This window comes from Planctomycetota bacterium (assembly GCA_016125255.1).
Lineage (GTDB): Bacteria > Planctomycetota > Phycisphaerae > Phycisphaerales > Zrk34 > RI-421.
Genome location: WGMD01000026.1, coordinates 1 through 57,671, shown reverse-complemented (window position 1 = coordinate 57,671; position 57,671 = coordinate 1). Strand labels below are relative to the sequence as shown.

42 protein-coding genes (1 of these 42 running past the window's edge) are annotated in these 57,671 nt (G+C 63.8%); 19 read left to right on the top strand and 23 right to left on the bottom strand.

What is annotated here, in order from left to right; all coding sequences use genetic code 11:
* Positions 1-987, bottom strand: partial view of a gfo/Idh/MocA family oxidoreductase gene (locus GC162_17235; protein ID MBI1370382.1) — the 5' portion only. Its footprint begins 567 nt before the window's first position; 987 of the gene's 1,554 nt are visible here — the first part of the coding sequence; the start codon lies at positions 985-987; the stop codon falls past the left edge of the window.
* Between GC162_17235 and GC162_17230 the strand changes: the two genes are divergently transcribed.
* From GC162_17230 to GC162_17215, 4 genes are read left to right on the top strand one after another with little or no spacing between them, the layout of a single operon-like run.
* On the top strand, positions 896-1,426 hold the full coding sequence (locus tag GC162_17230) for a sigma-70 family RNA polymerase sigma factor (GenBank protein ID MBI1370381.1): 531 nt from the start codon (positions 896-898) through the stop codon (positions 1,424-1,426). The genes GC162_17235 and GC162_17230 overlap by 92 nt on opposite strands.
* Positions 1,393-3,042, top strand: a complete 1,650-nt coding sequence (locus GC162_17225) for a hypothetical protein (GenBank protein MBI1370380.1) — start codon at positions 1,393-1,395, stop codon at positions 3,040-3,042. The genes GC162_17230 and GC162_17225 overlap by 34 nt, the downstream gene beginning before the upstream one ends.
* 48 nt (positions 3,043-3,090) lie before the next feature.
* Complete coding sequence (locus tag GC162_17220; protein MBI1370379.1) at positions 3,091-4,590, top strand: hypothetical protein; 1,500 nt, start codon at positions 3,091-3,093, stop codon at positions 4,588-4,590.
* Between the two features lie 53 nt (positions 4,591-4,643).
* Positions 4,644-5,321 (top strand): prepilin-type N-terminal cleavage/methylation domain-containing protein, encoded by a 678-nt coding sequence (locus GC162_17215; protein ID MBI1370378.1) that lies wholly within the window; start codon positions 4,644-4,646, stop codon positions 5,319-5,321.
* Between the two features lie 397 nt (positions 5,322-5,718).
* Here GC162_17215 and GC162_17210 read toward each other — a convergent pair whose 3' ends face one another.
* Positions 5,719-6,417 carry a translation initiation factor IF-3 gene (locus tag GC162_17210; GenBank protein ID MBI1370377.1) on the bottom strand — a complete coding sequence of 233 codons (699 nt, stop codon included), beginning with the start codon at positions 6,415-6,417 and terminating at the stop codon, positions 5,719-5,721.
* Between the two features lie 179 nt (positions 6,418-6,596).
* Positions 6,597-7,280 carry a zinc metallopeptidase gene (locus GC162_17205; protein ID MBI1370376.1) on the bottom strand — a complete coding sequence of 228 codons (684 nt, stop codon included), beginning with the start codon at positions 7,278-7,280 and terminating at the stop codon, positions 6,597-6,599.
* Between GC162_17205 and GC162_17200 the strand changes: the two genes are divergently transcribed.
* On the top strand, positions 7,279-8,100 hold the full coding sequence (locus GC162_17200) for a TIGR02757 family protein (GenBank protein MBI1370375.1): 822 nt from the start codon (positions 7,279-7,281) through the stop codon (positions 8,098-8,100). The genes GC162_17205 and GC162_17200 overlap by 2 nt on opposite strands.
* Before the next feature lie 3 nt (positions 8,101-8,103).
* Here GC162_17200 and GC162_17195 read toward each other — a convergent pair whose 3' ends face one another.
* On the bottom strand, positions 8,104-11,457 hold the full coding sequence (locus tag GC162_17195) for a cellulase family glycosylhydrolase (protein MBI1370374.1): 3,354 nt from the start codon (positions 11,455-11,457) through the stop codon (positions 8,104-8,106).
* Between the two features lie 177 nt (positions 11,458-11,634).
* On the opposite strand from GC162_17195, the gene GC162_17190 reads away from it, so the two are divergent.
* From GC162_17190 to GC162_17165, 6 genes are all read left to right on the top strand, one after another.
* The gene (locus GC162_17190) at positions 11,635-12,186 is read left to right on the top strand and encodes a sigma-70 family RNA polymerase sigma factor (GenBank protein MBI1370373.1); all 552 of its coding nucleotides are present in this window, start codon (positions 11,635-11,637) and stop codon (positions 12,184-12,186) included.
* Positions 12,183-13,703 carry a hypothetical protein gene (locus tag GC162_17185; protein MBI1370372.1) on the top strand — a complete coding sequence of 507 codons (1,521 nt, stop codon included), beginning with the start codon at positions 12,183-12,185 and terminating at the stop codon, positions 13,701-13,703. Before GC162_17190 ends, GC162_17185 begins: the two co-directional genes overlap by 4 nt.
* Positions 13,704-13,760: 57 nt before the next feature.
* Complete coding sequence (locus GC162_17180; protein MBI1370371.1) at positions 13,761-15,569, top strand: hypothetical protein; 1,809 nt, start codon at positions 13,761-13,763, stop codon at positions 15,567-15,569.
* Entirely contained in the window at positions 15,566-16,309 is a 744-nt protein-coding gene (locus tag GC162_17175; protein MBI1370370.1) for a prepilin-type N-terminal cleavage/methylation domain-containing protein, read from the top strand. Before GC162_17180 ends, GC162_17175 begins: the two co-directional genes overlap by 4 nt.
* Positions 16,309-17,088 (top strand): prepilin-type N-terminal cleavage/methylation domain-containing protein, encoded by a 780-nt coding sequence (locus GC162_17170; protein ID MBI1370369.1) that lies wholly within the window; start codon positions 16,309-16,311, stop codon positions 17,086-17,088. The genes GC162_17175 and GC162_17170 overlap by 1 nt, the downstream gene beginning before the upstream one ends.
* 252 nt (positions 17,089-17,340) lie before the next feature.
* Positions 17,341-18,231 (top strand): DUF1559 domain-containing protein, encoded by an 891-nt coding sequence (locus GC162_17165; protein ID MBI1370368.1) that lies wholly within the window; start codon positions 17,341-17,343, stop codon positions 18,229-18,231.
* A gap of 9 nt (positions 18,232-18,240) precedes the next feature.
* Here GC162_17165 and GC162_17160 read toward each other — a convergent pair whose 3' ends face one another.
* The 8 genes from GC162_17160 to GC162_17125 form a co-directional block, all read right to left on the bottom strand.
* Positions 18,241-19,377, bottom strand: a complete 1,137-nt coding sequence (locus tag GC162_17160) for a hypothetical protein (protein ID MBI1370367.1) — start codon at positions 19,375-19,377, stop codon at positions 18,241-18,243.
* On the bottom strand, positions 19,374-25,907 hold the full coding sequence (locus tag GC162_17155) for a hypothetical protein (protein ID MBI1370366.1): 6,534 nt from the start codon (positions 25,905-25,907) through the stop codon (positions 19,374-19,376). The genes GC162_17160 and GC162_17155 overlap by 4 nt, the downstream gene beginning before the upstream one ends.
* A 21-nt stretch (positions 25,908-25,928) precedes the next feature.
* Positions 25,929-29,255, bottom strand: coding sequence for a VWA domain-containing protein (locus GC162_17150; protein ID MBI1370365.1), 3,327 nt, complete (start codon positions 29,253-29,255; stop codon positions 25,929-25,931).
* On the bottom strand, positions 29,255-31,417 hold the full coding sequence (locus tag GC162_17145) for a VWA domain-containing protein (protein MBI1370364.1): 2,163 nt from the start codon (positions 31,415-31,417) through the stop codon (positions 29,255-29,257). The genes GC162_17150 and GC162_17145 overlap by 1 nt, the downstream gene beginning before the upstream one ends.
* On the bottom strand, positions 31,414-32,319 hold the full coding sequence (locus GC162_17140; GenBank protein MBI1370363.1) for a DUF58 domain-containing protein: 906 nt from the start codon (positions 32,317-32,319) through the stop codon (positions 31,414-31,416). Before GC162_17140 ends, GC162_17145 begins: the two co-directional genes overlap by 4 nt.
* Before the next feature lie 86 nt (positions 32,320-32,405).
* Positions 32,406-33,386 carry an AAA domain-containing protein gene (locus GC162_17135; GenBank protein ID MBI1370362.1) on the bottom strand — a complete coding sequence of 327 codons (981 nt, stop codon included), beginning with the start codon at positions 33,384-33,386 and terminating at the stop codon, positions 32,406-32,408.
* Between the two features lie 222 nt (positions 33,387-33,608).
* Positions 33,609-35,219, bottom strand: coding sequence for a solute:sodium symporter family transporter (locus tag GC162_17130; protein ID MBI1370361.1), 1,611 nt, complete (start codon positions 35,217-35,219; stop codon positions 33,609-33,611).
* A gap of 441 nt (positions 35,220-35,660) precedes the next feature.
* Positions 35,661-35,990, bottom strand: coding sequence for a hypothetical protein (locus tag GC162_17125; GenBank protein MBI1370360.1), 330 nt, complete (start codon positions 35,988-35,990; stop codon positions 35,661-35,663).
* Between the two features lie 100 nt (positions 35,991-36,090).
* Between GC162_17125 and pstS the strand changes: the two genes are divergently transcribed.
* Genes pstS through pstB form a run of 4 tightly spaced genes read left to right on the top strand, consistent with a single transcriptional unit; the run spans position 36,091 to position 39,981 of the window.
* On the top strand, positions 36,091-37,179 hold the full coding sequence (gene pstS / locus GC162_17120; GenBank protein ID MBI1370359.1) for a phosphate ABC transporter substrate-binding protein PstS: 1,089 nt from the start codon (positions 36,091-36,093) through the stop codon (positions 37,177-37,179).
* A gap of 45 nt (positions 37,180-37,224) precedes the next feature.
* A complete protein-coding gene (pstC, locus tag GC162_17115) occupies positions 37,225-38,217 on the top strand; it encodes a phosphate ABC transporter permease subunit PstC (protein MBI1370358.1) in 993 nt (330 codons plus the stop codon).
* The gene (gene pstA, locus GC162_17110; protein MBI1370357.1) at positions 38,214-39,140 is read left to right on the top strand and encodes a phosphate ABC transporter permease PstA; all 927 of its coding nucleotides are present in this window, start codon (positions 38,214-38,216) and stop codon (positions 39,138-39,140) included. Before pstC ends, pstA begins: the two co-directional genes overlap by 4 nt.
* Before the next feature lie 4 nt (positions 39,141-39,144).
* Complete coding sequence (pstB, locus tag GC162_17105) at positions 39,145-39,981, top strand: phosphate ABC transporter ATP-binding protein (protein MBI1370356.1); 837 nt, start codon at positions 39,145-39,147, stop codon at positions 39,979-39,981.
* Positions 39,982-40,011: 30 nt separating this feature from the next.
* On the opposite strand, the gene GC162_17100 is transcribed toward pstB, so the two are convergent.
* From GC162_17100 to GC162_17060, 9 genes are all read right to left on the bottom strand, one after another.
* A complete protein-coding gene (locus GC162_17100; GenBank protein MBI1370355.1) occupies positions 40,012-40,905 on the bottom strand; it encodes a hypothetical protein in 894 nt (297 codons plus the stop codon).
* A gap of 109 nt (positions 40,906-41,014) precedes the next feature.
* Positions 41,015-43,318: a hypothetical protein gene (locus tag GC162_17095; GenBank protein MBI1370354.1), complete on the bottom strand. Its 2,304-nt coding sequence runs from the start codon at positions 43,316-43,318 to the stop codon at positions 41,015-41,017.
* Between the two features lie 157 nt (positions 43,319-43,475).
* The gene (locus tag GC162_17090) at positions 43,476-44,264 is read right to left on the bottom strand and encodes a prepilin-type N-terminal cleavage/methylation domain-containing protein (protein ID MBI1370353.1); all 789 of its coding nucleotides are present in this window, start codon (positions 44,262-44,264) and stop codon (positions 43,476-43,478) included.
* On the bottom strand, positions 44,255-45,034 hold the full coding sequence (locus GC162_17085; GenBank protein MBI1370352.1) for a prepilin-type N-terminal cleavage/methylation domain-containing protein: 780 nt from the start codon (positions 45,032-45,034) through the stop codon (positions 44,255-44,257). Before GC162_17085 ends, GC162_17090 begins: the two co-directional genes overlap by 10 nt.
* A 7-nt stretch (positions 45,035-45,041) precedes the next feature.
* Entirely contained in the window at positions 45,042-45,710 is a 669-nt protein-coding gene (locus GC162_17080; protein MBI1370351.1) for a hypothetical protein, read from the bottom strand.
* 92 nt (positions 45,711-45,802) lie between these two features.
* Complete coding sequence (locus tag GC162_17075) at positions 45,803-46,525, bottom strand: hypothetical protein (GenBank protein ID MBI1370350.1); 723 nt, start codon at positions 46,523-46,525, stop codon at positions 45,803-45,805.
* Between the two features lie 57 nt (positions 46,526-46,582).
* On the bottom strand, positions 46,583-48,109 hold the full coding sequence (locus GC162_17070; protein MBI1370349.1) for a DNRLRE domain-containing protein: 1,527 nt from the start codon (positions 48,107-48,109) through the stop codon (positions 46,583-46,585).
* Between the two features lie 14 nt (positions 48,110-48,123).
* On the bottom strand, positions 48,124-49,671 hold the full coding sequence (locus tag GC162_17065) for a hypothetical protein (protein MBI1370348.1): 1,548 nt from the start codon (positions 49,669-49,671) through the stop codon (positions 48,124-48,126).
* Positions 49,668-50,171, bottom strand: a complete 504-nt coding sequence (locus GC162_17060; GenBank protein ID MBI1370347.1) for a sigma-70 family RNA polymerase sigma factor — start codon at positions 50,169-50,171, stop codon at positions 49,668-49,670. The genes GC162_17065 and GC162_17060 overlap by 4 nt, the downstream gene beginning before the upstream one ends.
* Here GC162_17060 and GC162_17055 point away from each other — a divergent pair.
* The 4 genes from GC162_17055 (at position 50,151) to GC162_17040 (ending at position 55,769) form a co-directional block, all read left to right on the top strand.
* On the top strand, positions 50,151-50,414 hold the full coding sequence (locus GC162_17055) for a hypothetical protein (GenBank protein MBI1370346.1): 264 nt from the start codon (positions 50,151-50,153) through the stop codon (positions 50,412-50,414). The two genes, GC162_17060 and GC162_17055, sit on opposite strands and share 21 nt — an antisense overlap.
* 98 nt (positions 50,415-50,512) lie before the next feature.
* Positions 50,513-52,597, top strand: coding sequence for a DUF1549 domain-containing protein (locus GC162_17050; GenBank protein MBI1370345.1), 2,085 nt, complete (start codon positions 50,513-50,515; stop codon positions 52,595-52,597).
* 44 nt (positions 52,598-52,641) lie between these two features.
* Positions 52,642-53,889: a DUF1501 domain-containing protein gene (locus GC162_17045; protein MBI1370344.1), complete on the top strand. Its 1,248-nt coding sequence runs from the start codon at positions 52,642-52,644 to the stop codon at positions 53,887-53,889.
* A gap of 251 nt (positions 53,890-54,140) precedes the next feature.
* Positions 54,141-55,769 carry an SAM-dependent methyltransferase gene (locus tag GC162_17040; GenBank protein MBI1370343.1) on the top strand — a complete coding sequence of 543 codons (1,629 nt, stop codon included), beginning with the start codon at positions 54,141-54,143 and terminating at the stop codon, positions 55,767-55,769.
* 1 nt (position 55,770) lies between these two features.
* Here GC162_17040 and GC162_17035 read toward each other — a convergent pair whose 3' ends face one another.
* Positions 55,771-56,985: a hypothetical protein gene (locus GC162_17035; GenBank protein ID MBI1370342.1), complete on the bottom strand. Its 1,215-nt coding sequence runs from the start codon at positions 56,983-56,985 to the stop codon at positions 55,771-55,773.
* Entirely contained in the window at positions 56,982-57,215 is a 234-nt protein-coding gene (locus tag GC162_17030) for a helix-turn-helix domain-containing protein (GenBank protein ID MBI1370341.1), read from the bottom strand. Before GC162_17030 ends, GC162_17035 begins: the two co-directional genes overlap by 4 nt.
* Positions 57,216-57,671 lie beyond the last annotated feature (456 nt).

The following is a 57,671-nucleotide window of genomic DNA, read 5'->3' as shown; positions in this document are numbered from 1 at the left end:
GAAGATGTGGCAGCCGAAGTCGCCCAGACCCCCGCCGCCGAAGTCTTTCCACGCGCGCCAGTTGAACGGGTGATAGATGCCGTTGACGTACGGCCGCATGGGCGCGACGCCGATCCAATGGTCCCAGTTGATCGTATCGGGCACGGGATCACTCTTTTGCGGCGGGGCTTCGAGCGCGACGAAGCCCTTGCCGGAGGCGCCGACCCACGAATGCACCTGCGACACCTTGCCGATGAGCCCGTCCTTGATCATCCGCACCGCCATGCGGTATTCGATCTGCGAATGAATCTGATTGCCCATGCGCGTGATGACCTTCTGCTCGGCGGCGACCTGCGCCATCTTGCGGGCTTCCCAGAGCGTGTGCGTGAGCGGCTTCTGACAGTAGACGTGCTTGCCGAGGCGCATCGCATGCAGCGCGACATAAGCGTGCATGTGATCGGGGATCGTCACGTTGACCGCGTCGATGTCCTTGCCCATCTTGTCGAACATGTCGCGGAAGTCCTGAAAGCGCGGGGCATCGGGCCAGCGCTTGGCGGCTTCGCCGAAGCGGGCGCTGTCGATGTCGCACAGGGCGGCCATGCTCACCTTCGGATGCGACCCGATGGAGCTGACATCGCTCCAGCCCATGCCGTTGACGCCGATGCCGGCGAAACGGAGCATGCCGTTGGGCGAAGCGGCGCGGGCGAGGCGCGGCATGGCCCAGGGCAGCGTCGCCCCGGCCAGAGCAATGGATTTGATGAAGGTACGACGAGTGACGCGGGAGGGGTGTTGTTGATGCATGCGTGTGATGATACGAAAAAAAAGGTGTTGTAATTTGCTTGGCGGCGCAAATATACAGTAGAGCAGTGTAGGCATCGGACCGGCATCGGACCAGTGAGAAGCGGCGCAAACGCTGATGACACAGGATGATGGAAAACTCGACCGGGCGGCGCTCACCGTGCAGTGGCTCAGCGTCCTGCCGGCGCTGAGCACGTATCTGGCGGCCATCGTGCCCGATGTGCATCAGGCCAATGAGCTTTTGCAGACGGTGGCGCTGGCGGTGGTGGAGCATTTGGACCGGTACGACCCGCAGCGGCCGTTCAAGGCGTGGGTGCTGGGCATCGCGCGGAACAAGGTGCTCGAATGGCGGCGGACGACGGCGACCCATCCGCGCCTTTTCAGTGCGGCGGCGATGGATCAACTCGATCAGGCGTGCGAGCGGCTCGGCGATGAGTTGGATCATCGTCTGATCGCGCTGCGGCAGTGCGTCGAGCAACTTCCGGCCAATCAGCGGCAGGTGATCGCCATGCGTTACCAAGACGACCTGAAGCCGCGCCATATTGCCCAGCAGCGCGATGCCGACCCGCGCACGATCGCCATGATGCTCAGCCGCATCCGGGCCGCCCTGCGCAAATGCATCGAGCAGCGACTGGAGCGTGCATCATGAACGATGCGACGATCGACATGATGATCGACGCCTGGTTCGACGCGGCGCTCACCGATGAGCAGGCGATCGCGCTGGACGCCTGGCTCGCCGCGGACATGACGCACGCGGAACGCTTCCTGCGCGCCGCGTCGGTGCATGCGGGACTGAGTCAGCTCAGTGCGGACCAGGCGCTTCGCGGCGAAACGCCGCTCCCTTCGACTTCGCTCAAGGCAGACAGCGTCGGCATGGATTTGCGACAGGCGTCTTCCGCTTCCCCCCACGCCGACGCTGAGCCGGCTCGGCGGCGAAGCGTCTGGTACGCAAAAGGGTTCAGGGCTCAGGGGTCAGGGTTCGGCGTCAAGGCCGCCATCGCCGCCCTGATCGCCCTCGCCGCCGCGCTCTATTTTGTCTTCCTGCCGACTGCTCCGAACTCCCCGCTCCCCGCTCCGCACGCCGCCGCCCCGGCGTCTTTCGCCATTCTCTCCGACCGCTCCGACGACGCCGCATTCGCCGACGCCGAGCATTCCCTCGGCGAAGGCCTCACCGCCCCGATCCAACTCACCGCCGGCCGGGCGCAGCTCATGTTCAACTCCACCGCCGTCGTCGACCTGACCGGCCCGTGCGAATTCGCCATGACCGGTCCCAACCGCGGCCGGCTCACCGGCGGCACCCTCGACGCCTACGTCCCCCAAGGCGCGCACGGGTTCACCGTCGAAGGTCCGCATGGCGTGCGCGTCATCGACCTCGGCACCGCCTACGCCATGCATGTCACCGCCGACGGACTCACCGCCGTGCGCGTCTCCGAGGGCCGCGTTGAAATTCAATGTGGCGATCAGACGCGCTTGCTCACCGCCGGGCAGACGCTCGTCGCCGATTCCGGCCTGCTGCGCGACAAGCGCGAGGACGAGGACTGGTTCGACGCCGACCGCATTTCGCCCCTCGATCGCATCACCGCGACGATCCTCAAGTCGATGGGGCCTGTCGCCTGCTGGCGTTTTGATTCGGCCCGGTCCAGCGTGTTCGTCAATCGCATGAGCCCGGCGCTGACGGCCAAGCTCGTCGGTCACGCCGCGGCCGAACGGTTTGACGACCGTACGGGTCTGCGTCTCGACAACGGCGCGGTCCTGCGGGCATTTGAGGATCGGACGCCGCCGGTCGGCGAGGCGTTTTCGCTCGTGGCATGGGTCAAGTGGGAAGGGGGAGGGCCGTGGCAGCGCGTCTTCGATTTCGGGCAGGACACGAAGCGCTACATGTTCCTGACCGTTGACGCCGGCGACACCCTCCGGCCGCGCTTCGCCGTCACGACCGACGGCCGCAATGGCGAGTTTCAGCTTGATGCGCCGCAGGCGATGCCGGTCGGGCGATGGGTCATGCTCGCCGTGACGATCGATCATCAGATCGCCGCGATGTACATCGATGGCCGGCGCGTCGTCTCCCGCGACGATCTGTCCATCACCCCCGCTCAGGCCATCGGCCGCAACAACTATCTCGGCCACAGCCAGTTCCCGACAGATCCGACTTTCAACGGACTCATCGAACAGGTCGCCGTGTTCGATCGGGCGCTGAGTGCAAAGCAGATTCAAACGCTCTGTGAACCGACGCGCACGTCCTTCGACGAGGCGTCGCCGATTCCATAACGGTCTGATCATTTGAATGGGACACTGCGAACCTGAAGGAGATTCCCAATGAATCGTCGCAAAAATGGCTGGAACATCGTCAAGCAATGTGCTCTGTTGATGCTGCCTGTGAGTCTGGCGGCGGGCGAGGCGGCGCATGCCGCGCTCGTCAATCGTTACAGCTTCACCACGGACGCCTCCGACTCGGTCAGCGCCGCCAACGGCACGCTCCAGAGCGGAGCCAGCGTCTCCGGCGGAGCCGTCCAGCTCAATGGAACCAATCAGTACGTGAGTCTGCCCGCCGGCATCATGTCCGGCGACACCAGCTTCACCATCGAAGGATGGTTCACCTATACCGCCAACGGCAACTGGACCCGTTTGTTCGACTTCGGCAATGACACCGCTCACTACCTTTTCCTGAGCCCCAATGCCGGCGGGTCCAACGCCCCGCGCTACGCCATCAAGAACGGCGGGACGGAATTGCAGGCCAACGCGACGGGCGGCATGGCCAACGGCTATCACTTCGCCGCCGTCACCTATGACTCGGCCACCACCACCGCCAATCTCTACATCGACGGCGTCCTGGCCGGAACCAACACCGGTCTGAACATCAATCCCTCAAACCTGGGGTCCACCGCCAACAACTACCTCGGCAAGAGTCAGTTCGCCGACCCCTATTTCAAGGGCAGCATCGACGAGTTTCGCATCTACAACACGACGCGCGGCGCTGACCAGATCGCCGCCGACTTCGCCGCCGGGGCCGACACGAGCGTGCAGGCGAATCTCGCCGTGCTGGGCGATTGGAAATTCGCCCAGAACGGCAATAACGTCGCCGTGTCCAACGGGCAGGTGATCGGCACCGGCAACTTCACCGCCGCGAATCTGCTCGATTCAAGCAATAATCATCACACCGGCAACGTCGTCGGCACGCCGCACTACCAGACCTTCGATCCTTTCACCGTCGGCCGCGCCGGGTCCGACGGCTACGCCGTACACACCGGAGCGACCGGGGCTGGACAAGGCAATCTCTATTTCAACGCCAATGCCGACCTCCAGGCCATCTCCAACTTCTCCGTCTGGACCCGCTTCAATCTCCAGAGCTACTCCAACAGCGGCGGCAACTTCGTCCTGCTGGACCAGCCCAACACGTGGTTCGTCTTCGTCGCCAACAACGCTTCGCACCATCTGATGGTCAACTTCGGCGGCGCCGACACCAACATCGACCTCGGCCTGACGATCAATACCAACACATGGTACGACCTGGGCTTTTCCTTCGACGGCATCGGCAGCGACGCCAACCCCGACACGCTCACCATTTACCTCAACGGTCAGGTGATCTCCACGCTGACCGGCGCGGCGAGCATGACCGTCCATGACTGGTTCCACATCGGCTCGTCGGGCAACAACACCCAAACCGCCGACGCCCTGTTCGATCGCGTGATCTTCTGGAGCGGCGTGGCGGATAACGCCACATTCCAGTCGCTGTCCATTCTGGTGCCCGCGCCCGCCGCGCTGCCCGCCGGGCTGGCGCTGATGGGGATGCTGACCCTGCGCCGTCGCGGCCGTTGAAACCGAAAGCTCAGGGATCGCCCTCCCTGAGCTTTCCCATCCGGACCCGCACCATGAAAAAGCGCGCCTTTACCCTCATCGAACTGCTCGTCGTCGTGGCGATCATCGCGCTGCTCATCGCCATGCTCCTGCCCGCCCTGCGCGAAGCGCGCGAGAAGGCGCGCATCGCCGTGTGCGGGTCCAATCAGCGACAGCTTGTGACGCTCAACTACGTCTACGCGGCCGACAACCGCAATCAGCTCCCGCTCGACGCGGTGAACAATAACGGCAACTGGCTCTGGGACCTGACCCGATGGCAGACCGATCGGATCATCAAGCTCGGGGCCGCACGCGATTTTTACTACTGCCCGTCCAACCGGGATCAGAACGACGACGGCTTGTGGAACTACAACAGCGTGTACCGCGTGACCGGATACTGGTTCACGTACCGCCGGCTCGTCGGCGCGATGATCGTGCCCAGCGGACAATTTCTGACGGGGAAGATTTACACCGAGTCAATTCTCACGCCCCGGCCCAGCGACACCGAACTCGTCACCGACGCCACGCTCTGCGACAACAACAATAATTTCGATTCGATCCAGGGCGGATTCTACAAGCCGCACCACACGCCGCACCTCGACGGCGTGGGCAAACCGTCGGGCGGGAACATGGGCTTCATCGACGGGCACGTGAGCTGGCGCCCCTTCGGCGACATGGCGATCGAACGCATCAATCCGCAGAGCTGGTTCTGAATCAGCGGGTGATCCCGGTCCGCGCGCCGCGACCCGCCTTGTCGCGCGCCGCCGGTGGGTCATTTCACCCACTTCGCGCACCGGCGCGGCGCAAGTCGCGCACCGGGATGGCAAATCGGACGCGGCGGTGCGCATGCGTTTGCGTAAGTCCTTATTCGATCGCGCACGGGCGCGCCGGGGCTTCCGCGCCGGTGCGCACGGGTCCGTCCGGTGCGCGCTTCATGCGGGAAATGGACGAAAAAAGGTGCGATTCCGAGGCGGGAACGAGGGCGCACGGGGGCGACGAAAAACCGGGTTGTTGCCGCGCCGGTGCGAATGGGCAAGGAACCACATGGGCACGCGCATGAAAAAACCCGCGGAGGGGTCCGCGGGTTTGAGAAGTCGAGGGTGCGGCGGGTCAGGTAGCGGAGGCCTCCTGGGCCGGTGCGGGCGCGGGGGCCGGGGCCGGGGCGGGTTTAGCGGCCGGGGGCGGGGCGTCGGACATCATGGCGGGCTTGGCCTTGGGCTTGGCGCCGGGGGCCATCATCATGGTCATGCGGCGTCCCTGAATGCGCGGGGTCATTTCGACGTGAGCGCAGTCGTCGAAGCTGTTGCGGATGTCGTCGAAGATCTTGAAGCCGATTTCACGGTGGGCCATCTGGCGGCCTTTGAAGAGGATGGTGAACTGGACCTTGTGCCCATCCTTGAAGAACTCGCGGGCCCGGCTGGCTTTGATCTGAAGGTCGTGATCATCGGTGCCGGGGCGGAGTCGGACTTCCTTCATTTCCGACTGCTTGGAGTTGCTCTTGGCCTTGGCTTCCTTCTTCTTCTGCTGGTACTTCCATTTGCCGTAGTCCATGATGCGGCAAACGGGCGGCGAGCTGTTGGGGGCGACTTCGACAAGGTCGAGGCCCGCCGCCTTGGCGCGCTGCATGGCGGAAGCGGTGTCGATGACGCCGATCTGCTCGTTGTTTTCGTCGATCAGTCGAATGGGGCTGATACGGATGCGTTCGTTGATCCGGAGACTCTTGCCGGGCTCTTCACGCTTGGTAAATGAACGTCGCCTGCTGATGTGTCGGACTCCTGAGGGTTTGCACGCGTCGGACCGCCGCACCATGCGGTTGGCCCGACGCCCTGTCGGCGCAATTATGCCGGACGACCGCTTCCGGTCGCCCCCATAATCTATCGCTGTTATCGGCCACAGGCAAGCAAAGCTTTGGTAAATCAGGTGAAACCTGAGCCGTCGGGTCTCCGGCGTCCGCCAAAAGGCCCCTGCGGATCGCTGACTGATTTTGCTCAGTTTCGCCGGGTGAAGATCGACACGTAATACATGAGCGTCAAAAGCGAGGTCACCAGGGCGGCGACGTAGGTCATCGCCGCCGCGTCCAGCACACGCTTGACATGCCGGTCTTCGTCCTGCCGGACGAGTCCGAGGGTCAAAAGAAGCTCGCGCGCCCGGCTCGAAGCATTGAATTCACACGGCAGATTGACGAGCTGAAACACCACCGTCAGGCCGAACAGAATCACGCCCGCCAGCATCAGGTGCATCATGTTGAAAATGACGCCGGCGATGATGACGATGTAGCTCAGCCCCGACCCGAGCGACGCCATGGGGACCAGCCCGTTGCGGAGTCGGAGGGGGAAATAGCCGACCGCGTCCTGCACCGCATGCCCCGCTTCGTGCGCCGCGATGCCTAACGCCGCCAGCGATCGCCCGTTGTACACCTCGGGGCTCAAGCGCAGCACCTTATGGCGCGGGTCGTAATGATCGCTGAGCCAGCCGTTGACCTGCTCGATGCGGACGTCGGACATGCCGACCTCCCGGCAGATGGCTTCGGCGGCCTGAGCGCCCGTCAGCCCGCTGGCCGGGCGAATCTCCGACGCCGCGGCGTAGGCGTGCCGCACCTTCGCCTGAGCCCACATCGCAAGCAGCAGGCCCGGGATCATGTACATCAGATAAACCTGGTCGAAATAGAACATGGCGAATCTCCGTGGTCCTGACAAATCCTTACCGACTATCATACGCCGCATGACCCCGCCGGTTCGCACACGTGATCGCCTCGAAGACCTCTACCAGCAGTTCCACCACCCGCGCTTTCTCGGGTCCGATCCGCTTCAGGTCGTCTACGCATACGCCGACCCGACCGATCGCCAGATCATCGGCCTCATCGCCGCGCTGCTCGCCTACGGCAACGTCCGCGCGATCCTCGGCGGGATCGCGCAGGTCACGACACGGCTCACTCCGCGCCCGCATGAATACCTGCTCAATTCATCCCCCGCCGCGATCGAGCGCGACTTCCGCGCGTTTCGCTATCGCGTAACGAGCGGCCAGGAGATGGCCGCCCTGCTCGTCGGAGTGCGGAAAATGCTCATCGCGCATGGCGATCTGCATGCGGGTTTCGCCGCGCAGTTGCGCGATGAGGAGCCCACGGTGATCGGAGCGATGGGTCGATGGGTGGACGAACTGACGCGAGCCGCCGGTCATCCGCTCATGCATCTGTTGCCGCATCCGTCGCGCGGGTCGGCGTGCAAACGGCTGTGCCTGTATCTGCGATGGATGGTGCGGCACGATGCGATCGACCCGGGCGGATTTGCGGCTGTTTCCCCGGCGAAACTCGTCATTCCGCTGGACACGCACATGCACGCCATGGCTCGCCGCCTGCGCTTAACGCGCCGCCGCACGCCGACGCTGCCCACCGCGATGGACATCACCGCCGCGTTCCGCCGGCTCTGCCCCGACGATCCCCTGCGCTACGACTTTTGCCTGACGCGCCCGGGCATCCTGCGCGTCCCCATGTAGCGGTCATTGCACATCCACCTGTATGCACACGCTTGCGTTGACCCCCGTCCCGTCGCGCCGCTGCACCTCGAATCGCGCGACCCGCCCCGGCGTCGCAACGGGCGCGTGAATCGTCAACGTCACATGCCCTGCCCCCGCATCCGCAAGTTCCGCCTTCCACATGACCGGCCCGCACACCGACAAGTCCCCCGCCGTCAGCCCGTCGACCGTCAGATCGACGCTCAGGGCATCGCCCCGTTTCACCGCCGCCGGCGCGGTCAATGAAACCTTCGGCGGCGCGAGCGATTCTGCAAGTTTCGCCTCCGCACCATCAAACAGCAGCATCAGCGGCGCATCGCTCACCGAAAGCGTGATCGCATCATGCACCGCGTGCAGCGCACTGCGCGAACCATCGAGTCGCACGCAGTCGATCGCCCCCGCCGCATGGATCGGCACGTCGACGATCTTCGTCGCGTCATCGGCCCACATCACCTCCAAACAATGCCCCGCTTCATCGCGGAACAGGTACGCCCGCACGCCGTTGTCGTACACCTTCTGATCGACGAACTTCTTGACGCCGATGGCGTTGACGAGGTGGTAGTACGTCACCGCGTCGAGGCGCGGGTTGTACAGGTCGTATTTGCAGTCGATCATGCAGTGCGTATCGGTGATCGACCCGCGGGCCTGACCTTTCGGGTCGGGGTACTGAATCGTGAACCACCCGATGGTCGCGCCGCCCTCGGCGAAGAAGGTCGTGATCTTTTTGATCATCGTCGTGGCGACGGCCCGCCGCGTCTGACCCTGGCTGTTGAGCCCGATTTCCGTCGCGTGCAGCGGTTTGACCGCATCGTATTTTTTCATCAGATCGCGATACTGCCGCATCGTTTGGCGCATCTCGTCATAGGACTCGTAGCTGTGAAAGTCATAGGCATCGAGCGCGTTCTGGTAGCCCGCCTTGAAGTATTCCTCGTTGGGCTCGACGCTCGTGCCCAGCACGATGATATTCGGGTCGAAGGCCTTGACCGTCTCGTAAATCGCCTTGTACGCCTCGACGTTGTCGAGCACCTTCTGCCCCGTGCCGTGCGGTTCGTTGCCCAGCGCGATCATCGACAGACCCTGATCCGCGTACTTCTCCAGAAAATTCCGCATGCCCTGCCGCAGCGCGGTTTCGTCAATGTTGGCGAACCCGTGGTCCTCGACTTCCGACGCACGCGTGCCGGTGATCCATTTCATCCCCAGCTTCCGGCACAGATCGATCCCCGGCCCCTCGGGCTTGTACGGCGGCTTGCTCGACCATCCGCCCCATACCCCGACCTGCCGAATCCCCAACCGATCCGCCAGCTCGAAATACACCGGGATGCGGCTGTCCCAGTTGCGCACGGTGAACGGCACTTGCGTCGGAGCATACCGATTCGTCGGAGCCGGCGGCAGAATCGCCAGCCCCGCGTACTCCTCGGTCGGCTCCGCCTGCGCCTGAGGAACGGCGACATGCAACTCGTAAAACTTGCCGATCATGATGCGATCCGCCGGCAGCGTCACATCGGCCGCGTAAGTGAACTGCCCCGGCTTCGATTCGCCGCTCGTGAGCGTCACGTCGATCGGTTCGAGCATCAGCGCCCCGCCGTCGTCGCGCAGCGTGCAGGTCGCCTTGCATTCCTCGGGCATGAGCGGCGCATCGGCTTCGACGCGGAGGTGCAGGCGCACTTCGTCGCCCGGCATGAACAGGTTGCCGAGCACATCGCTCGACAGCAGAATCCGGCGTACCTTCTGATGCACCGGCTGCGTGCTCAGACGCGCGGCCGACAGATCATCGAGCTGGTACGACCCATAGGTCTTTTCAAATGTCACCACAAACCGCCCCGCCGCCGCGCCGTCAGGCAGGTCCAGCGTTTTCGTGACTTTTTGCCATGCCGTCTTGCCCATGCCGTATGCCACCGGCAGCTTCGTCATCGACGCGCCGGCGTGGTCGAAGACCTCCAGCATTACCGCGGCGTGATACGAATTGTCCGGCGAATGCAGGTCCGAACGCTGCGTCAGCGCGATGGCCCATATCCCCGGCGCGACGGCGAATCGCGGGCCGGTCGCGCTGGCGGGCTTTTCGATTTCGTCGATCGTGCGCGCCAGTTCAATGCATCGCCCGCCGGCGGCGCCGGGTTCGGACAACGCGACATGGCCTTCAAGGGTCCAGCCGCCTTCGAGCGCCGCCGCGTCATCGAAGGTTTCGCGGATCGTGTCGCCCTGTCGCTGCGCTTCGATCGTCGCATCGAGCGCGTCGGGCGCCAGGTCCATCCACGGCTTGAGGTCTTCGCTCGATTCGCGCGTCAGAAGGATGGCGATCCCGCGGGCCGGGTCGTGCCATTGGCCGTCGTTGGCCCCGCCCCAGTGTTCGACCCCGCCGACTTTGCGCGGGTCGATGGTCAGGTCGTGCCATTGTCCGTCGGCCTCGACGGTCCGCCCCTTGAACTGAAAGCACTGACCGGTGCCGTCGTTCAAGCGCAGCGTGTAGGTGCGGGCGTTGGGCGAGCGCATCTTCAGATGAATCGCCTCGATCGCCTTGACGTTGAAATCCTCCAGCGAGCGCTCCGCACTGACGTAGCGCCCGCCCTGCGTGAAGTCGGCTTCGAGGTGCAGGGCGTGATGCTCCGCCGGCGGTTCGGCCGCCAGCAGTTTCAGATCGCCGCGCGCCCCGGCGAATTCCCATCCGAGATTGAGCTTCCAGTCGACGACCCCCGCCGCCAGCGCGGTATCGAACGGCAGCGAACGGGTGACGATGGAAGTTTCCGGCGCGGGTGTGAGCATGGCGTCGCGCACGAGCAGCGAACCGGTGACGCCGGGCGCATGGCGCGTGTCGAGAATCGCCAGCAGTCGACACGGTTGATGCCACTTCGCATCGTTGGCCCCGCCCCAATGTTCGTACTGCTCGGCGATGTTCAGAGCGGACGAAGTTCCGAGCTTATCGAAGTATGCGCGAACGGGGATGACGACTTGCTGCCATCCGCCGTGGTCGGCGATCTTGAGCTTGATCTGATGCGTCTGACCGGACCCGTCGACGAGGCGCGTGCCGAGCGTGTTCATCCCGGCGGGGGCATTGAGCCAGAACGTGATCGTGTCAACGGGCACATTCGGCGGCACGATACTGGCCTGCACGTACTGCCCGCCGGCGGAAAAGTCGCCGGCGAGTTTGAGCACGGGGCGGCCCTCAAAGGGCTCGTCGAGCGCCAGAGTGCCCTTGGCGCCGGGGAACTCGGGGGCATCGTAGAACTTCCACCCACCCATCGGTTTGTCCGCATCGATCAAAGGCCGGGGTGACTGGGCGAAGACGGCGACGGCCGGAAACATGACCATCACGAACCACAGGCGGCGGGCGAATTGCGGCAAGGGAAATCTCCGTGGCGGGGGGCGGAGGATCGGCGGTGGGACGACCCGAAATTATACCCGTGCCGGGCAGTTCCAACAGACTGATCCATCGCCCTTTGCGTAACATATGAACCGGTGGGCTCGAATTTTCAGTTCCGGGGGTTCCAATTTTCGCCGGATTGTTCTGTTAATTGATGCATGCCCCACGGACTGGTCCATCATGATGACGAACTGCCGCGCGGCGAGCGGTTCGTGCCGCTGCTTTTGGCGCATCAGCAGCGGATCTATGGGCTGATTCTGTCGCTGGTGCCCGACTGGAACGATGCGGACGATCTGATGCAGCAGGCGACGACGGTCATGTGGCGGAAGTTCGATGCATTTGAACCGGGCACGGACTTCGCGGCATGGGCGATGGCGATCGCGCGGTTTGAGGTGATGGACTTCCGCAAACGCAAGGCGATCAGCAAACTCAAGTTCAACAACGAAGCGGTCGCGCAGATCGCGGACCGGATGAGCCACGTCGATCCGTCGGCGGACGATCGGAAGGCGGCGCTGCGGTCGTGTCTGGCGAAGCTTCCGCCGCGCGATCAGCAGCTTGTGCGCTTGCGCTACGAAGCGGGGGCGACGACGCAGTCGGTCGCCGAGGCGGTGCATCGTTCGACCGACGCGGTGTACAAGGCGCTCAATCGCATCCGGGGCCAGCTTTTGTTGTGCATCCGCACGACGCTCTCGCAGGGGGAGACGCGATGAATCTTCACCGCGAGATGGACGATCTGCTCGGCGCACTGCACGACGGCGTATTGACCGATGCGCAGGCGGATCGGCTCAGTGATCTGATCAACCGCGATGACGAAGCGCGGGCGTATTACTGCCGGTTCATCGGCCTCGTCACTCAGCTTCGGCACTACAAGCTTAAGGCGGACGGATTCGTGCCTCAGGCCGGCGACGATCCGGCGGCGCTGGACCACTTCGACGACGAAGGCGACGACGCGGCGGCGATCATCACGGTGCGGCGGGGTTTTTCGTGGCGATGGGTCAGCTATGGCGCAGCGGCGGCGATCCTGCTCGCGGCGGCGCTGGTCATCGTTTACATGACATCGATGCACGGCGGATCGCACGACGGCCCGTCGCGCCACGCCTACGCCATTTTGTCGGATGTTTCGAGCGATGCGCAGTTCGCGGACGGCGCGGCCCCGGCGGAATTGGGCGGCGACCTGCCCAAAGACGCCATCGCGCTGACGGCGGGGACGGCGCAGGTCATGTTCGAGTCGACGGCGGTGGTTGACCTTGTCGGACCCTGCGTGTTTGAGCTGACCGGCAACAACGAAGGCAGACTCACGCGCGGATCGATGAGCGCCTATGTGCGCGACCGGGCGCACGGGTTCACTGTCACGACGCCGGCGGGGCTGCGCGTGACGGACCTGGGCACGCGGTTCAACCTGAATGTCGAAGCGAGCGGGGATGCGCGGCTTGCGGTGCTCGAAGGCGCGGTGCGCATGGACGCCATCGCCGCCATCGCCGGCGCGGAGACCGGCGACCGCAATGCGGAACTTCACGCCGGACAGATCGGCTACTTCGACGCGGCGCGCCGGCTGGTGCTCATCGGAACGGAGCGGCCGGTGCTGGCGGAGCGCATGGACAGCGGCACGATCGGACGATGGCTGATCGTCTCGGAGCGTGCGAAGCCCGAGGTGCATGACGACGTGCTGGCGTTCGGACCGATCAACGGCGGGTTTCTGGTCGCCGCCCGCGCATTCGAGCGTCAGTCGCTCAATGTGGGCGAGCGGCTGTCGCTGCATGCGGACCTGCGGCTGACGGCGACGCCGACCGTGACGACCTCCGGCGGACTGCGCTTCGGACTTTACACATTCCCCGACGCATCGAGCATCGACACCGCCGCGGGGTACAACGTGCAGTTGACAACAGGTGGAGCGGGCGGATGGGCCATGCGCGAGATGCCCTCCCCCGTGATTCTCGGCGGCGCGGAAACGCTGGGCGACCACCAGTTGTTCGACTCGGCCGCATTCGCCGGCTTCAGGAACGCCGACTGGCATGCGATCGACATGATGATCGATCGCACGGACGCGGGTGTGATCGTGACGCTGCTCATCGATGGGAGATTCATCGCACAGGCGTCCGATGACGACGGGCGTTCGATCCGGCAATTCGACCATTTCGTCGTCGGCACGGGCAAGACGCCGACAGGCGTGGCGATTCGCAATCTGCTCATCACGCATTCGACTCTGCCGCCGCCGCAATCGCGCTGATTGCATGGCGATCACCGGTTCGCTTTTCCGTTTCAACTGCTCACAAGGAGATTGGACATGACTTATCGAAAGACCAAAAACCTCGCCGTGCTTACCGCCCTGCTGTCCGCGTCGGCGGCGTGGGGAGCGGCCGCGACCGACCGCACATGGCAGGACAACGCCGGGGCGAACCAGACGCAGTGGCCCAACACTGCCAACTGGGTCGGCTCCAATCCCGCCGACACGTCGACGGAGCAGGCCGTATTCTCCAGTTCGGCGACCGCCAAGACAACCTACATCGATTTCTCCGGCGGACAGTTCACGACGATCGCCAGCGTGCGGTTCAACTCCAGCGGCTGGACCATCAACCAGCAGAACGCCACGCTCAGCAGCTTGACGCTCGTCGGCTACAACCCCGGCACCGACAACACCATCATCTTCAACGCCGCGACCAGCGGCTCCAATACGATCGGCGCCAAGATCGTCCTCGGCGTCAACAACGCCATCATCAACGTCGCCGGCGGAGGCACGCAGAACATCGGCGGCGTCATCGACGACGGCGTCAACGCCTACACACTCATCAAAAACGGCGACGGAACGCTCGGCCTCACCGCCGTCAACACCTACAACGGCGGCACCAACGTCAACGCCGGCATCGTCAACGTCTCCGGCAACCAGTCCGCCTCAGACGGCGGATGGGCCATCGACCCCAACAACGGCGGGACGACGGTGACGAGCACGGTGAACTTCAACGCCGGATCGACCATCGCCGTCGCCTCCGGCAAGAGCATCATCCTCGGCGGCACCAGCGGTCACTTCGGCGCACGAACGCTCAACTCCAGCGGCACCGTCAACAATGACGGCACACTGACCGTCCGACGTTCCAGCACTGTCAACGTCAACGCCGGCACATGGACTCAGAACGGCGCGGCCACCGTCGCCACGCAGGGCGGCGGCCTGGCGACACTCAACATCAACACCGGCGGATCGCTCGTCTACGGCTCGGCCACCAATTTCCGCATCGACACCAGCACCTCGATCAACATCAACAGCGTCGTGAACGTCAACGGCGGCACGCTGACCACCGGCGTCAAGTTCCATAACGGCACCTCGACGCCCACCTCGGGCAACGCCGCTCAGGTGATCCTCACCAACGGCGGCACGCTCAAGCTCTCGGCGAGCGTCGCCGATCTTGCCACCACCGCCGGCGCGAATTTCGACTTCCTCGTGGGTCAGACCGGCACCGGAGGCATCGTCAACACCAACGGCTTCGACACCACGCTCAATCGCTCAATCATCAACCTCACGGGCGAAACCGGCAAACTCACGAAAACCGGCGCTGGAACGCTCACCCTCGCCGCCGCCAACTCCTACACCGGCGACACCACCGTCTCCGCTGGTACGCTCCTCGTCAACGGCTCAACCACCACCAGCACGTTCAACGTCAACAACACCGCCACCCTCGGCGGCACCGGCACGATCGGCGGCACCGTCAACATCGGCGCCAATGCGACTCTCGCTCCCGGCGCGTCCATCGAATCGCTCGACGTCAACGCCGCGACGATCAACGGCAAGCTCGCCATCCAAATCAATGACGCCGACGCCAACATCATCGACCTGCTCAACGTCACCAACAATCTCAACATCACGAGCGCCACCGTCGATTTCGACGTCACCGGCGGATTGACGCAGAGCGCGTACATCTTCGCGACCTACGGCTCGCTGACCGGCACGCAGTTCGCCAACGTCATCGACCTGCCGACCGGCTACGTCATCAAGTACGCCTTCAACGGCAACAACATCGCGCTCGTATCGGTGCCGACGCCCGCCGCCCTGCCGGCGGGATTGGCGGTGATCGGATTTTTGACCATGCGTCGACGCCTATGAAAAACAAACACGGACATGGCGCGTTCACGTTGATTGAACTGCTCGTCGTCGTCGCGATCATCGCGCTGTTGATGGCGATCCTGCTGCCGGCGATGAGCAAGGCGCGGGCGGTTGCGAAGATGGTCGCCTGCGAAGCCAATTACCACACGAAGGTGCAGGCGTTCGTCATCTACGCGCAGGACAACAAGCGCGAGCTGCCGGTGTTCGGGATCAAAGGCAACGGCGGGACGTGCGTGTACCTGACGACGACGGTGATTCCGTGGGCGTTGACGCGCTACGGACTGGTCACCAACAACCTCAAGGATACGAACGACTGGTCGGGCTACTACACGAACTACAAGGACGTCGCCAAGTCGGCGTGGCAGTGCCCGGCGGTCGAGCACACGCTTATGTTCTACGACACCGGCTCGGGCACGGCGGCTTTCAATGTGTATCCCGCGACGAATGTGCTCACGGCACTGAAGGGTCAGCCGTGGTTTTTGGGTCAGCGGTCGGTGGCGAATCTCAATGATCGGGCCGGCGTGCTGATGGCCGAGACGGTCCGCACGGATACGGCGGGCAAGCTGATCCTGCCCACGACGCATCCCAACGAGCTGGTCGTGCACGGGTTTTCCGACGGTTCCGTGCAGGCGCTGGACGCCAAGGTGTTCAGCTACGCGGCGGGCGTGCTCAAGCCCGAGTACACGCCCTGGAACAGCGGGCCGGCGGGCTGGTGGTGGTTCTGGCGGGAGTCGCTGTAATGAATGGCGCATTCAAACTCGCACGGTGCACGAAGGAGTCCGTCATGCGTCGTCGCGGATTTACGCTGATTGAACTGATGGTGGTGCTGAGCATCATCGCCGTGCTGCTGGCGATTCTGATGCCGTCGATGGAACGGGCGCGGTCGGTGGCGCGCATGAGTGTGTGCGAGGCGAATTATCACACGAAGGTGCAGGCGTTTCTGAGCTACGCCGCGGACCGCTTCGGACAGCTTCCGGTGTTCACGTATGACGGAAGCTCGAGCCCGTATTTGACGCACGACTATACGCCCAAGGCCCTGATCAGCTACGGCCTGAAGACCAACGACTACAACGATCCGAATCAGCTTTCGGGCTACTACGCGAATTATCAGGGGGTGTCGGACTCGGCGTGGATGTGCCCGTCGGTGCGTTATGTGATGATGTTCTACAAGACGCTGCCGACCGATCCCTTGAGTTTCAATTCATACCCGGCGACGAATGTCCTCACCGGGCTCAAGGGCAATGCGCTGTTCATGGGCAAAGTGTCGCTGAGCAAATTGTCCGACGGCAACGGCGCGATCATGTGCGAAACCGTCCGCAGCGACGCGGCGGGCAATCCCGCGATGCCGACGGCTCACCCCGACGACCGCGCGGTCCACGGGTTCGCCGACGGCTCGGTCGAGGCGAAGGACGCCAAAACGTACAGCTACTACGGCACCGGGGCGCCGGCGGCGCGCATGAACGTCTGGAACAACGGGGCGGCGTACTGGTGGTGGTTCTGGTACGAGACGGCCAATTGAAGCGACGCACCGCCGCCGGTCGGGGGGATCGGCCCCATGCTGGACCGGATGGCGGGCGCAAGTCGTGATCCAGCCCGTCCATTCAACAAAATTTGAATCTTTCGGGCTGGACTCTGTACAGAATCGGCCTCGCCGCGTCATAGGCCCATAGCGAGGCCCCATCAAACGCCCAATCCGGCGGGCGGCGGTTGATCATCGCGGGTCTTGGGACGCGGCGCGGTCGCCGTTCGGGCAATTCGCGAGGGCCGGACCATGCAAAAAAAGGCGTTTACGCTCATCGAGCTTCTGGTGGTGATCACCATTCTGGTGACGCTATTGGCGATTCTGCGGCCGTCGATCCGCCGGTCGGTCGACGCGGCGCGCGTGGTGAGCTGCGCATCGCGCATGCGGCAGGTGCAGCTTGCATGGATCGCGTTCATGCCCGACCACGGCAACGTCATTCCGCGCGGCCAGCCCGGCGGCACGGCCGGTTCGCCCAATGAATATTTCGTCGCCGACGGCAACACGTATTCGTCGATCGCCTACGGATCGCTGTATCCCTACGTCGGCCAGCGCACGCTCACGGAGCTGAACGCGATGAGCGTGACGCAGCGCGAGCAGGTGCTTTCGACGGACCCGGGGACGACGGTGTTCAAGTGTCCGGCCGACCCGAATCCGAATCTGCGGACATGGTCGATCGTCGGGCCGATGCGCGGCGAAGGGTACACGTCGACCTCGCAGATGGGCACGGATCGCTTCACCTCGATTCTCAATCACGCCATGCAGGCGGTGCTGGTGGAGGAGCAGGACTATCGCTCGGCGTACAACGTCGGCTCGTGGCTCATGCCCGTGACGGAGACGAGCAAGTGGCACTGGACCGACTACACCGCGCCGTTCCACGACAACAAGACGTCGCAGAACATGGGCTTCGCCGACGGGCACATCGAGCTTTGGCAATGGGTCGACGACACGACACTCGACGCGGCGCACGAGAGCGAGCTTTACGTCGGCAAGGGCGACACCGCCGCGCACAACCCGCCGTTCTTCGCGGTGTCCTACGAGCATGGGATCGACTGGAAGCGGATGCGCGTGGCGTACCGGCAACTCAACAGCACCGACGACAATTCGATCATCTATTACCGCAACGCCGACGCGATTCAGTGAGCCGCCCGCTCATCGCTGATAGATCGGCAGGTAGTGATACTTGACGGCCAGCGCGAGCAGACTCATCGACGTGCAGTATACTCGGCCGGCGCCGCGCTCCGTGTCGTGCGACGACTCCCACCATCCTTCGGAGTTTTGCTTTTCAAGGAGCATCTGCTCGACGGTCTGCCGGGCGGTGCGGGCGTAATCGCCGCCGCGCTGGTACATGCCCTGCGCGTAGTAGTAGGTTCCATAGAGCAGCCATTCGACGCCCCAGTGCGGGGGATTGTCCATGAGCCAGTCGGATGAGCCGGTCACTTCCGGCGCTTCATACTGCCCGCAGACGCACATGGCCAAAAGGCCCGCCGCGGTCGTGGCGAATCCGTGCCGACCGCCCGGCTCGTAGGAGAAGCCGCTCTTGGTCGCCAGCGGTTTGCCCCGCTTGTCGCGCTGCTCGGAGTAGTACGACCGCTTGAGATACTCGACGGCGTCGGCGATGGCGGTCGCGGGCACATCGAGCCCGGCGTTCTTGGCGGCGCGCAGCGCCATGACCTGCCACACCGTCACCGACAAATCCGAGTCGCCCGAGTCGGGACTGTAGCGCCACCCGCCGTCGTACCGCGCATCCTTGTGCACCTTCTGCGAGCGGAGGATGAGGTCGATGGCCTTCTGGCAATGGTCGCGAATCTTTTTGTCCTGATCATCATCGACGCCCTGCCCGATCATTTCCGCGAGCATCAGCGTGCAGATGCCGTGCCCATACATGCGCGATCCGTCGCGCCCGCCATAGTAACCCTTGTCGTCCTGCTGTGAGTCGCGGAGGATGAAGGCGAGGGCTTTAGCCATCGCTTCGCCCTCGGGCGTCGGGTCGGTGGGCTGATGCCCGACGGCGGCCATGGCCATGATCGCCAGCGCGGTCATGGCGTTTTCATTGCGCTTGCCGCCGTCGCTGATCCAGCCCTCTTCCTTGTTCTGCTGGCTCAGGAGATATTCGATCGCCTTGTCGACGGCGTGATCGGTCTTGTCATGCGCGAAGGGGCGGGTCAGATCGCTCGACGGCTCGGACGCGGGAGCGGGCTTGGCGTCGGCGGCAAGGAGCCGGCCGGTTGAGAGCGGCAGACTCATGAGGGCGATGATCGTGATGAGCGATAGCGTGCGTTGCATCATTTGCCCTTGTTCTGACGAGCGCGTTCGGCGATGACGCGGAAGTAGGTTTCGACCATGTTGCGATATTCGCCGCCGACCGCTTCGCGCCGGCCTTCCATCAGGTCCTTGGCGAGCTGCGGCGGGAGCTTGCCCCAGTCCGCATCGGTCATCGCCTTGACGGCCGCGAGGTCCTGATAGGGAATGTCGCCGGCGTTGGTCGTGGCGCCGCCGATCGATTCTTCAACGAAGCCCTGCGAGAGCGGATTTTCGCCGGGGACCATGCCCTTCTGCCGCGACGCCGCCATGGCCGCCGCCTGCGCCGCCGCCGCCTGAGCCAGCGCGTCGGAGGCGGACTGGCCCTGCGCGGACTGCGATGACTGGCCGGGCTGACCGGGCTGCGACTGCCCGTTGGGCTGGCCTTGGCCCTGGGCCTGCTGACCGGGCTGGCCCTGCTGCTGAGCGGCCTGAGCGAGCGAGTCGGACGCTTGCGAGCCGGGCTGGGCCTGATTGGACTGCGGGTTGAACACGGCCTGATCCAACTGGTCGAGGGCACGGGCGAGGTACTGAGCGCTCTCGCCACTGAAGGGGGAATGACCGGCGGATTCGGTCGGTGAACCGGACTGGCCGGGCTGGGGCTGACCGGCGGGCTGCTGACCCGCGGGCGACTGTGCGGAGGCCTGCGCGGGCTGGCCGGACTGACCAGCGGGCTGTTGTCCGGAGGCCTGCTGACCGGCGGGCGAACCCTGCTGAGGCGAACCATTGGTCTGTGCCTGCGCTTGGGCGGGCGAGCCCTGCGCCTGAGCGGCGCCGGCGGGTTGACCCTGCGGAGCTTCACCATTGGGCGCAGCATTCGCCTGTGCATTGGCGGCGGCGGGCTGCTGCTGGCCGTTGGCCTGAGCGTTGTTGTTGGTCATCGGGGCCTGACCGGGCTGAGCCCCCGCCGACGGATCGAGCACCTGCCCAACCGCCTCCGCGCCCTGTTCGATCGCCTGCTGCGCCGCCTGCACGGCCGGCTGCGCGTCGGCGGCCTGTCCGGCGTTGGCAAGCTGCTGCTGCGCCTGCGGCACGGCCTGCTGTGCGGCATTGTCGATCTGCTGCGCCGCCTGCTCCAACGCCTGACCGACCGGCTCGTTGTTGAGTCGCATCTCATGCCGCGCCGCGCGGGCCACGTCCTGCCCCGCATCCGCCACCTGCTCGCCGATCGGCGCCTGCTGCTCGGCCGCCTGGGCAAGCTGCTGCGCGTTATTCACCGCTTGCTGATCCAGCGCATTGGCGAGCTGCTCGGCACGCTGGGCAAGCTGCTGCGCCTGATTGGCGGCGGCCTGTGCCTGCTGCTGCGCCTGCTGGGTCGCTTGCGCCTTGGCGATCTTGGGCTGATTCTGCTGCGCGGTTTGGCCGGCCTGATTCGCTGCCTGCTGTGCGGCCTGCGCGGCTTCCCCCGCCTGCTTCTGCGCGTCGGCGAGCTGCGGGGCCTGACCCGACGCCTGCTGCGCCGCTTGGGCCACGTCATTCGCCGCCTGCGCCGCTTCGTTGGCCTTCGCCACCGCTTCATTGGCCTGCTGAGCCGCCTGCTGGGCGGACTGAGCAGCGGCCTGGCCCTGATTCTGCTGCGTCTGCGCCTGCGCGGCGTTGGCGAGATTCTCGGCGTTCTGCGCCGCCTGCTGCGACTGGGCCGCGGCCTGCTGAGCGTGCTGCGCGGACTGTTGGGCATTCTGCGCCTGCGGCGTGTTGGGCTGGGCCTGCGCCACCTGATTGGCCGCGTTCTGCGCGGCCTGCGCCGCCTGCTGGGCCTGCTGCGCCGCTTGCTTGGCCGCCTGCGCCACGGCCTTCGCCGCCTCGCCCGCTTCCTGACCGGCCGACGGCTGCTGCTTGGCGGCCTGAGCGATGTCCGCCGCCGCATCATTCACATCCTGCCCCGCATCATGGGCCGCATCCGCCGCCTGCTGCGCCGCCGCCGCTGCCTGATGCTGCGCGTCCGCAACCTGCGGCGCGTCATGCGCCGCTTCGCCCGCCGCGTCCGCAGACTGCTTGGCCTGCTGCGCCGCCTGCTGGGCATCCGCCACGGCTTCGGCCGCTTTCTGCTGCGCGGCATTCGCCTGCTGCGCCGCCTGTTCGGCGTTGTTCTGCTGCGCCGCCTGCTGCGACTGGTTCGCCAAATTCGTCGCCTCGTTCGCCGCCTGCTGCGCCTTCTGCGCCGATTGCTGCGACTGCTGAGCGGACTGCTGCGCCGCCTGCGCCTGCGGCGTATTCGGTTTGGCCTGCGCCACCTGCTGCGCGGCATTCTGCGACTTGGCCGCCGCCTGCTGGGCGATGTTCGCCGCTTCGCGCGCCGCCTGCGCCGCTTCCTGTGCTGCGCTCGCCGCCTGCTGCGCCGGGGTCATCTGCGCCCGGGCTGCATCCTGCGCCGCTTCCTGAAGCTGCTGCGCCGCTTGTTTGAGCGGCTCGACCTGCGACGCGAGCTGCTTGGAAAGCTGCGCCGCCGACTGATCCGCATTGGCCGGCAACTGATCCGCCGCCTGCTGGGCCTGCTTCTGCGCCTCGGCGAGCGGCTTCTGATCCGTCCCCGCCTGCTGGGCCGCCTGCTGCGCCTGCGGCACCTGCTGCTGCGCGAGCTGCGCCGCCTGCTGCTTGAGTTGCTCAAGCTGCTGCTTGAACGGGTCCTTCTGCTGATCCTGCTGCTTGGCCTGATTCTGAAGCTGGCTGTTCTGCTGCTTCTCGGCATTGGCCGCCTGATTGAGTTCCTGCTTCGCCTGCTCAAGCGTTTCGCGGCTGATCTCGCTCAGCTCGTGCTGCATCGGGCGATTCTGCTTCAGTTCCTGTTCCAGCGCCTTGAGCAGATCCTGCTGATTAAGCTGCGACAATTCCGCCAGCCGCTGCGTCTGCTCATACTGCTCGTTGAGCCCCTGATCGATGCCCAGCTCGCGCTCCTGCGCCCGCAGTTCCGCCCGGCTGTCCGCCACCGACTCGCCCTTCTCGAGTTTCTCAAAATGCTCGGCAAGCTGATCGAGCGTCTTGGCAAGCTTCTCCTGCTGCTGGGCCGCCTCATTGAGCGCGGCCGCCTGCTCTTCCTGCTTGGGCGTCGCCTGCGCCTGTTCGACGGCCTGCTGCGCCTTGTTCGTCGGCTCGCGCACCATCGCCGTCGCATCGTCCGCATCGCGCGCCCGCTCGCGCCCCTGCTCCGTGAATGGATTCTGAAGATTCGCATCCTGACGCAGCGCATCGACCACGTCCGCCACGTCGCTGCGCAGCTGATCCTGCTTCTGCTTCAGTTCCTGCGCATCCTGATGCGCCTTCTCCGGCGTCTTTTCGGGCGCCTGTTTGGCCGCCTCTTCGGTCTTCTTCTCAAGGTTCCGCGCCTTGTCCGCCACATCCTTCATCAGTTCATGCAGATTCGGCGTCAGGGCCTCGACGACCTTCCGCGCTTCGTCTGTCTGCGGACGCAGCAGCGCCAAAACCTGATCGACATCCGCCTTCACAAGCCCGATCGGCTCCGTCACCTTGCGCGATTCGCGATCCTGCTGGCGGCGCTCGTTCATCTCCTGACGGACCTGATTCGCATACGGCTTGCCGCGAATCTGCTGCATGAGATTCACTGCATCCAGATTGCCCTGCGCCTCGCGCACCCAGCGGACTTCCCGGTCGAGCTGATCGTCCGACAGGTCCCAGAGGCGCGGATGCTGCGTGTACGCCATCGCCGTCGTCTGCTTCCACTTCTCCAGTTCGCCCAGATCGCGGACCGTCGTGTCGATCTCCTGCACGCCGCCGACCGCATCGAGCAGCCGGTACGCATCATTGAGCTTGCGCACGTCGTCGATGAGCTTGGCCGCATGCTCCAGATCGTCCTGCGACGAGGTAAATCGCGTCAAAAGCGAATCGATCGCCCGGCCGGCGTTGCCCGTGTCGGCGATATAGCGGCGGTCCGCATCGGGGCGCGACTCTTCGATCCGCGCGCGATCCTTGAGCACTTCGACCGCCAGCGGCCCGCGGCGATTGACCAGTTCGTTGGCCTCCTCCGTCAGCTTCGCCTGCGCGCTGGCCAGCTTCGCCCCGTCATTGAGCTTGCTGACCTCCATGACGTGTTTGGCTTCGTGCAGCACCACTTCCATCTGCTCGCGCACGCGCCACAGCGCCTCGAAGCTCTGCCGCGCATCGTCCTCCGTCTCGTGGCGATAGCGCATCGAACGCGTCATGGCGTCGAACGCATAGGCCCGCATCTCCCGGTGCTGATTGATCAGAAAATCGCGCAGCTCCTTCGCCGGCCCCAGCAGGTTGCGATCGGGCGTCTTGGTCCCGTCGCCGATCGCCGTCTCCATCTTCTTGCGGTAGTCGGCGAATCGGCGGGCCAGTTCCTTTTGCCGATTCGCGTCGCCGCTGTCGAGCCGGTCGCGGTACGCCGTGAACAACTGCTCGAGCCCGCCCATCTGATTCGCCGCCACGCCCTCGCGCCGGCTGACGATCTTCCACGTGACCGGATCGTCCCTGAGCTGATCGGGGTTGTCACCCAAAAGCCGCTGCTGATCACGCACCAGATTCGCCAGATCGTCCGTCGCCACCGCGTACTGCTCGGCCAGCAGCACGTCGACGAAGCGCGACTCCAGATGCGCCGCCAGGTACGCGGTCTGACGAATCTGCTCGAGCGTGCGGCGGACGCTCTTGTCGCGGTCTTCGCGCGACTTGGCCATCTCGGCCATGCCCATGTAATACGCCGCCGTATGTAGCTCGTCGTTCTCCGCCCGGCTGATGACGCGCAGCGCCAGCGCCAGATCGTGCGCATCGGCCCCGCGGCGCATCATCTTCATCGCCTCGCTGACCGTCGCCATCGCCCGCTTGCTTTCCTGCTGCGACTGATCGAGCGCATCGTGCAGGTTCGCCATGTAGACGCTGGCCTGCACGTCGGCGGGGTCGCTCTTGGTGATGCGGTCCGCCGCTTCGTCCGCCGCCTTCTTCTGGGCCGACAGCGCGCCGCGCCACTGCCACATCGCCGCCTCGGCCTTGGCCTTGCCGGTCAACGCCGCCAGCCGATTCGAATCGAAACCGTCCGACGACACCGTGATGTGCAGCGGATCGCTCTCGCCTTCGTTGCCCTTCAGGTCGGTGGCGACGAGCTTCGTGACCACCTTGTCGCCCGCCTTGAGCTTCAGTTCGTAAAGGTCCCACGCCCGGTCGATCGCCGCCTGTTTGCCCGCCTCGCCCGACACGGGAATCTTGATCCACCGCCCGTTGTTGACGCGGATCATCTGATTCACTTCGGTAAGCCCCAGATCATCCTCCGCCTCGCCGCGCAGGCCGACGATTTCATCGGGCGGCAGGAGCAGCGACTGCGTCGGCTGCGTGATCGACACCTGCGGCACCAGATCGGGGTGCGCGATGATCTCGTAGCGCGGGCTGAACTTGTTCTCGAACTGCGTGTTGGCCGCCACGAGGTGCACCTTGTACGTGCCCGACATCGTCATCGGCACCGTCGCCGAAAGCTGCGTGCCGTTGGTGATCGAAAGCGGGACGGTCGTCTGCTTGGCGCCTTCCTCGATGCGCAGTTCGCCCGATGAAATCGGCTGATCGGCCGTCATCTTCAGATCGACCGTCGTGTCGGCGATCGCTTCAAGGTGGCCGTCCTTTTCGGTTTTCGTCTCCGGCTCCATGCGCGTATACGCCGGGTACTTGAACGTCTTGGTGAAGTTCGACACGTACGGGCGCGGGGCGGTGCTGATCGTGTACCGCGCGGTCACGGCGTCGCCGGCCAGCACGCGGTAGCCCATCTTCTCCTCGCCCGCCGTGATGTTCGTGGCGAAACGCCGGCCTTCCTGACGGGTCATCGAAACGCGCTCCGCCGGCTTGCCCTCGCGGGTCAGTTCCAGCGTGACCTTGTCCGCTTCCTCGCCCGCCAGTTCGACCGCCACGCGCACCGGGTCGCCCTGCGGCACGGTGATGTTCAGCGGTGTGGGCTCGAGGATCATCACATGCGTGCGCGACACGCGCGCCAGATTCGCCGCCGGCGCCATCGCCCGCGCGATCAGCACGCCGAAGGGTGAATTGGGCATGAACACCAGTGCCAGACAAATCGCCATCACGATCCCCGCCCCGCGCATCCACCATGTCACCAGATGCCACGGCAACAGCGCCTGCACATTGATGCTCCGCACGCGCTGCGCCACGCTTTGCTGAAGGAGCCCGCGGAATTCGGCCGAGTCGCCCGACGGGTCCGCGTCCTTGCCGCCGAGTTCGACGGCGGAGATGAGGTCCTCGTGCAGCCCCGGCTCGGTCGTCTCCATGAGCCGCGCAAGCTGGCGCTCCGACGGAATGTGCACGATCATGCGGAGGCACGTGATCCACACGGCGATGATGGCCGTCAGGTAGGCCGCGCCGCTGAGCACATAGCGCACCGTGTCCGAAAGTACGAACAGATAGTCGGGGATGGCGATAAGCACCATCGCGCCAAGCAGACTGACGACCCCGGCGCAGAGGCCGCGCAGCAGGATGAGTCGGCGGCGGCGGCGGCCGAAGTCGTGAAGCTTCTGGGTTGTGACCGGATCGAGATGGAAATCGAATGCCACGGTCGGTCTCCTGAATGAGTCTTAAAGCATCCCGGTGCGTTTGCGGAGGAACCATTCCAGCGACAGCAATCCGATAATCGGCACGAACCACCAATAGCTCTGCCACAACGCCGTCTCGGATTCGACGACGCGTCCGGCACTGAGCGGTTCGAGCAGCTTGGGCAGCCGATCCGCCTGCTCTTCACGCAGAAATTCGCCCTCGCCCGCCGTCGACATCTGCTTGAGCAGGTCCTCATTGCAGACGAGCGTCGCCATCTCCCCGACCTCGGCGGGCTCGACGACGAAGCTGGTCTTGGCCTTCATCTGTTCTTCCGGGAACCCGGTCACGCGCACGCTGACCTCGTATTCGCCGGGCCCGAGCTGCGGGGCCTTGCCGCGGAAGATGCCGCCCTGGTTCGGGTCGGCGTCCAGAAGCACGGTGGCGATGACGCGGCCTTCACGCTTGAGCACCGCCTCGGCGGTGGCATGAAGCACCGGCTTGCCGTCCCCGTCGCGCAGACGCACGCGCAGGTCCGGCGACGCCCCCGGCCGATAGCGCGTCCCCCCCGCGTCGATCGACACGAACTGATCGCTGACCGCATACGGCGTCTCCATCGTGTAGGACGCGAGCTGATTCCAGAACCGCGCGTGATACGTGTCCGCCACCTCGTAGCGCCAGCGCCACGATTCATCTTCGCCGAGGTAGATCACCTTCCCCGCCCCGAACCGCCGCTCGACCATGACGGGCTCTTTCTTCTCGCCGATCACCGCTTCGAGCAGCACTTCGCCGGCGCCGGGCGTGACCTGTACCGGCGCGACCCAGTGCGGGGGAGGCAGGGCGTGCCACAACTCGCCGTTCTCCGCCGGGTCGCTCGCCAGCAAGAGCGCCGGCTTCTGCAAGCCCAGTTCCGTCGGCGCCAGCCGCTGCGGCAATTCGCCCTGATGCGACTCGCCGGCGCTCGTCCAGTTGACGGGAATCAGATCACCCAGCGGCGAGGAAAGATACTCGCGCAGATGCCCGCGCTGGCCGTCGAGAATGATCATGCCCCCGCCGCGGTTCTGCACGAACTCGCGCAGCCAGGTCATTTCCTCCTCGCTGAGCATGCCAGGCCGAAGTTCGCCCAGCACGATCAGGTCGTAGGCGAACAGACTCTTGGCGTCTTTGGGGAACATGCCCGGTTCGTCGCCCTGCTTGATCACATCATTTTTCGCGCCCGGCCCGGCAATGATCTCGTTGATCTTCCACCGGCTGTCGCGCTCAAAGAGATTGCGAATGTACCGCGTCTCCCAGCGGGCGCGCCCGTCGATGACGAGCATCTTCCAGTCCTGCGTCGTGGCGGTGAAGTGCATCATCGCCGTGTTGTTGTCCTTGCGGACCTCGCCCTCCAGCGGCGTGATCGACACCTGCATCGCCATCGGCAGACTCAGCACCTTCACATCCCGATCGCCGTCCTTGAGCTTGGCGTCGACGAACTTGTCGATCGGGAAGTCGAAGGGAATCCGCCGCAGCGCGCCGTCCTGCGTGGTGAGCTTCTGCTCCCAGACGGGCTGGCCTTCCTCTTCGATGCGGAGCGTGAATTGCTGACCGGCGGGCATGTGATCGGCGATGATCACTTCGCCGCGCACCCGATCGTCCTTCGACACGCTTTCGGGCGTGAACACCTTCATGATCGCCAAGTCATGCGGCGGATGATCCGCGCCGAGCCCGATCGTAAAGAGCGGAATCTGACGCTGGCCGAGCAATTGGGCGGTATGAATCGGCGACGGGCCGTCGTTGTGCTGACCATCGGTGATGATCACCACGGCGGTGCGCTCCGTGTCCTTGCCGGGCGTGTCCGCGACAGTCGGTGTGCTCTTGACGCCTTCGCGCAGAGCGGTGAGCCGGCTCTTGACGCCGCTGGTCAGGTCGGTCGTCTCGCCCGTCGGCGGCAGGTCCAATGACTGCGGCGCCGGGGCCGCGTCGCCCTGCGTCCAAATGCGATGCGGCTCGCCGCCGGCGATGCCCATCAGCTCCACGTGATGCTTCTCACGCAACTGCGCCAAGAGGCCCTGATGCTCATCAAGCAAGAGCGACTCGACGCGGGCGTAGCGCGACATCGTGTCGAACTTGGCGACCGCCGATTGTGCCGCCCGGCTGCCGGCGTTGAGCACCTCGGCGGCGTAATCTTCGAATCCCCCGCGCAGTCGCTTCTCATAAGTGTCCGTCGCCGCGGCGAGCGTGACAAGCTGCGCCCGCGCTTCGTCCAGCGCCTTCTGATCGTTGAGGGGCTGATTGGCCAGCCGTTCCGCCGGACTGATGACCTCATCGCGGAAGCGTGCGATCATCGACTTGAGGTCGCCGCCGCCGGGATCGGAGCCGACCGGCGAAAGGCGCGACCCGGGGATGGGCCGCTCCATTGTTCCGTCGGGCAGTTGCCATCCGACGGCGGCAAAGTCGTCGCCCGTGCCTTCCTTATGCAGCACTTCGATGTAGTAGGACTTGCCGGCTTCGAGCGTGACGCCCTCGGTGCGGTTGTCGTCGGGCCATTGATCCATCGGCACGTAATTCTTGACCGCTTTGAGGCGTTGTTTGCGCGAGGGGTCGGCCGAGTCGGAGAGCCACAGTTCGGAGTTGTCATCGCTGACGAGCCAGAACGTGTACTTGCCGCTGGTCGGCGGATGGATGTAGCCGCGGATGCGCTGCTCGTAGTTGTCGCCGAGGTTGCGGGGCGTGGCCAGGACGTTGATCGTGTCGACCTTTTCGGGATGATCGAGGCGATCCTTGTGTCGCTCGGTCAGTTCCTCGACTTCGTTGCCGGCGAGGTTCCACCACAATTCGCGCGTGATCGACCCCGTCGGGGCCGGCGGCGCGGCAATCGGGCGGTCCTTCAGTGCGTTCATCGCCCCGCCGGCCGCGCCGACCTGCTTGGCGAATTTCCCGGCGGCTTCCTTGAGCGGCGTGGCGGAGATCACATGACCCTGAAGCGCCGCGACCGTCCGCTGCGCCTCGTCGAGCTGATCCGCCACGTCGGCCATCGCTGTGTCGATCGTGCCCGGCGGGACCCAGCCGCGGCGCTGCGCCAGCAGGAGCTTCCGCCCCGTCGATTCCTGCTGATCGTCCACGCTCATGCTCCTGGACGCGTCGACGAACATGATGACGCGGCCCAGTTCGCCGATCACCTCGCGGTGATGCAGCACCGGGCCGGCGAGCATCAGCACGATCAGAAAGATCGCCAGCGTGCGCAGCGTCGGCAGTCCCCACGCCAGCCAGCGCGACACGCCCGTCCGCGTCTCACGCCGATACACCCACCACGCCAGCGCCGCCGCCGCAATCGCCAAGGGCAGCGCGATCCAGATCGTCAGGTCGCCGACAAAGCGCAGGTCCCGCATTACACCCTGCCTTTCGCGAACAGTTGCTCAAGGAGCATCTCGCCGAACAGAAGCCCGAGCAGTCCGAGCAACATCATTTTCCATATCTCGCGACCGTGCCGCCGCTCGCCGTCGATCTTGGCGTACTCTTCAGACGTGTGAACGACGGTGGCGTTCATATCTTTGGCGATGGCGTCCAGCGACTCGTTGCTGAGCTGCTCGAGCTGCGACTCGCGCCGCGAGGTGTTGACCACGAAGTGAATCGGCCGCTCATTGTCGGCGCTGAGCGTGTAAAGACCGGGGCGGTGCGTATTGTTGAACTCGACGACGACGTGCCCGGCTTTTTCGATGGGTTTGACGCTCGTCTTCACGCCGTCCGGATCCACCATCGAATACGTCACATTCTGTTTCTCCCGCGGCAAAAAGGCGATCAGCGGCTTGCCCGCCTCGACATTCCGCGGCGGCTCCACGCTCGTCGCCAGGTACGTCACCGTCTGCTGCATGAGCGGTAAAAAGAACGGCCGCATCGGCAGATTGCTCCAGTCCGCGTCCGCCGACGTGGCGACTTCGATCACCGATCCCTCGCCGACCTTCTTCTCGGCAAAGAGGGGGTCGCCGTTCTCCAGCCGCGCGATGATCAGCGGCTGCTCCGCGCCCGACGGCGACATCTTGTACCACGAGCGAATCTCGCCGTCCGACAGATTCCCGTTGGCCCGATCGTTGAACATCGAGAGGGCGGGATGCTCGTAATGCTGGGCGACGATGTTGGAGGCCGCGCCCTCGGACTTGCCGCCGATGAGCGCGTCGAGGCGCATCGGCAGCAGCCCGTTGTTCGGGTCGGCCAGCACGCTGTTGTACCAGTTCACGTCGATCTTGTTGCCCGGGAAGATCAGGACGCCGCCGCCGGCGCTGACGAAGGTGCGGATCGCCGCGAGCATGTTGTCGTCGAGCCGGGGGACGTTGGCGAGTACGATGACGCGCTGATCCTTGAGCGATTCGGGCTTGAGCTGATCGTAGCTGACGGTCGTGGTGGCGATCAGGTCGGCGAGCTTGGCTTCGCCGCGCCGGTCCGCCGCCGCGTAGGGCTGCAGCGCGATCTCCAGAAAATCCGTCTCGCCGGCCAGCGGCTGCTTGCTGGGGTCGCCATTGACGAGCAGCACCGGAATCTGACCGAGTACGGAGATCGCCGCCTGATAGACGTTGTCGGCCTTGAGGTCGGGCGCGTCGGCCTGGACTTCGACGACGTGCGAGCCGGGCTCGTCGAACTTGATGGTGAACAGTGCCTGCGCCGTTTCGCCGCCGGCAAGGGCGATCTGCGACGCGCCTTCTTCCTTGCCGTCGGCCCGGAAGTAGACGCGCAGGTTTTCGTAGCTCTTGTCGCCGTAGTTGCGGAGATTGGCACGGACGGTCAGCGTCTGCCCCACGCCGAGCGTCTGACGCGAAAAGTCCAGCGACTCGACGGCGACATTGTCCTTTTCCGCCGAGCCCACGTGCATGAACGTCAGTGTGGCGGGCACATTCATGCCCTTGACCAACTCGGCGAGCCGCTTGCGAGCGGGGGCGTCGACGCCGGCCCAATCGGCTTTCTGGAAATCGCTGACGACGATCAGGTCGCGCTTGGCGTGCGACATGCCGCCGAGGATGCCGGCGGCGGCGCCGACGCCGCTTTCGATTTCCGCGGCGCCGTAACCGGCGTGTTGCAGGCGAAGCTGATCGAGCAGGGCGCGCGTGTCGAAGGCCGGCTTGTCAAAAAGCGGTTCCGGACCCCCGCCCATCATCACCACCGACACATCCGATCCGCGCTTCGTCCGCTCGATCACACGGGCCGACTCGTCGATGGCGACGTCCCAGTTCGTGCGGCTCGTCGCCCCGGCCTGCATGGAATAGCTGTTGTCCAGCAGCACGACCGTCGAGCTGGGCGTATCGCCCGACAGCGCCCGCCAACCGGTCAGTACGGGCCGCGCCATGAGCAGCGCGAGCAGCGCCGGAATCGCGCAGCGGATGAGGAGCAGGATGAGTTGTTCGATCTTGACGCGCTTTTTGTTGACGCGAATGACGGATTCGAGCAGGTGCATCGCGCCCCATTGGACCACCTTGAACCGCGAGCGGTTGAAGAGATGGATGATGAGCGGGATCGAGAACGCCGCCGCGCCGCCGAGCATGATCCAGTTGATGAAGGTCATGCCATTTTCCTCCGCAACGCGAGGAACGAGGCGAGCGCATCGGCGTAGGGCTGGTCCGTCGTCATCGGCACCAGGTCGATGCGATGGCGATAGCAGCCCTTTTTCAGATCTTCACGGAATCGCTCGAGGTTTTCCAGATACGCGCGGCGAAGATGAACCGGGTCGACCATCAACCGGTTCGCCCCGTCTTCGAGCGAATCGAAGCGGGTCCACTGCTTGAAGGGGAAGTCCAGTTCATCGCGGTCGTAGATCTGGAAGATGACGATGTCGTGGTGCTGATGGCGAAAGTGGGCGAGGGCCTTGAGCAAATCCGGCACAGCGCCGAAGCAGTCGGATAGGATCACGAGCAGACCCCGCCGATGGAGCTTGGGCACCAGATCATGAAAGACCTTGGCCAGTTCGGTTTCGCCGCCGGGTTTCGTGGCGGAAAGCTCGTCGAGCATGCCCTTAAGGTGCGCCGGGCGGGCGCGCGGCGGAATGTATTTGCGAATCTGCGTATCGAACGTCACGAGTCCGACGGCGTCCTGCTGCTGAAGGAGCAGGTAGCCGAGCGAGGCGGCGAGACGGACGGCGTAGTCGTGCTTGGAAAGTCCCCCGCTTGTGGAGCCGGTGTAACCCATCGACCCCGAGCAATCCAGAAGGAGGGTGCAGCGTAGATTGGTTTCTTCTTCGTACTCGCGGATGTAGAGTCGATCGCTCTTGCCGTACGCCTTCCAGTCGAGACGGCGAAGCTCGTCGCCGGCGACGTATTGGCGATGCTGCTTGAACTCGACGGAAAAGCCCTTGTGAGGCGAGCGGTGCAGACCGGAGCAGAAGCCCTCGACCACCTGCCGGGCGAGCAGTTGAAGATTGGAGAGCCGCCCCAGATCGTGTCCACTGATGAAGTCGCTGACTTTGGCCATGTGCGTCCCATGTCACGGCGGGCGATCGCCCGCGCATGCACCTTGATGATCCACGCGGCGCGAAGCGCTTTCACGCCGCGCCGAACTCAGATCACGCGCGATTCGACGCCCTTGGGCGTCTCACGCATCAGGCGATTGATGATCGCATCGACGGTGATTCCCTCGGCCTCGGCGTTGAACGTCGGCACGAGACGATGACGCAGCACAGGCAGCGCCACCGCTTCCACATCGTCGAGCGTCACATGGTAGCGGCCCTTGAGCACCGCCCGCACCTTCGCTCCAAGCACCAACTGCTGACACGCACGCGGACCGGGGCCCCAGTCCACCAGCTCGCGGACCCACGGCTTGGTTTCCGGCTCGTTCGGCCGGGCGCTGCGCACCAGGTCCAGCACATAGTCGAGCACATGATCCGGCACCGGCACGCGACGCACCGTCTCCTGACAGGCGATGATCTGCGCCCCGGTCATGACGGGCTTCAAATGCGCTTCGAACCGGCTCGTCGTCCGCTGCACGATCATCCGCTCTTCATCCCGGCTCGGGTAGCTGACGACGACGTGGAACATGAACCGGTCGCGCTGCGCTTCGGGCAGCGGGTAAGTGCCTTCCTGTTCGATGGGGTTCTGCGTCGCGAGGACGAAGAACGGCTCGTCGAGGTGATACGTCTTGCCGCCGATCGTGACGCTGTGCTCCTGCATCGCTTCAAGCAGAGCCGCCTGCGTCTTGGGGGGCGTGCGGTTGATTTCGTCAGCCAGAAGCATCTGGGCGAAGATCGGGCCTTTCTCGAACACGAGCTGACGATGCCCGGTGGTTTTGTCTTCCTGAATGATGTCCGTGCCGGTCACGTCGGCGGGCATCAGGTCGGGCGTGAACTGAATGCGGCGGAACGAGAGGTCCATCGACTCGGCGAGGCAACGGACCATCAACGTCTTGGCCAGCCCCGGCACGCCTTCGAGCAGGCAGTGACCGCGGGCGAGGACCGCGATCAGGAGTTGCTCGATCACTTCATCCTGTCCGACGATGATCTTGGCGAGCTGCTCGCGAATGCTGTTGTACGCATCGACGAGCATCTGAGCGCGCTTGGCGTCATCGGCGGGGATTTCCTGCGCGGGTCCACGTTCATCGGTCATATGCGGGTGCTCCTGTCGTTGGCGGGTAGTCGGCGGGAGGCGGTTTGGAGGGCTCCACTCGGGGAGGTACGCCTGAACGTACCCGGGACCGAATAGAGTTGTCAAACATCATACCGACGTTACCTCCGTGACGCCAGTAAAATACTCGAATTTCTCGGAGCATCAACTCCCCGACAGCATCGAAAAATCGGCGTACCACGCATAGATCGCCATCACGATCAAAACAAGCACGACGCCGACCGGCTTCGCCCCGCCCCACGGCGTCAGATCGACGTCCCCCGAGTAGTTCTGTCGCCACCTTTCCGCCCGCGGGGCGATCGCGCCGATGGCGAGCATCATTACAATCACAAAGACGAACACAAGGCCGAGGAAGTGAAAGCCGTTGATCACCTTGAGCTTCTCGGCGAGCGGCGGAACGAAATAACCGGCGGCGATGATCACACACCCGAGCACCAGCCCGAGCTTCGCGGCGATCGCCGGCACGCGCGGACAGAGCATGCCCACCAGCACGACGGCGAAGATCGGAATGAAGTACAGCCCGTTCATCTTCTGCAGGTAACTGAAAATGCTCTCGGTCTGCATCAACAGCGGCGCGCCGAGCATGGACAGGACAGCGACGATCCACCCGAACCATTTGCCCGACTGCACCACCTGGTGATCGCTCGCGTCGGGTTTGAACATGGGCTTGTAGATGCCGAGACTGAAGAGCGTGGTGGCGCTGTTGAGGGCGGAGTTGTAGGAGCTCAAGATCGCGCCGACGACGACCGCCACGAAGAACCCCGTCAGCGGGACCGGCAGCACATCGCGCACGAGCCGGCCATACGCCTTGACCGGCTCGAACGTCGCGTCACCCTTGTACAGGTGATACGCGATCATGCCCGGCAGGACCAGGTACATCGGTCCCAACAGCTTCAGCGCCCCGCACAGCAAGACGCCCTTCTGACCTTCCTTGAGATTGCGCGCGGCGAACGCACGTTGAATGATCTGCTGATTCGTCGTCCAGTAAAAGAACATCAAGAGCGTCGCGCCGGAAAAAAGCGTCCAGAACGGAATCGTCTGCCCCGGCCCGCCGATCGAATTGAACCGCGCCGCCTCGGCGGTTCGCAGCATGTGATAGCCCTCGATCGCGCCTGCGCCGCTGCCGACGGCGGCGAGGCCGTAGTAAGTGATCATGAACCCGCCGATGAGCAGGCCCACGCCGTTGAGCGTATCGGAGACGGCGACGGTGCGCAGTCCGCCGAAGAGCGCGTAGATGGACCCGATGATGCCGACGATCCAGACGGTGAGCCAGACCACGGTCGTTTCCGACGCGATGCCGGTGAGCTTCTGCATGTCCATCATGCCGTTGAGCCCGCGGGCGCCGGTGTAAAGAATGATGGGCAGGAGAATGGCGGTGTAGGCGATGAGGAAGATGACGGTGGTGATGTCGCGCGTGCCCCGGTCGAAGCGTTCTTCGAGGAACTGCGGCACCGTGGCGATGCCGCTCTTGAGAAAGCGCGGCAGGAAGAACAGCGCCATCGCCACCAGCGCCAGCACGGACACGACTTCCCACGCCATCACGCACAGTCCGTCCTTGTACGCGTCGCCGTTGAGCCCGACGAGCTGTTCGGTGGAGAGATTGGTCAGCAGGAGCGACCCGGCGATGACGACGCCGCCGAGCCGCCGGCCGGCCAGGAAGTAGCCGGTGGACGAGCCGTGGTCGTCTTTGTGGGTCAGCCACCAGGTCAACGCCGCGACGAGACCGGTGAAAAACAAAAACGACGCGATGAGCATGGCGACCCCTTGTGGAACGGGTGAAGGGAGCGTGAACTGGACGACGGGGCCGCCGCATTGCCTCAAACCGCCGGCGGCCGAGCCGTGATGTTAGCCGATGACCCCCGCGGCGAAAACCCCCTACCACTAGGCCGACCCACCCGTTCCAACATGCCTAAACAACGCCCTCATGCCCGATCGAGCCATCGCCTTGCAAATCTGACACAAAAATAATGATGAAAATAGGTTATATCCATGCATCCATGCGATTTCGATGACCATCCCATCTGAGTTTTCCTCGTTTTCATAACCAAATTCTCTGAATTTGCTCAGAATCCTCACGGAATCATAACAATCGAACTCTAGTCTTCCGTTGGATGCCCGAAGGGGTCCGGGCAGAGGCGCCGGGACCCCGAAAAGACGCGGTCATGAGGATCCCGTTTCCGATGAAAATTGCCCGTCTCAACCAGACGCCCGCGCGATCCCCTCATGTCCGAAGCGGCTTGGGGCGATATGGGATGCTAGACTGTTGCAACTTCGCCCCGGCCGGATCAAGGACCCGTCTCGATGAAAAAGGAACAGAACCTCACCCCCGAGCAGATGATCATGCAGTCGAATCTGCGCGAGTTCGCCGCCGAGGTGGGTTGGATTTGCGCCCTGGAAGTCGGCGGGAAGATCGGGACCGAAGAGGCCTATCGCCGCATCAAGGACCGCTGGAAGAAGCTCAAGCAGTCCAAGCATCATCTCCTGGAAGACCCGCCCGCCGACGACGCGTTCTAACCGAACGCTCACGCTTCGCTCATTCCCCTTACATCCCTCACGCGCATCATCGGGACAAACCCGAGGCGATTGTCGCATGGTTATCCCTTCACTGAGTCTGGAGTCTCTTTCGATGAAACGTCTGAACACGATCATGGGTCTGGGTCTGATGGCGATCGGTCTGTCGCTGACCGGTTGCGATAAGGGCGGCGATCAAAGCACGCCCGCGCCCGGCGGCGGCTCCACACCCGCCGCGACCACCGAAAGCACCGAAGTCATCAAGCTCGTCGGCGCCGGCGCCAGCTTCCCCGCGCCGCTCTACAGCCAGTGGTTCAAGGATTACCACGCGGCGCATCCGAACGTCATCATCGAGTACCAGTCGATCGGCTCCGGCGGCGGCATCACCCAGTTCACCGCCGGCACGACCAACTTCGGCGCTTCCGACGCCGCCATGAGCGATGAGGAAATCGCCAAGGTCGACGGCGGCGTCACCCTGCTGCCCATGACCGCCGGCTCCATCGTCCTCGCCTACAACCTCGACGGCGTCGCCGACCTCAAGCTCTCGCGCGATACCTACGTCGGCATCTTCATGGGCACCGTCACCAAGTGGAACGACCCGAAAATCGCCTCCACGAACTCCGGCGTGACCCTCCCCGACATGCCCATCAATGTCGTCCACCGTTCCGACGGTTCCGGCACCACGTTCGTCTTCACCACCCACCTCAACGCCGTCAGCAAGGACTGGGCGGCGGGGCCGGCCGTGGGCAAGACGGTCAAGTGGCCCGTCGGCGTCGGCGGCAAGGGCAATGAAGGCGTGTCCGCGCTGCTCAAGCAGACGCCCGGCTCGATCGGATACATCGAATACGGCTACCTCCAGACCGCCGGGCTTCCCGCCGCGGAACTGGAGAACAAGGCCGGCAAGTATGTCAAGGCCTCGCTCGAGACGGCCAGCGCTTCGCTCGGAGCCGTGCAGATGCCCGAGAATCTGCGTGCGTGGCTCCCCGATCCCGAAGGCGACAATTCGTATCCGATCGTGACCTACACCTGGATCCTCGCGCACCCCAAGTACACCGACGCCAAGATCGGCAACGCCCTCAAGGACGTCATCAAGTACGGCCTGCACGACGGTCAGAAAATCAGCGCCGAGTTGGGCTACGTCCCGCTGCCGGCCAATGTCGTCGAGAAGGTCGAAGCGGCCGTCGACGCCATCAAGGTTGAGTGAACACCACCCTCGCGACGGCGGGGGTAACACCCCGACGCCGCTTTGATCGACAGCCCCATGAGCAGCGTGCCCTCCAACCCGACGAACGCACTGGCGACCATCTCGCGCCCGCCGACGGGTTTCGACCGCTTCGTCGACCGCGGCACGCGCTGGTCCGCCACGGGCTTCGCATGGGGCACCGTCCTGCTTCTGGCCTACATCCTCTACATGATCGGCGTCGCCGCCGTCCCCGCCTTCCGCGCGTTCGGCGTCAAGCTCGTCTTCTCCGACAACTGGGACGTCGGACGCGAAGAATTCGGCCTCCGCGCCCCGATCTTCGGAACCGTCTACAGCTCCCTCATCGGACTTTCCATCGCGACCGTGTTCGGCGTCGCCATCGCCATCTTCCTCAGCCAGGACTTCCTCCCCAAAAAGATCACGCTCGTCTTCAAGAACATCGTCGAGCTGCTCGCGGCGATCCCCAGCGTCGTCTACGGACTTTGGGGCATCTACGTCGTCATCCCCCTGCTGCGCCCGATCTGTCATTTCCTCGGGCAGCATCTTTCGTGGATCCCCTTCTTCAAAGGCACGCTTGTGGGCCCGGGCATGCTCCCGGCGGCGATGGTGCTGGCCATCATGGTCCTGCCGACGATCGCCGCGCTCTCGCGCGATGCGCTCTCCGCCGTCGATCCCAAACTGCGCAACGCCGCCTACGGCATGGGCTGCACGCGATGGGAAGTCATCCTCAAAGTCCTGCTGCCCACCGCTTCGACCGGCATCATGGGCTCGATCATTCTCGGGTTCGGCCGGGCGCTGGGCGAGACGATGGCGCTGGCGATGCTCCTCGGCAACGTCAATGCGTTTCACCTCTCGCTCTTCGCACCGGGCAACACCCTCGCCGCACTGATCGCCAACAACTTCCCCGAAGCCGGCCGGACCGAGCAGAACGTGCTGCTGTTCGCCGGGCTCGTGCTGCTTTCGATCACGCTGCTGGTCAACGTCGCCGGTTCGATGGTGATCATGTATTCCAATCGCGACCGCAAGGGGGCGCGCCAATGAGCACCTCCCCCGCCGCGATTCCCGCCCATCACGCCGCGTATTTCCGCAGCTACCGCGATCGCCGCACGCTTGTGAGCATGCTGCTGAGTCTGCTCGCCGGCGGGCTGACGGTCATCGCCTGCATCCCGCTGTTTTCCGTCTTGATCATGCTCATCTACCGCGGCGGGACGCGCATCATTCACGGCGGACTCGCCACCTTCACGCAACTCCCCCCCGGCCCGCGCGACGCCGGCGGCGGTTTCGGCAACGCCATCGTCGGCACGCTCCTGATGGTCGGCATCGCCGCACTTATCAGCGTGCCCTTCGGCGTGCTGGGCGCGATCTTCCTCGCGGAATACGGTCGCGACTCAAAAGCCGCGACCATCGTCCGTTTCTCCGCCAAAGTGCTCACCGGCTTCCCCTCGATTCTCGCCGGCGTCTTCGCCTATGCGGCCATCGTCGCGGTGATGGGCAAGTTCTCCGCCCTCGCCGGCGGCGCCGCCCTGTCCGTCCTGATGATTCCGATCGTGCTGCTGACCGCCGAAGAAGCGATCAACATGGTCCCCGCCAAGATGAAGCAGGCGGCCGTCGGCATGGGCGCCACACGCGCGCAGGTCACATGGAAAGTCGTCGTCCCCACCGCCCTGCCCGGCATCCTCACCGGCGTCATGCTCGCCGTCGCACGCGCCGCCGGCGAAACCGCCCCGCTGATCTTCACGGCTCTTTCCAGTAATTTTATGTGGCCTGTTAATCAAAATAATCCGTACGTCCACCTGTTCCAACCCACTGCATCGATGTCCGTCTTCATTTACAATTCAGCCGGCAGCCCGTTCGACAACCTGATCGATCTGGCGTGGGCCGCCTCGCTGGTCCTGGTGCTTCTGGTTCTCGCGTTCAACATCGGTGGTCAGATTCTTTCTCGTCGTAGCAGACCGCAAGGGTAAATCCATGATCCAGACAACCCCCAAGCCGCAGACGACCCTGACCACGAAGCCCGCGCCGGCGCCGACGCTGGACATCGTCATCGATTGCCACATCAAGGAGCTGTACTACGGCTCCTTCAAGGCCGTCCGCGATACGCACATCCCCATCGAGCGCGGCACGATCACCGCCTTCATCGGCCCCTCCGGCTGCGGCAAGAGCACCGCACTCCGCTGCATCAACCGGATGAACGATCTGATCCCCGGATTCAGCTTCGACGGACACGTGCACTATCAGGGCTTGAACATCTACGACCGGCGCGTCGATCCCGTCATCGTCCGCCGCAAAATCGGCATGGTGTTCCAGCAGCCCAACCCGTTCCACATGAGCATCTTCAACAACGTCGCCTTCGGCCTCCGCCTCAATAAGTACAAGGGCAATGTGCACGAGCAGGTCGAAAAGGCCCTGCGCGGCGCCGCCCTGTGGGACGAGGTCAAGGACAAGCTCAAGTCCAGCGGCCTCTCGCTCTCGGGCGGTCAGCAGCAGCGCCTGTGCATCGCCCGCGCGATCGCCACCGAGCCCGAAGTCCTGCTCATGGACGAGCCCTGCTCCGCGCTCGACCCGATCGCCACGCGGCGGATCGAGGAACTCATGGTCGAGCTCAAGGAACGCTACACCATCGCCATCGTGACGCACAACCTTCAGCAGGCCGCCCGCGTCGCCGACAAGACCGGCTTCATGTACGTCGACACCTCCGAAGGCGGCCGCACCGGCTACCTCGTCGAATATGACGACACCCGCAAAATCTTCGAAGCCCCCCAGGAATTCCATACCCTTCAGTACATCCGCGGCGAATTCAGCTAACTTCCCCCCGCCGCTCGCGGCTCAGCACCCTCATTTCCCCGGCTCGCGATCGAAGTAGCTCGGCACTTTGACGCTCGCCGACTTGACCCAGGCCGTGTAGAACAGACTCGCCGTGAACCGAACGCCTTCGCGCGCCCGCTCGACCGCGAAGTCCCGCACCGCCGGCGTCAGTTCCTTCTTCTCCTTCACGCCCGGAAGCTGATCCTCCAGTTCGTACACCCTGTCCACCAGCTTGTGCGACGACTCGAGCTCCGCCATCACTGACTTGAACACGTTGTCGTACGCCTCGACCTTCATGTCCGCCGTCAGCGCCGCGTCCGCGTCGCTGATGCGGTAGAGCAGATCGTCGACCTTCGTGTGAATGCCCCGCTTGGTGGGCTGACCTTCGACGACGCGGCCGTCGTGATGGATCGTCGTGTGCAGCGGCATGACCAGGTCGCCCGAGTAATGCGACAAGATGCCCGCATACACGAGGCACTTGGACTTGATGAACTCGTTGTCGGGCCACTTGCGGTATTCCGCCAGCGACATCGTCAGCCGCTGCTGCCATTCGGTGATCGCGTACGGCAGATTGCCCACGTTCGCCGGATCGAGCTTCATGTCGTAGAGCATCTTGTAATACGTGAAACGCGTCGCCGGCAGCGGCTTGCCCTCGACCAGTTCGTAATCCAGATAATGCTCCGGCGACTCCGTCGAGCGGATCTGCGGCAGGTCCTGCGAGCGAAGCAGATCGGGGTCCGGCGCGACATGCGCGATCATCATCGCCCCGTCGCGCAAAAACGCCGGCGCATCCTCCGGCAGCGCCCGCGCCGCATCGCGCGCGATGAGCTGATGCCCCTCATGATGCCACGCCATCGCCCGCCCCGCGACGCTCGTCAACACCATCACCACCACCATCACGCCGCGCCAAATCCGATGAGTCATCGCTGTTCCTCGTGTGCATGAAAAATGAAAACGCAGCCCGGATGGAGTGCATCATAGCGGCCGGGAGTCCTCCGGCCCCCTCTCCCTCCAGGAGAGGTGAGCTGGCGAATCAGTTGTACGTGAAAGTCGCCGTCGCCTTGCAGTCGTGATCGGCGACGAGGCGGACCCACCCGGCGCTGTAACCGGCGGGGAAGGCGTACTCGAGCGTCTGGCCAGGGGCGACCGAAAGCGTCTGAAAGGCGCGCCACGTCCCGTCGCACGCCACGTCGACTTCGATACGGAAATTCACCGCCTCCGCGGCGTCATGCGACAGCGCCAGCTTCTTCTGATCGTAACCGGCCATCAGATACGCATCCGACGCCGCGCCTGCTTTGACCATCGTCTGACGCCACGGCCCGCCGACGCCGCGCGGCTTGCCCATCCGCCACAGATCATCAATATCCCCCATCCACAAACCCACCTTCCCGTCCGTCGAGCGGATGTGGTGCATATCATCGCCCGCATCGCTCGCGCAGCCGCTCATCACCAGCATGCCGCGCCAGGAGCAGAAGTCGGCGATGCGCTTGTCATGCGTACACACCGGCTTGATCCCGCGCACGCTCATCGACTCCGGGTGCGGCAATACATAAATCGTCCCGCCCGCGTTGAGCAGATCGCGCTCCGTGACGACCTCGCGGATCGTGCGCGCCGCGGCGCTGCCGGGGGCGTCGTACGCCGCCGACGATTTGGGCAGCCGGTACGTCACGCCGTCGCGCTTGACGATGACCGATGCGTCATCGACCGACACGCCGCTCGCCTTGATCGCCGCTTTGTCCTTCATGTAGGCGATCTGCTTGTCGGCATCGGCGACGGGCTTGAGCTTCATGTCCGCGCCGATTTCGTAGTATCCGCCGCCGGTCGCTTTCCCGTCGCCGTCGACCGTCTCGGCAAGGAACTGAAGCGTGCCCATGTCTTCGCCGCGCGGGCGGATGATCCCGCGGGAGCATGGCTGCTTGGCGTCGACATCGGCGAGCGCGGCGAACATCGCGCGGTCCGTCTTCACGCCCGCGCTGATCCCGTAGTGCAGATACGCCGTCGCATCCTTGACATGCCGGTTCGTCCGCACGCGCAGCCACTGCGCCTCGACATCGTCGCCGATCGCCTGCCAGACATACCCATGCGGCGGCACTTCGATATTCGCATACGGCTGCCAGTGATTGTCGCCCTTCTTGTCGACTTCGATCGTGAACCACACCGGGTCGTCGCCGTCGTGCGCGAGGTGGATCGCGCGGTGCGTGTAACCGGCGAGCAGGTATGGATCGCTGGGCGTGTTGGCTTCGACTTCGTCATGCACCCACACGCCGCCGAGCCCATAGGGCTGCCCCGCTTCGTGCAGTCCCTGCCATGTCGTGAACCAGAGGTTCGAATGCGACTGGCCGGCGATGTTGTTGCCGCCGGTGATGGCGGTGTCGTCGCAGCCGAAGATGATGCGGTCGTGCCAATTGGCGAAATCGCCCGTGATTTTCAGGTAATTTCCGATCGGGGCCAGTCCGCCGACGTGTTCCGCCCGCAGCGCCCCGGGGAAGTCGAACCATCCGCCGTGCATGTTCATGAGGTACTGCCCCTCGGGCCCGACCTTGCGAATGCGCGGCCACTCCGTGTACCAACCATGCGAGGCGACATAGCTGAAATCGGCGACGGGCAAGCGGTACGTGTACCAGTCGCCGCCGTCGAGCACTTTGAGGATGAGCGAGCGTTGATCCCAGCCGATCGACCACAGCGGGTCGTCGGCCTTGGCGTTCCCTTCGATCCCGCCGGGGCCGGTCACTTCGGTGAACTGGTTGGTCATCAGCACGTGCCAGTCATGCCCCGGACCTTCCCATTCGGCAAGCGTCCCGCTCGGGCCGTACAGATGATGCTTGTAGTCATGATCGTCGTGCTGCCCGTTGTTGGCGACGACGAGCCGGCCCTGCGATGAGTAAGCGCCCTTGCCGTGATAGCCCGGCAGGACGTTGACGAACCCCGGCGCGGCCGCGTCCTTCATCAGCGTGGTGACGTCGAGCGTATGCACATCGACTTCGTAGAGGCCTTCCTCCATGGTATAGTAGTAAATCTTGTTCGCCGGGTCGGACAGGTGACGCGCATTGGCGGTGGGCCGGCCGAGCATCTTGGAATAGGGAATCGCGCGGACGTTGCGGTCGGCGTCGATGGCGTAGGGGCCGATGAAAAGCTGGTTCGATTCGCGGTGAATCATGCGATTGGCCGGCGTGCCGCCGATCGATTCGGGGCGGATCGTCTGGTTCAGGTCGTCGTCGATTTCGTAGAGTTTGTCATCGGAGCCGCGCGGCTGATGCGGCGCGTAGGTGATGACCCACAACCGACCGGCCCAAGGCACGACCGCGCCGACGCCGCACTCGCCCTGATGGTTGTACATCGCCAGGTTCGGATAGCGCCCGGAGATCGAAAGCTTCTCCTCAGCCGCGCGAACCGGCGCAGCACCCATCGAAAAGCAAAACGACAGAGCCACGATCGCCGCGCAAGGGATTCGATAAGTCATGGAGTTTTCCGGAGTGTGGAAACGGTTGGACGAATCACCAGTAATAGTCGACGCTATTGTACACGACCCGCTTCTTCATCTGCGATCCGCTGACCCACACGACGCTGCCGTCCATGTACCCGATGTGCGTTCCGCCGGGCATTTCGGTGTAGTTGCGGTTGTCCAGGTGGTTGGCGCCGATGCGCGACGCGCCGGACATGGACCAGTTGATTGTCGCACCGCTGGGGTAGACGCGGTTGAGGTCGGTCCAGAGGTAGGGCCAGTACGCGCTGGACGAGAGCCGTGTCGGGAACAGCGGGCGCGCGGAGGCGGGGACCGCGCCGGCGGTGCCGTTGAAGATCGCATCGGAATTACCGAGGGTCGAAGGCAGATAGAAGCGTCCGAGGATGAGCTGCGTCGCCGTCGCCGCCGTCCCGCCCGACGCGCCGCCGATCCAGTAGTACAGTTCATCGCCGCTCCATGAGGGATTCGACACGCTGTACCACTGGCGGCGGGTGATGTTGTAATTGCTCTCAAAGAAATTCCGCCAGCCCGGATAGGTCCAGTACAGATCATTCGTGTAGGTGCTGGTGGTGCCGGGTTTGAGCGACAGGTCGGGCATCAGGCCGAAGTTGTCGGTGGCGTAGACGATCGTGGCGTGAGAGAGCGTGCGGATGTCCGACCCGCAGACGACTTCCCTGGCGCGGAGGCGTGACTGGGCCAGCGCGGGGATGAGCAGGGCGACGAGCAGCGCCACGATCGAAATCACCACGAGCAGTTCGATCATCGTGAACGCGGACGGATTGTCGTGCGTGCGGCGCATTTTCGGAATCCTCACCACCATGCTTCGATTTCGTTGCCCGGTCGGGCGCGAACCTTAAAGTCGGAGCCGGACACCCACTCCACACTGCCGTCCAGATGCGATTCGTGCGACCCCGCGGGAATGTCGTGTATATCGCCGTACAGATGATTGGCCCCGATGCGGTTGGCGCCGGGCGTGGACCAGTCGATGTAACCGGGCGTCGAGGGATACTCGCGATTCAGGTCGGTCCAGACAATCGACCAGTGCGGCTTGTCCGAAAGCTTCTGTGCAAAGAGCGGCCACTCGCCGACGGGCAGCGGATCGACCAGCCCGTTGAACATGTACGACGTCGCCACATCCCGGCCGTTGCCCTTCGTCGAAGTGAAATAGAATCGCCCCATCACGATGTCGGTCGAGGTCGACGGGACGCCGGTCGGCCAGTAGTACAGATCGTCGCCGCTCCACGACGGATTGTTCGGGCTGTACCAATGATTGCGGCGGATGCCGTACTTGTTCTCGAAGAGCTTGCGCCATTCGATGAAGGTGTAGTAGAGCTGCGACGCCGCCGTGTTCGTGCCGGGCTTGAGGCCCAAGTCCGGCAGCGACCCGCGGTACTCGTTGGCGTACATGATCGTGACCTGCGTCAGCGCGCGCAGGTCAGCGGCGCAGACAAGCTCCTTGGACCGCGTGCGGGCCTGCGTCAGGGCGGGCAGCAGCACAGCGATGAGCAGCGCGATGATGGACACCACCACGAGCAGTTCGATGAGCGTGAATGCGGCGCGCTTGATCATTGACTGAGAACCTGCATTCATTAAACGGTCACCGGCGGCGTCGGCCCATGAGGACAATCCCCAACAGGCCCAAACCGGCGGGCAGCGCCATCGGCGACGGGACGATCACGCCGTTGAGCACGACGTCGTCGAGCCGGTTGATCTCGCCGGTCGTGTCCTGGTCATCGGAGAAAAAGAAGCGGAATTCAATGGTCGTGAGCTGCTTGAAAATCGCAGCGGACAGGTCGATGGGCGGGACGATGGTGGCGACCTGCACGAGGCCGCCGGTGTTGGAGTGCGTCGAGGAATAGCTGGAAAAAGGCGCGGCGATGCCGAAGCCCTGCACGCTGTTCTGAACGTAGACGGTGTTGTGGAGCGTGGGCGTTCCGGTGCTGGCGCCGAACTTGAACACGAGCGAGGTGAGGTTCATCTTCGCGGCACCGACGGCGTTGACGGTGAAGCTGAAGTAGTCGGTGTCGGAGAGCGCGGCGTTCTGCGTCGAGCCGGTGGCGTTGGATCGGAGAAAGGCGGAGAACGTCGAGCCGGAGATCGCCGCGTTGCCGCCGACGCCGGTGAAGTTCAGGGCATTGGAGTCGGCGTTGGTGTCGGTCGAGACGCCGTTGCCTGCGTTAAAGTCGTAGTTGGCGATGACAGCGGCATGAGCGTTGGCGCCGACGAGCAGCAAAAGCGCCGCGGCGAGGAGGACGACTTGGGACACGATTCGGGTTTGATTGCGATTGGCTTGCATGACTTCACTTGGCTCCACTAAAAATTTCGATTTCCGTTTCTCTGGCCTTTTTCTTTTTTCTTTCAATGCCGACGACGCATCACGCCCAGCGCCATCAGCGCGAGCCCCGCGGGCAGCGCGGCGGGGGTCGGGACGGCGAAACCGCTGAGCACGACGTTTTTGAAGCGCGTGGTGTGAGCGCTCGAGACGGTGTCCGCGTCCCATGTGTAGATGCGGAAGGTGACGGTGGTGCTGCTGAGGTTCTCGAATGTGCTATTGAGGAGGGCGCTGAACGATCCGCCGAGGTTGATGGACGAGGTGGACATGCCGGGGGGCATGGCGAAGACGGCGGTGCCGATGGTGTTGAACGCGCCGGCGCCGATCTGGGCCTGCACGCCGAAGTTGATGTTGACGGTCGTGGACACGAAGTTGTTGGACCCGCCGAAGTCGAAGGTCAGGCCGGTGAGGGTGTACGGGTTGGTGAGGGAGGCGTTGAAGGTGTGATATCGGCCGAGGGTGATGGCGTTGGCGAAGGAATTGGCGGTGAGGTTGGCGGCGATATAGGCGGTGTTGGTGGTGCCGGAGATGGAGAAGCTGGAGCCGGTGCTCGAGCCGGCGAGGGTCATGAGACTGGCGGTCGTGCCGGCGGGCGACGCGGCGACGCTCGAAGCGGCGGCGGTCGAGGTGGTTGAATTGGTCACGCTGCCGGAGGAAAAGTCATATCTGGCGACGATCGCCGCATCGGCGGCGTGCGGGACGGCGAAGAGGGCGCACAAGGCGAGGAGCGCCCGAGCTTGTCGCGCCATTCCGAACGATTTGAACATCTCAAACATCATGTTTCACAGTCTCCTGTTTCTGTTTTCTCAGCGGGAAGCGGTCTTGTCGGCGCGGCCCCGGCGACGCAGACGTGCCAGCCCCATCAGCGCCAACCCCGCGGGCAGCGCGGCGGGGGTCGGGACGGTGACGAGGAGGGTCATGGCGAAATTGGTTCCATTGGCGATGTCGTACTCGCGGCTTCGGATGCCGTGCACGGTATTGGGCGAAAGTTCGACGCCGTCGCCGGCGGTGTCGCGCGTGATGATGAGCGTGGCCAGGCCGTTGAGATTGGCCTTGAGGAAGTCGACGAGTCCGGGCAGTTCGTCGGCGGTGAGCATCAGGTTCAGGCGTTCGGAGCCGGTCACGATGAACGAGCCGAGCAGCGTCGTGTTACCCGAGAGAACACCGTCGCCGCTGGCGGTGTCGTTCCCGGGGGCGGTGGCCCAGGTGAGAGTCGATTCGTTCCAGCTTTCGCCGGCGTCGCCGTCCTTGAGGCCGTAAACATTGAAGACCCATGCGTGGGTCTGATCCATGTCCGACGACCCGCCGGCCAGGTCCATCGTCAGCGACAGCCGCGCGTCCTTGATCATCGACTCGTCGATCGAGCTGAGGTCGAAGCGGCTGTAGATTTTGCGGGAGAAGCCGAGCGTGGAGGCGTTCTTGATCGCCAGGATCTGCGACGAACCGCCGCTGGACCCGTCGGCCTGCACGTATGTGTCGGCGACGGTCTTGAAGGCGATCATCTTCTGACTCGGCACGGCTTCGGCCCACGAACCCGCCATGCGGAATTCATCGAACCCGGCCCACGAAGTGCCGGTGTAATTCACCGTGCGGACGCTGAGGTTGTCGACAGCGCGGTTGGAAGTGGTCTGATCGAAGGCGGCGACGAGCGTGGTGAACGTCGGCGTGCCGGCGGCGGCTTCGGAGCCGAGGTTCGAGGGATTGAGCCACACGCTCACGCGGTCGTTGGACCCGGAGACGTTCTGCTCGACCTTGATGACGAAGAACATGTTCTGATTTCCGACAAAGCTCGTCGCGACGTTGAAGTCGGTGTTGGAGACGCCGCCGGTGGTGCGGGCGCGGATGCGGACGTTGCCGGCGTTGACGCCGAACTGGATGCCGAAGTCGCCGGGGGACAGGCCGGTCGTGACGTTGTCGAGGATGCGCCACATGGCGAAGCCGGTGCCGGAGGGCGCGGAGACGATGCCGCTGAAGTAGAGGTCGCCGGCGGTGGGCGTATAGGAGGCGAGCGAGGCCTGGGAGACGCGGTCGGAGGCGGAGCCGGTGGTGCCGAAGGTCAGACTGCCGTCGGTCGAGAGGAGCACGCGATTGCCGACGAAATAGCCCAGTCCGCTGGACCCGACGGCGTGCGTGTCGGGCTGGCCGCTGGTGGTGGTCGTGGCCCAGGCGCCGGTGAGTCCCGCGCCGTTGGCGGTCTGCCCGTTGATCAGCGCCTGCTCGGTGTACGCGTCACTGAACGCCTCGGTCACGACCGGCGCCGCGTGCGTCGTCGCCAGCGCCCCGCCGATCGTCATCACGAACACCGCTTGCGTCATCCAACGTGCGATCCTCATGGCCATTCTCCTTGTCATTGTTGGGCTCCCCCATTCCGGCTGCGTCCGTTGGAAAGCCGCTCGGGCAGCGCGTTGTCGTGCATCAAGGCGCCGATTTCATTGGCGTTCAGGGCGTCGTCGATGACGTACACTTCATCGATCGCGCCGCGGAAGAACTGATCGGAGCCGCTGGCGAGTTTGACGTTGCGGCCGAGGACCATCGGCGTCGCGCCGCGGCCGATCTCGGTGTCGATGCTGTGGGCCATCTCGTGCGTCGCATCGAGTTGCCCGTCGACGTAGAGCCGGGCGGTGGAGCCGTCGAAGGTCGCGGCAAGGTGGTGCCATTTGCCGTCGCGCAGGTCCGTCTTGCCGACGATCTGATCGCCCATCACGCCCACGCGCAGCGCCCCCATCGCCCCGTCCGCCGCGTACGTGTTCCACGACATCTGCCAGATCATCTCGTGCTCGAACCGCCCGTAACTGAGCAGCGCCAGCGAATCCTTCGTCGACGCATCCGGCGCGATCCGCGCCCACATCGCCACGGTGCGCGGCTTGGACCCGCCGATGCCCGGGAACTGCGTCTGCACGTAGTCGTTGATCCCGTCGAACGACAGCGCCATGCCGAACGGACCGGCGATTCGATCGGGGCCTTCCTTGCCCGGCTCGGTGAACCGCAGGGCCGCGGGGTACGGGCCGGCGATGAAGCCCTGCCCCGCATCCTCAAGCGGATCGCCCGCCGGTTCGTCGAAGCTGTAGTGCACGTAACGAATCTGCTCCGGCGTCGCGCCGACGAGCACGATCCGCCCCGCCACGGTCGTGTGCGCCGCGCCGCCGGCGGTCAGCTCCTCGTACTGGTCGCGATTGATCAACGCCACGCGCCCCTGCAGGACATCGATCCCGCAGCGGCCGTCCCGATCGACGCGCATTTCAAATTCCGTCCCCAGGTCCATCACCGACAATCCCCGCGGACCCTGCACCGTGAACCCACGCGCCCGCGGCGGCACATACGCCAGCATCGACCCGCTGGCGAGTCGGCCCTGATTGTCCGCCAGAATTTCGTAGTCGCTCGGGCCATGGATCGTCACCACCGCCCCGCTGTTGTAGAGCACCTGCACCCGGCCGGACACAAGCCGCAGACGCCCGGGGGTCAGCGACGCCCCCGGCACAAGCTGCTCCGCGTCCATCGAGGTCCGACCCCACACCACATCGTCCGACTCCGTCAGCACCGCCACCGGCGCTGCCGGCCCGCTGCCCGACTGATCCTTCCCATGCGAGCGGCCCAGCCACAGCGCCCCGAGGACGCCCGCGCTGATGAGGAGCATCGCCGCGATGCGACCGGCCCAGCGCCAAATCTGACGCCGCCCCGGCAATGACGCGGGCGCTTCGGGAATGATTTCCACGGCGGGCGTGGCGTAGCGCTCCTGAAGCGAGGCGCGAAGCAGCGTGCACATCAGAAACTGCTGACGCGCCTCCGCATCGTCCTGAAGCATGGCTTCAAGCCGCTGCATCTGCTCTTCGCCGATCTGCTCTTCGCTGTACGCCGCGAACAGATCGACGACATGCTTCGCTGGTTTGTCCGTCATAGCGCCCCCTCCCGGTTGGGGTTCATCGTGCGGCGGATGCAGTTGAGCAGTTTGAGGTACGTCTGGTTGAGCCGCTTGTAGATCGTGAAGATGCTCAGGCCCATGCGATCGGCCACATCCTTGACCGCCGCGTCCTGCTCGTAACGCATCGTGATGAGCTGCCGCTCTTCGGCCGGCAGTTTGTCGACGCACTCGCCGAGGATCCCGTGGATCGCATCGGGGGCGTTGCCCATCCCCGCCATCTCGTCGGCGAGCATCTCCATCGTCTTCTGCGAAAACGTCCGCCGCTCGCGCTTGCGCTGCTCGAAGTAGCGCAGGATGCGGAAGCGGGCGATCTGCATGCCCCACGCCGCGAAGTCCGTCCCCGGCTCGAAGCGATCGAAGGCGTCCCACATCACCAGGTTCGTTTCCTGCAAGACATCGTCCGCGTCCGCCGCATTGGGCAGCATCGCGAGGATGAACCCGTAGATGCGGCGCTGATGGGCCAGAAAAAGCCGCATGAAGGCGGCGTATCGGCCGTCTTCATGGCGGGGCTCACCTTGGCGGGTATCTTTATCCAATTGATCCTAACCTGTGAATTTGACGCACTTAAGAAACGACGCCGCACCGGCGGGCCTCGTCGCCTCTACAAGATAAGCCGTCAAGCCGGCGGATTTTGTCACGCTTCGCAAAAAAACTTTGCCAAATCCGATGACCGCTCGCCTCGTAAAAAAATTGTACGCACGCTCGGAACTTCCCTGTGAGAATCGCGTCCCAGAAGATATAGTATGAATAGCACAGACTTTCGCGCATGCACATGCCGATAAGGTAGAAGAGGCGCCCAGTCCCTTGCCGCTCATGGATGACGGTTCACGGATTGGGTTTCCGCGCATGCCGACGATTCGCGCGACTTTCACTTCGGAGACTGCACATGATCTTCTCTCGGTCCCGGCTGGTTCTCGGTCTGGTGGCGGCCCTCGTGATCGTGCCCACGGTGATGACGGCCTACGCTGATCTGTCCCGTGAATCGTCGCTGATCGAACGGCTGGGCAAGCAAGCCGCCGCGCCCTCGATCGCCAACAAGATCGCCTCGCAGGACGAGATCATCGAAGCCAGCCGCACCATCGATCAGTTCATCGAAGCCGCCTACACCGAACACAAAGTTCAGCCCAATCCCCCCGCCAACGATCAGATCTTCATGCGCCGCGCCTACCTGGACATCATCGGGCGCATTCCCTCGTTCGATGAGACCATGGACTTCCTCAACTCGCGCGACATCAACAAGCGCGCCAAGCTCATCGACAAGCTTCTGGACTCCGCCGGTCACGTCTCCAATGACTTTAACTACTGGGCCGACGTCCTCCGCATCAAGAGCGACATGTACGGCGGCGGGCAGGCCTACGTCGACTACGTCAAGGACGCCATCCGCACCAACATGCCCTACGACAAGTTCGTCTACTCCCTCGTGACCGCCAAGGGCTACACCTGGGAGGACGGCGCCGCCGGGTACTACCTCCGCGACGACGGCATGCCCCTCGACCACCTCGCCAACGACCTGCAGGTCTTCCTGGGCACCAGTCTCGTCTGTGCTCAGTGCCATGACCATCCCTTCGACAAGTGGACGCAGTACGAGTTCTACGAAATGGCCGCGTTCACCTACGGCGTCAACACCCGCACCGAGGCCCCGAACGTCAAACAGGCCAAGATGATGATCAAGGGCGACGAGCCCCTGATGCAGACCCTCGACAACATCGTCCGCCCGCTCAGCTACGGCGTGAGCGTCTCCAACCGCAACATCACCCTGCCCAGCAACTACAAGTACGACGACGCCAAGCCCAATCAGGTCGTCAAGCCCTTCGCGCTCTTCGGCGACTCGCCCGACTTGTCCAAGACCGACGATGTCCGCGAGGCCTACGCCAAATGGATGACCGCCAAGGACAATCCCCGCTTCGCCATGGTCATCGCCAATCGCATGTGGAAGAAGGTCATGGGCATCGGCCTGGCCAACCCCATCGACGCCATGACCGACGACACCAAGCCGTCCAACCCCGAACTCCTGGCCTATCTGACCTACAAGATGAAGGAGTTCAACTTCGACCTCAAGCAGTTTGAGCGCATGCTCTACAACACGCGCACCTATCAGCGCATGGTCACCGTCGAGGACCTGCCCGAGGAAGCGACGTACTACTTCCCCGGCCCGCTGCTGCACCGCATGAGCGCCGAGCAGATCTGGGATTCGCTCATGACCCTCGCCATCCCCGACCCCGATCACCGCTACGGCGAATCGACCGGCCGCTATGACCGCGGCGAGCAGCTTGCCGGGCTGACCCCGCAGCAGCTCATCGACATCGCCAAGCCGCGCGTCGAATACGACATGAAGCGCCGCGAGATCTCCAAGAAGATCGACGAGGCCAAGACCGCCAAGAACGACGCCCTCGTCAAGCAGCTTGAGAAGGAACGCCGGGAACTCAAGGAGCCGTCGATGATGATCCCGATGGCGTCCATGAGCGGCATGAGCGACAAGGACAAGTACAAGGACCGCCCCAAGGTCGACGATTCGCGCTGGAAGGATTACAACGACGGGTTCAAGCGCGCCTCCGAGCTGCGCCAGCCCGAAAATTACAACCACCTGCTCCGCCAGTTCGGACAGGCCGACCGCGAGCTGATGTCCAACGCCTGCTATGAAGGCAACATCATTCAGGTGCTCGCCATGTTCAACGGCCCGATCACCAAGTGGGTCATGGCCCCCAACTCGATGCTCTCCCAGACGCTTGACAAGGCCAACAACCCCGCCGACAAACTCAACGTCATCTTCCTGAGTCTCCTCAACCGTCCGCCCACGCCCTACGAACGCCAGGTCACCGGGCAAATGCTCGGCTCGCAGCCCGACTGGGACCGCGTCGTCTGGGCCGTCCTCAATACCCGCGAATTCTCCTTCGTCCAGTAAGCCCGCATAAGGAACCCGCCATGCTCAAAGACATCGTCCATCGCATGAATGAAATGTCCCGGCGTCAGTTCGCCGCCCGTGCGGCTTACACGTTCCTGGGGGTGAGCATGTGGCCCATGCTCACGCCCAAGTCCGCCGCCGCCGCTGCGACCGGCAAAGCCAAGAACGTCATCTACCTCTACATGTCCGGCGGCATGAGCCATCTGGACACCTTCGACCCCAAGCCCGGAACCCCCGAGCAGGGACCGATGGGCGTCATCAACACCAACGTCTCGGGCATCCGCCTCGGTGAGCATCTCAAAGGCATGGCCAAGCAGATGGACAAGGTCGCCGTGGTCAACTCCCTCCGCTCGACCACCGGCGCCCACGAGCAGGGCCAGTACATGATGCACACCAGCTACGCCATGCGCGGCACCATCATCCACCCCGGCATGGGCTCCTGGCTCCTCGCCCTCGACGGCCGGCACAACCCCGTCCTCCCCGGCAACGTCATCATCGGCGGCTCCAGCTCGCAGGCCACCAGCGGATTCCTCGAATCCAAGTACGCCCCCCTGCCCATCGGCGGCGCCCGCGACGGACTCCCCTACGGCAAGGTCCCCTTCTCCGAAAAAGACTTCTACGATCGCCTGAGCTTGGCCGACGCCTATGACAAGCCCTTCCGTCATCACTATGACCAGAAGCAGATTCGTGCCTACACGAACCTGTACTCCGATGCGATCAAGCTCATGAACTCCAAGGACACCGAAGTCTTCGACATCATGAAGGAACCCGAAGCCATGCGCACCGCGTATGGCAACAACGGATTCGGTCAGGGCTGCCTCCTCGCCCGCCGCCTCGTCGAACAGCAGGTCCGTTTCGTCGAAGTGAACCTCGGCGGATGGGACACGCATACCGACAACTTCGACGCCCTCGAGGACCGCGTCCCCGTCCTCGATCAGGCCATGTCCACCCTGCTCTCCGATCTGCAGAGCCGCGGACTCCTCGACTCGACCCTCGTCGTCCTCGCCACCGAGTTCGGCCGCTCCCCGCACATCAACGGCTCCATGGGCCGCGACCACCACCCCAAGGCCTTCTCCGGCCTCCTCGCCGGCGGCGGCATCAAGGGCGGACAGGTCTACGGCAAAACCACCTCCAACGGCTTCGACGTCGAAGACAAGGAATGCCGCATCCCCGACTTCAACGCCACCATCGCCGCCGCCCTGGGCCTCCCCCTCGACAAAGTCGTCAAAAGCCCCTCCGGCCGCCCCTTCACCGTCGCCGACAAAGGCAAACCCCTCGACGGTTTGCTCTGAGCCGACGCCTCATCCCCTCACCCCCCAAAAACCTCTCCCCCGCGAGAGGTTTTTTATTGCATGGATCGCACCCGCAAACAATCCCCCGCCCCATCGCGCCCCCAGAAGCCCACAGCGTCACGCCGCGGTTTTTTTCATACTCCCGCCCAACTGTACGCCCGACGGACCGGCGGTTATGCTGCCACGTAATCCTGAGCAACGGGATGCGCACTGATGGCGTTCTTCGCCGATAAGATGGGGCTGAGTAGGCCATGATTCTCAAAGAGCATGTACATCCTGATAAGCTCCGTGGCGGATTCTACACAGAACCTCACGTTGTGGACTTCTGCCTTTCTCGAATAAGAGCGATGCGAGGCGAATGGTCAGGGCGGTGGCTCGAACCATCCGCCGGGGCTGGTGCCTTTCTGCGCGGGCTGGTTCGGGCCGTGCCTGCCCGTCAGCGTCAAAGGATCGAGTTGACAGCTATTGAATTGATGCCGGCGGAGTCCGCCAAATGTGAAGCCGCACTCGATGAGGGCAGCATAAGCGGTCGCGTCATTAACGGTAGCTTCTTCGACTGGGCCACGAGCGGCATCGAAGATTTCGACGTTGTCGTCGGCAATCCGCCTTTTGTGCGGTATCAGTTTGTGAGCGAACAGGACAGGTCGCTTGCGGAGGCGCTGGTCGCGGAACTGGGCATATCCCTGCGTCGTGTCTCCAACTTGTGGATTCCTTTCGCACTCGTGGCGCTCAATAGGATCAGAGTGGGCGGCTGCTTTTCGCTGGTTCTGCCGAGCGAGTTGTTTTGCACCGCGAGCGGTGGCCAGTTTCGCCAGTACCTCGTGAGACGTTTCACCGACTTGTCGATCGACCTCTTTCCCCGCGGAACATTCCCCGACATCTTGCAGGACGTCGTAGTGGTGAGCGGTAGGCGCGCTGTGCGCCCCGCTGAGGCGAGGCCGGTCCAGTTTAGCGAGCATCGGCGTGATATCGAAGTCAGGTGGCTGCATCGCGTGGCGGTATCCGGCGACCCGTGGCTGCGTTACATGCTGACCGAGCGAGAGCATGACGCGTACATCGCTGCCTGCGCGCTCGACGGCTTCTACGCGCTCGGGCAGTTGGCTCGGATCGAAGTGGCGATCGTTACTGGAGCCAATTCCTTCTTCACAATTACTGACGAGACGGCAGATGAGTACGACCTGTGGGACTGGACCATCCCACTGCTTGCGCGAACAGCAGACTCGCCGGGTGTTGTATTTACCAACGCGGACCATGAGGCGGCCCGCACTCACGGTAGCCGTGCATGGCTGCTCGACTTTTCAAAGGATCGACCAACACCCAACGGTCGCCAGCGAGTCTCGGATTACCTAGCACTTGGAGAGGCCCAAGGTCTACCGACGCGCTACAAGTGCCGTATACGAAAGCCTTGGTACCGCGTACCTCACATTCAGCGCGGGGATCTGATGATGACCAAGCGGGCTCACCACTACCATCGGCTACTGCTCAATCAGGCGCAGGCTTACACAACGGACACGATCTATCGGGGACGAATGCGCGATCTATATCGCGGTCGCGAGCATGACTTGGCTGCCGCCTTTCAGAACACACTAACGCTTCTGTCCTCGGAGATAGAGGGGCGCACATACGGAGGCGGTGTGTTGGAGCTTGTACCCTCAGAGGTTGCTAGGCTTACCGTGCCACTTTTGAAAACAAATGGTCTAATAGATGAGGTTGATACTATCAGCCGAGGTGTCAACGGCCAGCTCGACCCTACGCACGCGGTGATGCAGACTACGGACGAGTTCTTGTCCAATCGTTACCCCGCATACGCCGAGCTACTCCCGCTGCTGGATGCGGCCCGACGACGCTTGCAGTCCAAACGGCAGGAAGCGACGGATTGAGTCACGGTGCCCAACCAGGCTTATCAGATTGAAATGACATCCAGTATCGGCCATTGATATCTTTCTCAAGCACGATCCAGTATTCGGTATGATTGTTATCACGGAGCCATTGGTTTAGTGCTGGTCCCCATTTCAGAACAGTAGTAGGTTCACCGGCATGGTCCGCACGATGTGACGCATACTCAACTAACAACGTTTGGGGGGTTGATAATCCTTCTAAGCCCAGCAAATGGAAAACTATATTTGCCTGCTCCCATCTTTTTCCAGCCCGAATATCTACTGACCAATCTTCGTTTGCAAAAAATTCGTCACGGAAGTACCGACTGGCATCGATGTCGAACACAGACTTAGTGAGGCGAAGCTGTCCTGTAACTCTGGTTGGTCTATTTCTGGGACGTCGAACCGTTCGATGGCTCGCAGACGGCTGTTGTGCATCGGATGTGGCTAACTCCTTGCACCAATGAGCGACAATCGCCGGTCGGTAAGCCATGTCCTCACCGTTAATCTCTACGGATCCATCGCCTTCGACCTCAGCCGGTTCTTCGTCCGCTGGAACGTGCGGTGGACGCCAGCCCACTCGACGCTGCCCACGGCCACTGACCGGACCTCGCGCACGGTTGGCCCCGCGAAGTCTACGGCGTGTTGATGGCGGGACAATGAGGCCGAGTGTTTCTAGCCGCCCGATGTCGTCTTCTTCGGTGATCTCGTAAACGCCAGGTTCATCGCACTCGAACCAGTAGTCGATGGCGGTTGCAATGTGGCGTAGCGCCACGTCATTCGCGTCGCTGGACTCGATCACGACTCCAGCTTCCACGTTGTGTCCAAGCCCTTTTGCAGTCATATTGGCCGACCCAACAACTCCCACCGACGAATCATTGGCACGGACGATGTGAAGTGTCTTTGGGTGGAACAGTGCATTAGAAAAGCCCACGATGGCGAGGCGAGCGTCGCCGTTGCCGGAAATAATGGGAAGCAGCGCATTGACATCAGCGGTGCTCGCCGGGTCACCATTATTCGCGCCTATAACCAAGCGAAACGTGCCTCCGTCGTCGACCATGCCTTGCAGCATCGGCAGATACTTTCGGAGCGCTGAAATGTCGAAGAAACCGAACTGTCCGCGGAAAGCTCGTATGCCCTCTAATAATTCATCATCGAGCCAGCGCCCCAAGCAATCATCTGGTCCACCGCTGCCGCTGTCGAAGTACTTCAACGTCATAGCTTCGCCTCCACAAGCTCCAACAACTCTGAGGCTCGAATCTCAAGCGATTGAGCGATGCGCAATATATTGGCAAGCGTGATATTCCGTTCGCCACGCTCGACACTACCTATGTATGTGCGTTGAAGTTTACATTCGGCCGCAAGCCGCTCTTGTGACCATCCGCGCAGTTCACGCTGGTGTCGAACGACCGAACCGAACTTCTGTAGAATGACCTGTTTGGAAGGCATCCCAAAAGGCTAAGCAGATGATGCCTAAACATCGACAGACTAGAAGTAGCACAAGGTGGACATTAGGACAATTGCCCCCGATCGTTACGCGGACCCGTGCCCGGGGAGCAGCAAGGCAGGCCGGGTCGAGCGAAGCGGACCCACCACAATTTGCGAATTTGTGTTCGATCTTCAATGAATCGTTCATCGCGGCGGTGATGTGTTTGGAATCTGCTTCCGTTCTTTATCGGGTGATGGATCGGCTGGCGTGGTGGGTCCGCTGCGCTTGACCCACCCTACGAAAAAGCCGTGCTTGATGCGGGGGAGGAGCGGGCAGGAGGAAGACCGGCCCGGGGGCGGGCCGGCTCGGAGAAGGCAGGGCTCGGAGAAGGCGAAGGCGGCTCGGAGCGGGCGGGACGCGGGGCGGATTCTGTTTTTGTCTTATCAGAGCCGGCCCGCCCTCGGGCCGGGGATCGC

Bases quoted from the DNA above. Each gene is read 5' to 3' on its own strand.
- GC162_17230 (MBI1370381.1), top strand. From the start codon at position 896: ATGACACAGGATGATGGAAAACTCGACCGGGCGGCGCTCACCGTGCAG.
- GC162_17225 (MBI1370380.1), top strand. From the start codon at position 1,393: ATGCATCGAGCAGCGACTGGAGCGTGCATCATGAACGATGCGACGATC.
- GC162_17220 (MBI1370379.1), top strand. From the start codon at position 3,091: ATGAATCGTCGCAAAAATGGCTGGAACATCGTCAAGCAATGTGCTCTG.
- GC162_17215 (MBI1370378.1), top strand. From the start codon at position 4,644: ATGAAAAAGCGCGCCTTTACCCTCATCGAACTGCTCGTCGTCGTGGCG.
- GC162_17210 (MBI1370377.1), bottom strand. From the start codon at position 6,417: ATGGTGCGGCGGTCCGACGCGTGCAAACCCTCAGGAGTCCGACACATC.
- GC162_17200 (MBI1370375.1), top strand. From the start codon at position 7,279: ATGGCGAATCTCCGTGGTCCTGACAAATCCTTACCGACTATCATACGC.
- GC162_17205 (MBI1370376.1), bottom strand. From the start codon at position 7,280: ATGTTCTATTTCGACCAGGTTTATCTGATGTACATGATCCCGGGCCTG.
- GC162_17190 (MBI1370373.1), top strand. From the start codon at position 11,635: ATGCCCCACGGACTGGTCCATCATGATGACGAACTGCCGCGCGGCGAG.
- GC162_17185 (MBI1370372.1), top strand. From the start codon at position 12,183: ATGAATCTTCACCGCGAGATGGACGATCTGCTCGGCGCACTGCACGAC.
- GC162_17180 (MBI1370371.1), top strand. From the start codon at position 13,761: ATGACTTATCGAAAGACCAAAAACCTCGCCGTGCTTACCGCCCTGCTG.
- GC162_17175 (MBI1370370.1), top strand. From the start codon at position 15,566: ATGAAAAACAAACACGGACATGGCGCGTTCACGTTGATTGAACTGCTC.
- GC162_17170 (MBI1370369.1), top strand. From the start codon at position 16,309: ATGAATGGCGCATTCAAACTCGCACGGTGCACGAAGGAGTCCGTCATG.
- GC162_17165 (MBI1370368.1), top strand. From the start codon at position 17,341: ATGCAAAAAAAGGCGTTTACGCTCATCGAGCTTCTGGTGGTGATCACC.
- GC162_17160 (MBI1370367.1), bottom strand. From the start codon at position 19,377: ATGATGCAACGCACGCTATCGCTCATCACGATCATCGCCCTCATGAGT.
- GC162_17150 (MBI1370365.1), bottom strand. From the start codon at position 29,255: ATGCGGGACCTGCGCTTTGTCGGCGACCTGACGATCTGGATCGCGCTG.
- GC162_17145 (MBI1370364.1), bottom strand. From the start codon at position 31,417: ATGACCTTCATCAACTGGATCATGCTCGGCGGCGCGGCGGCGTTCTCG.
- GC162_17140 (MBI1370363.1), bottom strand. From the start codon at position 32,319: ATGGCCAAAGTCAGCGACTTCATCAGTGGACACGATCTGGGGCGGCTC.
- GC162_17135 (MBI1370362.1), bottom strand. From the start codon at position 33,386: ATGCTCGTCGATGCGTACAACAGCATTCGCGAGCAGCTCGCCAAGATC.
- GC162_17130 (MBI1370361.1), bottom strand. From the start codon at position 35,219: ATGCTCATCGCGTCGTTTTTGTTTTTCACCGGTCTCGTCGCGGCGTTG.
- pstS (MBI1370359.1), top strand. From the start codon at position 36,091: ATGAAACGTCTGAACACGATCATGGGTCTGGGTCTGATGGCGATCGGT.
- pstA (MBI1370357.1), top strand. From the start codon at position 38,214: ATGAGCACCTCCCCCGCCGCGATTCCCGCCCATCACGCCGCGTATTTC.
- pstB (MBI1370356.1), top strand. From the start codon at position 39,145: ATGATCCAGACAACCCCCAAGCCGCAGACGACCCTGACCACGAAGCCC.
- GC162_17100 (MBI1370355.1), bottom strand. From the start codon at position 40,905: ATGACTCATCGGATTTGGCGCGGCGTGATGGTGGTGGTGATGGTGTTG.
- GC162_17095 (MBI1370354.1), bottom strand. From the start codon at position 43,318: ATGTACAACCATCAGGGCGAGTGCGGCGTCGGCGCGGTCGTGCCTTGG.
- GC162_17090 (MBI1370353.1), bottom strand. From the start codon at position 44,264: ATGGTGGTGAGGATTCCGAAAATGCGCCGCACGCACGACAATCCGTCC.
- GC162_17085 (MBI1370352.1), bottom strand. From the start codon at position 45,034: ATGAATGCAGGTTCTCAGTCAATGATCAAGCGCGCCGCATTCACGCTC.
- GC162_17075 (MBI1370350.1), bottom strand. From the start codon at position 46,525: ATGGCGCGACAAGCTCGGGCGCTCCTCGCCTTGTGCGCCCTCTTCGCC.
- GC162_17070 (MBI1370349.1), bottom strand. From the start codon at position 48,109: ATGAGGATCGCACGTTGGATGACGCAAGCGGTGTTCGTGATGACGATC.
- GC162_17065 (MBI1370348.1), bottom strand. From the start codon at position 49,671: ATGACGGACAAACCAGCGAAGCATGTCGTCGATCTGTTCGCGGCGTAC.
- GC162_17055 (MBI1370346.1), top strand. From the start codon at position 50,151: ATGGGCCAGAAAAAGCCGCATGAAGGCGGCGTATCGGCCGTCTTCATG.
- GC162_17060 (MBI1370347.1), bottom strand. From the start codon at position 50,171: ATGCGGCTTTTTCTGGCCCATCAGCGCCGCATCTACGGGTTCATCCTC.
- GC162_17050 (MBI1370345.1), top strand. From the start codon at position 50,513: ATGACGGTTCACGGATTGGGTTTCCGCGCATGCCGACGATTCGCGCGA.
- GC162_17045 (MBI1370344.1), top strand. From the start codon at position 52,642: ATGAATGAAATGTCCCGGCGTCAGTTCGCCGCCCGTGCGGCTTACACG.
- GC162_17040 (MBI1370343.1), top strand. From the start codon at position 54,141: ATGATTCTCAAAGAGCATGTACATCCTGATAAGCTCCGTGGCGGATTC.
- GC162_17035 (MBI1370342.1), bottom strand. From the start codon at position 56,985: ATGACGTTGAAGTACTTCGACAGCGGCAGCGGTGGACCAGATGATTGC.
- GC162_17030 (MBI1370341.1), bottom strand. From the start codon at position 57,215: ATGCCTTCCAAACAGGTCATTCTACAGAAGTTCGGTTCGGTCGTTCGA.